General features: G+C 69.9%; 51 protein-coding genes (2 of these 51 only partly in view). 24 read left to right on the top strand and 27 right to left on the bottom strand.

All coding sequences use genetic code 11. The features are described from left to right. Positions 1–1,186, top strand: the end of a protein-coding gene (locus EHO50_RS20880) for a sacsin N-terminal ATP-binding-like domain-containing protein (RefSeq protein WP_128431963.1). The gene continues 1,946 nt to the left of window position 1, outside the view; 1,186 of the gene's 3,132 nt are visible here — the last part of the coding sequence; its start codon lies beyond the left edge, outside the window; it ends in the stop codon at positions 1,184–1,186. 87 nt (positions 1,187–1,273) lie between these two features. Here the strand turns inward: EHO50_RS20880 and EHO50_RS20875 are convergent, their stop codons facing one another. The 3 genes from EHO50_RS20875 to EHO50_RS45650 form a co-directional block, all read right to left on the bottom strand. Beyond that, the gene (locus EHO50_RS20875) at positions 1,274–1,630 is read right to left on the bottom strand and encodes a DUF6086 family protein (RefSeq protein ID WP_128431960.1); all 357 of its coding nucleotides are present in this window, start codon (positions 1,628–1,630) and stop codon (positions 1,274–1,276) included. A 61-nt stretch (positions 1,631–1,691) separates the two neighbouring features. Next, positions 1,692–1,925 (bottom strand): DUF7683 domain-containing protein, encoded by a 234-nt coding sequence (locus EHO50_RS20870; RefSeq protein ID WP_128431958.1) that lies wholly within the window; start codon positions 1,923–1,925, stop codon positions 1,692–1,694. Further along, positions 1,922–5,410: a colicin E3/pyocin S6 family cytotoxin gene (locus EHO50_RS45650; protein ID WP_281288226.1), complete on the bottom strand. Its 3,489-nt coding sequence runs from the start codon at positions 5,408–5,410 to the stop codon at positions 1,922–1,924. The genes EHO50_RS20870 and EHO50_RS45650 overlap by 4 nt, the downstream gene beginning before the upstream one ends. Before the next feature lie 459 nt (positions 5,411–5,869). Here EHO50_RS45650 and EHO50_RS45130 point away from each other — a divergent pair, with 459 nt between their 5' ends. The 4 genes from EHO50_RS45130 to EHO50_RS20845 all read left to right on the top strand — a co-directional run bounded on the left by EHO50_RS45130 (position 5,870) and on the right by EHO50_RS20845 (position 10,333). Further along, entirely contained in the window at positions 5,870–6,340 is a 471-nt protein-coding gene (locus tag EHO50_RS45130; protein ID WP_246101281.1) for a hypothetical protein, read from the top strand. A 131-nt stretch (positions 6,341–6,471) separates the two neighbouring features. Continuing rightward, the gene (locus tag EHO50_RS20855; RefSeq protein WP_128431956.1) at positions 6,472–8,013 is read left to right on the top strand and encodes an FG-GAP-like repeat-containing protein; all 1,542 of its coding nucleotides are present in this window, start codon (positions 6,472–6,474) and stop codon (positions 8,011–8,013) included. A 215-nt stretch (positions 8,014–8,228) separates the two neighbouring features. Then, complete coding sequence (locus tag EHO50_RS20850) at positions 8,229–9,170, top strand: hypothetical protein (protein WP_128431954.1); 942 nt, start codon at positions 8,229–8,231, stop codon at positions 9,168–9,170. Between the two features lie 251 nt (positions 9,171–9,421). Continuing rightward, positions 9,422–10,333, top strand: a complete 912-nt coding sequence (locus EHO50_RS20845) for a hypothetical protein (protein WP_128431951.1) — start codon at positions 9,422–9,424, stop codon at positions 10,331–10,333. Between the two features lie 21 nt (positions 10,334–10,354). On the opposite strand, the gene EHO50_RS20840 is transcribed toward EHO50_RS20845, so the two are convergent. Further along, complete coding sequence (locus EHO50_RS20840) at positions 10,355–12,751, bottom strand: cation-translocating P-type ATPase (RefSeq protein ID WP_128431939.1); 2,397 nt, start codon at positions 12,749–12,751, stop codon at positions 10,355–10,357. 104 nt (positions 12,752–12,855) lie between these two features. Then, positions 12,856–13,146 (bottom strand): DUF2530 domain-containing protein, encoded by a 291-nt coding sequence (locus tag EHO50_RS20835; RefSeq protein ID WP_128431936.1) that lies wholly within the window; start codon positions 13,144–13,146, stop codon positions 12,856–12,858. Positions 13,147–13,285: 139 nt separating this feature from the next. Between EHO50_RS20835 and EHO50_RS20830 the strand changes: the two genes are divergently transcribed. Beyond that, positions 13,286–14,686, top strand: coding sequence for an NCS2 family permease (locus tag EHO50_RS20830; RefSeq protein WP_128431934.1), 1,401 nt, complete (start codon positions 13,286–13,288; stop codon positions 14,684–14,686). Between the two features lie 60 nt (positions 14,687–14,746). Here the strand turns inward: EHO50_RS20830 and EHO50_RS20825 are convergent, their stop codons facing one another. Beyond that, positions 14,747–14,929 (bottom strand): ribbon-helix-helix protein, CopG family, encoded by a 183-nt coding sequence (locus EHO50_RS20825; protein WP_048581217.1) that lies wholly within the window; start codon positions 14,927–14,929, stop codon positions 14,747–14,749. Between the two features lie 156 nt (positions 14,930–15,085). Between EHO50_RS20825 and EHO50_RS20820 the strand changes: the two genes are divergently transcribed. Both EHO50_RS20820 and EHO50_RS20815 read left to right on the top strand, forming a co-directional pair. Continuing rightward, positions 15,086–15,523: a MarR family winged helix-turn-helix transcriptional regulator gene (locus EHO50_RS20820; protein ID WP_093904463.1), complete on the top strand. Its 438-nt coding sequence runs from the start codon at positions 15,086–15,088 to the stop codon at positions 15,521–15,523. 27 nt (positions 15,524–15,550) lie between these two features. After that, positions 15,551–16,912, top strand: coding sequence for an MFS transporter (locus EHO50_RS20815; RefSeq protein WP_128431932.1), 1,362 nt, complete (start codon positions 15,551–15,553; stop codon positions 16,910–16,912). A gap of 13 nt (positions 16,913–16,925) precedes the next feature. Here EHO50_RS20815 and EHO50_RS20810 read toward each other — a convergent pair whose 3' ends face one another. Then, on the bottom strand, positions 16,926–17,513 hold the full coding sequence (locus EHO50_RS20810; RefSeq protein ID WP_128431930.1) for a Uma2 family endonuclease: 588 nt from the start codon (positions 17,511–17,513) through the stop codon (positions 16,926–16,928). A gap of 108 nt (positions 17,514–17,621) precedes the next feature. Next, positions 17,622–18,140, bottom strand: coding sequence for a GNAT family N-acetyltransferase (locus tag EHO50_RS20805; protein ID WP_128431927.1), 519 nt, complete (start codon positions 18,138–18,140; stop codon positions 17,622–17,624). Between the two features lie 25 nt (positions 18,141–18,165). Here EHO50_RS20805 and thpR point away from each other — a divergent pair, with 25 nt between their 5' ends. Then, complete coding sequence (gene thpR / locus EHO50_RS20800; protein WP_128431925.1) at positions 18,166–18,738, top strand: RNA 2',3'-cyclic phosphodiesterase; 573 nt, start codon at positions 18,166–18,168, stop codon at positions 18,736–18,738. 105 nt (positions 18,739–18,843) lie between these two features. Here the strand turns inward: thpR and EHO50_RS20795 are convergent, their stop codons facing one another. The 4 genes from EHO50_RS20795 to EHO50_RS20780 form a co-directional block, all read right to left on the bottom strand. After that, complete coding sequence (locus tag EHO50_RS20795; protein WP_128431923.1) at positions 18,844–19,545, bottom strand: response regulator transcription factor; 702 nt, start codon at positions 19,543–19,545, stop codon at positions 18,844–18,846. Then, entirely contained in the window at positions 19,542–20,750 is a 1,209-nt protein-coding gene (locus EHO50_RS20790) for a sensor histidine kinase (RefSeq protein WP_246101279.1), read from the bottom strand. The genes EHO50_RS20795 and EHO50_RS20790 overlap by 4 nt, the downstream gene beginning before the upstream one ends. Positions 20,751–20,866: 116 nt before the next feature. Then, entirely contained in the window at positions 20,867–22,033 is a 1,167-nt protein-coding gene (locus EHO50_RS20785) for an ABC transporter substrate-binding protein (RefSeq protein WP_128431921.1), read from the bottom strand. A gap of 223 nt (positions 22,034–22,256) precedes the next feature. Next, a complete protein-coding gene (locus EHO50_RS20780) occupies positions 22,257–23,249 on the bottom strand; it encodes an aldo/keto reductase (RefSeq protein WP_128431919.1) in 993 nt (330 codons plus the stop codon). 119 nt (positions 23,250–23,368) lie between these two features. On the opposite strand from EHO50_RS20780, the gene EHO50_RS20775 reads away from it, so the two are divergent. After that, the gene (locus tag EHO50_RS20775; RefSeq protein ID WP_128431917.1) at positions 23,369–24,343 is read left to right on the top strand and encodes a nuclear transport factor 2 family protein; all 975 of its coding nucleotides are present in this window, start codon (positions 23,369–23,371) and stop codon (positions 24,341–24,343) included. 102 nt (positions 24,344–24,445) lie between these two features. Here the strand turns inward: EHO50_RS20775 and EHO50_RS20770 are convergent, their stop codons facing one another. The 3 genes from EHO50_RS20770 to EHO50_RS20760 form a co-directional block, all read right to left on the bottom strand. After that, the gene (locus EHO50_RS20770) at positions 24,446–24,826 is read right to left on the bottom strand and encodes a hypothetical protein (protein ID WP_128431914.1); all 381 of its coding nucleotides are present in this window, start codon (positions 24,824–24,826) and stop codon (positions 24,446–24,448) included. 77 nt (positions 24,827–24,903) lie between these two features. Then, positions 24,904–25,305 (bottom strand): hypothetical protein, encoded by a 402-nt coding sequence (locus EHO50_RS20765; protein WP_128431912.1) that lies wholly within the window; start codon positions 25,303–25,305, stop codon positions 24,904–24,906. Between the two features lie 343 nt (positions 25,306–25,648). Next, positions 25,649–26,326 carry an SGNH/GDSL hydrolase family protein gene (locus tag EHO50_RS20760; RefSeq protein WP_128431910.1) on the bottom strand — a complete coding sequence of 226 codons (678 nt, stop codon included), beginning with the start codon at positions 26,324–26,326 and terminating at the stop codon, positions 25,649–25,651. Positions 26,327–26,455: 129 nt separating this feature from the next. Here EHO50_RS20760 and EHO50_RS20755 point away from each other — a divergent pair, with 129 nt between their 5' ends. After that, positions 26,456–27,427 carry a WD40 repeat domain-containing protein gene (locus tag EHO50_RS20755; protein WP_128431908.1) on the top strand — a complete coding sequence of 324 codons (972 nt, stop codon included), beginning with the start codon at positions 26,456–26,458 and terminating at the stop codon, positions 27,425–27,427. Positions 27,428–27,431: 4 nt separating this feature from the next. On the opposite strand, the gene EHO50_RS20750 is transcribed toward EHO50_RS20755, so the two are convergent. Further along, positions 27,432–28,205: a TetR/AcrR family transcriptional regulator gene (locus tag EHO50_RS20750; RefSeq protein WP_128431906.1), complete on the bottom strand. Its 774-nt coding sequence runs from the start codon at positions 28,203–28,205 to the stop codon at positions 27,432–27,434. 98 nt (positions 28,206–28,303) lie between these two features. Here EHO50_RS20750 and EHO50_RS20745 point away from each other — a divergent pair, with 98 nt between their 5' ends. From EHO50_RS20745 to EHO50_RS20735, 3 genes are all read left to right on the top strand, one after another. Beyond that, complete coding sequence (locus EHO50_RS20745) at positions 28,304–29,329, top strand: ATP-binding cassette domain-containing protein (RefSeq protein ID WP_167517975.1); 1,026 nt, start codon at positions 28,304–28,306, stop codon at positions 29,327–29,329. Continuing rightward, positions 29,326–30,147 carry an ABC transporter permease gene (locus EHO50_RS20740; RefSeq protein ID WP_128431903.1) on the top strand — a complete coding sequence of 274 codons (822 nt, stop codon included), beginning with the start codon at positions 29,326–29,328 and terminating at the stop codon, positions 30,145–30,147. The genes EHO50_RS20745 and EHO50_RS20740 overlap by 4 nt, the downstream gene beginning before the upstream one ends. 127 nt (positions 30,148–30,274) lie before the next feature. Continuing rightward, positions 30,275–31,795, top strand: a complete 1,521-nt coding sequence (locus EHO50_RS20735; protein ID WP_128431901.1) for a cellulase family glycosylhydrolase — start codon at positions 30,275–30,277, stop codon at positions 31,793–31,795. 136 nt (positions 31,796–31,931) lie between these two features. Here the strand turns inward: EHO50_RS20735 and EHO50_RS20730 are convergent, their stop codons facing one another. The 4 genes from EHO50_RS20730 to EHO50_RS20715 form a co-directional block, all read right to left on the bottom strand. After that, positions 31,932–33,215: a helix-turn-helix domain-containing protein gene (locus tag EHO50_RS20730; protein ID WP_164904893.1), complete on the bottom strand. Its 1,284-nt coding sequence runs from the start codon at positions 33,213–33,215 to the stop codon at positions 31,932–31,934. A 266-nt stretch (positions 33,216–33,481) separates the two neighbouring features. Then, complete coding sequence (locus EHO50_RS20725) at positions 33,482–34,732, bottom strand: PucR family transcriptional regulator (RefSeq protein ID WP_128431897.1); 1,251 nt, start codon at positions 34,730–34,732, stop codon at positions 33,482–33,484. Between the two features lie 61 nt (positions 34,733–34,793). Continuing rightward, on the bottom strand, positions 34,794–35,552 hold the full coding sequence (locus EHO50_RS20720; RefSeq protein WP_128431894.1) for a hypothetical protein: 759 nt from the start codon (positions 35,550–35,552) through the stop codon (positions 34,794–34,796). Between the two features lie 105 nt (positions 35,553–35,657). After that, positions 35,658–36,305, bottom strand: a complete 648-nt coding sequence (locus tag EHO50_RS20715; protein ID WP_128431892.1) for a TetR/AcrR family transcriptional regulator — start codon at positions 36,303–36,305, stop codon at positions 35,658–35,660. Positions 36,306–36,616: 311 nt separating this feature from the next. Between EHO50_RS20715 and EHO50_RS20710 the strand changes: the two genes are divergently transcribed. From EHO50_RS20710 to EHO50_RS20675, 8 genes are all read left to right on the top strand, one after another. Then, on the top strand, positions 36,617–37,594 hold the full coding sequence (locus EHO50_RS20710) for a beta-ketoacyl-ACP synthase III (RefSeq protein WP_128431890.1): 978 nt from the start codon (positions 36,617–36,619) through the stop codon (positions 37,592–37,594). 91 nt (positions 37,595–37,685) lie between these two features. Further along, positions 37,686–38,885, top strand: coding sequence for a hypothetical protein (locus tag EHO50_RS20705; RefSeq protein WP_128431888.1), 1,200 nt, complete (start codon positions 37,686–37,688; stop codon positions 38,883–38,885). 20 nt (positions 38,886–38,905) lie between these two features. Further along, the gene (locus EHO50_RS20700) at positions 38,906–40,096 is read left to right on the top strand and encodes an adenine nucleotide alpha hydrolase family protein (RefSeq protein ID WP_128431886.1); all 1,191 of its coding nucleotides are present in this window, start codon (positions 38,906–38,908) and stop codon (positions 40,094–40,096) included. Further along, on the top strand, positions 40,093–41,307 hold the full coding sequence (locus EHO50_RS20695) for an alpha/beta hydrolase family protein (RefSeq protein ID WP_128431884.1): 1,215 nt from the start codon (positions 40,093–40,095) through the stop codon (positions 41,305–41,307). Before EHO50_RS20700 ends, EHO50_RS20695 begins: the two co-directional genes overlap by 4 nt. A gap of 27 nt (positions 41,308–41,334) precedes the next feature. Further along, entirely contained in the window at positions 41,335–41,607 is a 273-nt protein-coding gene (locus EHO50_RS20690; RefSeq protein ID WP_128431882.1) for an acyl carrier protein, read from the top strand. Between the two features lie 28 nt (positions 41,608–41,635). Continuing rightward, positions 41,636–42,865: a beta-ketoacyl-[acyl-carrier-protein] synthase family protein gene (locus EHO50_RS20685; protein ID WP_128431880.1), complete on the top strand. Its 1,230-nt coding sequence runs from the start codon at positions 41,636–41,638 to the stop codon at positions 42,863–42,865. Between the two features lie 15 nt (positions 42,866–42,880). Further along, entirely contained in the window at positions 42,881–44,674 is a 1,794-nt protein-coding gene (locus tag EHO50_RS20680) for an NAD+ synthase (protein ID WP_246101277.1), read from the top strand. Beyond that, positions 44,667–46,442 (top strand): fatty acyl-AMP ligase, encoded by a 1,776-nt coding sequence (locus tag EHO50_RS20675; RefSeq protein WP_128431876.1) that lies wholly within the window; start codon positions 44,667–44,669, stop codon positions 46,440–46,442. Before EHO50_RS20680 ends, EHO50_RS20675 begins: the two co-directional genes overlap by 8 nt. Before the next feature lie 81 nt (positions 46,443–46,523). Here the strand turns inward: EHO50_RS20675 and EHO50_RS20670 are convergent, their stop codons facing one another. The 7 genes from EHO50_RS20670 to serC form a co-directional block, all read right to left on the bottom strand. Then, positions 46,524–47,672 carry an alpha/beta hydrolase gene (locus EHO50_RS20670; RefSeq protein ID WP_128431874.1) on the bottom strand — a complete coding sequence of 383 codons (1,149 nt, stop codon included), beginning with the start codon at positions 47,670–47,672 and terminating at the stop codon, positions 46,524–46,526. 138 nt (positions 47,673–47,810) lie between these two features. Continuing rightward, positions 47,811–48,002 carry a rubredoxin gene (locus EHO50_RS20665; protein ID WP_425472236.1) on the bottom strand — a complete coding sequence of 64 codons (192 nt, stop codon included), beginning with the start codon at positions 48,000–48,002 and terminating at the stop codon, positions 47,811–47,813. After that, positions 47,999–48,274 carry an acyl carrier protein gene (locus tag EHO50_RS20660; protein WP_128432547.1) on the bottom strand — a complete coding sequence of 92 codons (276 nt, stop codon included), beginning with the start codon at positions 48,272–48,274 and terminating at the stop codon, positions 47,999–48,001. Before EHO50_RS20660 ends, EHO50_RS20665 begins: the two co-directional genes overlap by 4 nt. Positions 48,275–48,279: 5 nt before the next feature. Further along, positions 48,280–49,245 (bottom strand): acyl-CoA desaturase, encoded by a 966-nt coding sequence (locus tag EHO50_RS20655; RefSeq protein WP_128431872.1) that lies wholly within the window; start codon positions 49,243–49,245, stop codon positions 48,280–48,282. Then, positions 49,245–50,132, bottom strand: a complete 888-nt coding sequence (locus EHO50_RS20650) for an acyl-CoA desaturase (protein ID WP_246101275.1) — start codon at positions 50,130–50,132, stop codon at positions 49,245–49,247. Before EHO50_RS20650 ends, EHO50_RS20655 begins: the two co-directional genes overlap by 1 nt. Positions 50,133–50,188: 56 nt before the next feature. Beyond that, positions 50,189–51,910, bottom strand: coding sequence for a fatty acyl-AMP ligase (locus tag EHO50_RS20645; RefSeq protein WP_128431868.1), 1,722 nt, complete (start codon positions 51,908–51,910; stop codon positions 50,189–50,191). Between the two features lie 211 nt (positions 51,911–52,121). Next, positions 52,122–53,240, bottom strand: coding sequence for a phosphoserine transaminase (gene serC, locus EHO50_RS20640; RefSeq protein ID WP_128431866.1), 1,119 nt, complete (start codon positions 53,238–53,240; stop codon positions 52,122–52,124). 110 nt (positions 53,241–53,350) lie between these two features. On the opposite strand from serC, the gene EHO50_RS20635 reads away from it, so the two are divergent. Beyond that, on the top strand, positions 53,351–56,353 hold the full coding sequence (locus EHO50_RS20635) for an FAD-binding and (Fe-S)-binding domain-containing protein (RefSeq protein WP_128431864.1): 3,003 nt from the start codon (positions 53,351–53,353) through the stop codon (positions 56,351–56,353). A gap of 172 nt (positions 56,354–56,525) precedes the next feature. Next, positions 56,526–56,814, top strand: the 5' end (the start) of a protein-coding gene (locus EHO50_RS20630; protein ID WP_128431862.1) for a lipid II:glycine glycyltransferase FemX. 845 nt of this gene lie beyond the right edge of the window; only the first 289 of its 1,134 coding nucleotides appear in the window; it begins with the start codon at positions 56,526–56,528; the stop codon falls past the right edge of the window.

The following is a 56,814-nucleotide window of genomic DNA, read 5'->3' as shown; positions in this document are numbered from 1 at the left end:
GGAGGACGAACTCGCCACCGTCGACGCCGAGTTGGCGGAGAAGTGGGGCGAGCAGCCGCTCGCCGCCTGCGGGGTCCTCGCCAACTTCGCCCTCGTCCGGGCCACGGACGTCGTCCTCGATCCGGACGAACTGGAGCCACGCGAAGGTGACTTCGCCGAGCCCGACGACGCGGGTCTGCTGGACGCCGTGGACGTCTGGAGCGAGGACATCCTCGACCGCTTCCCGGACACGCCCGTACCGCCGGTCGCCACCGAGCTCATCGCCGTACGCGATCTGGACCTGGTGGACGACGACAAGTGGCCGCAGGCCCTCGCCCTGCTCGCCCAGCCGCCCCTGCGGGACGCGCTGACCCAGCAGGTGCGGATCCTGCTGCCCGACGGCACGCACGAAGTGGTACGGCCGTACACGGCCTGGTGGCTGCGGGGGAACCCGGTGCTGGACGGCCGTCGCCCGGCGGGCCTGCTGGCCTCCGGCGGCGACCCGCTCCTGCGCGGCCTGTACGACGAGGCCGACGCGACCGGCTTCGAGGACGAGCAGGTGCTGCGGGCGCTGGGCGTGCGGACGTCGGTCGCCGCGCTGCTCGACGAGCCGGGCGGCGCCGCCGAACTCCTCGACCGGCTCGCCGAGCCGGAACGTCCCGTCACCTCGCCCCAACTGCACGCTCTGTACGGCGCCTTGGCCGACCTGGACCCTGAGCAGGTGACCCTGCCGGACGAGCTGCGGGCGGTCGTCGACGGGCGGGTGGAGGTCGTGGACGCGGCGGACGCGGTGGTCGTCGACTCGCCGGATCTGCTGCCCTTCACGGAGGGTGTGCCGCTGCTTCCTGTACGGCCGTCCCGGGCCGCCGAACTGGCCGAGCTGTTCCAGGTGCGGCGGCTGAGCGAGTCCGTCACCGGGGAGGTCACGAGTGAGGGCGCCGAGCATGAGGTGCCGGAGTCGGTGCGGGTGCTGCTGGGGGCGCGGACGCCTCAGTCGTACGTCGAGCACGAGGAGCTCGTCGTGGACGGTGTGGAGATCGACTGGCGGCTCACAAATGACGGGGTGCTGCACGCGTCCACCCTGGAGGGTGTCGCGGCCGGGCTCGCGTGGGCGGCGGGGCAGTGGCCGCGGCGGTTCGAGGTGGCGGCGTTGTTGGAGGATCCTTCGCGGACGGGGGAGTTGGCTCGGGATCGGTGGTTCGACTGAGAGCGTGACCGCTGGGTAAGAGGGCGCCGCCGGAGTCACCGGGGGCGCCCTCTTCCCACTGGGCCGTCCGCATTGAGCCTCGGCCTGCTACGCCATGGAGTGCGCGAACGCCGTCATCTGTTCTCTCAAGCACGCCTCGTGCTCGGGCCGGAGGGTGATGGCGGTGCCCACCCGCTCCATCAGGACGAGCGACGTGACCAGCAGGCCCTGCATGAGCCCCCGCAGCACGTCGCTATTGGTGGAGCAGTAGAGGTCGTACATGCGCGCAGTGAAGTCCTGCAACGCCGCCGGATCCACCTCGCAGCCACCCTCGCGGGTGGGCGTCAGACCAGACGGAACCTCGAGGAACTCGGCCGCTCCCTGGACGAAGGAGGCGTACAGCTGTCCGCCGTGGTAGCCCGCGTCCCAGAGCGTCTCGTTGCCGTACTCGAAGGGGTAGCTCAATCTGTGATCTCCATCGATGAGCAGTGGGGGCGGTCCTGCCGGCCCGTCCCCACTGTTCTCGTCAGCCCTCCTCGGGCTCCAGGAAGTACTCGTACTTCTCCAGGTCGAGCGTGATGCCGGTCAGCTCCCGGACGCGCTCGGCGTGCTTCTGCGTCAGCGGATACACGTCGACCAGATGGTCCGCCGGCAGCCCCAGGAGTTCTCCGAAGGCCTCCCCGCCGACGGCGGTGACGTCGGTGATGGCGTCGGGCTGGTCGTCGTCCTTGAGATAGCGGACGACGAGGAGGATCATCATGGCTTCACCTTGTAGTTCGGGTTCGCGGGCTTGGTCTGGGCTCCAGTATTCGGGTCGAACTCCCCAAGGTGCTTGCCGCGCTTGTTGTACTTCTCGACGGTGCCGTGCAGGGAGTCCCACTCGTAGATCTCACCGGACTTGGGGTCCTTCCAGCGCTTGCGGAGCTGGCCCCCGCCCTGCACGGGCGTCTTGCCCTTGACCCGGCCGGCGTTGGGGAACGCCGGCAGGTTGTTCGGCGCCCGCACCGGACCGGTCTGCGCCTTCTGGACCGCGTTGCTCCTGGCCTGCGCCTCGCGCAGCGCCTGGCCCAGGCCGTCGTTGAAGCGGCCGATGCCGTCGGCGGCGGTGAAGCCGCCCCCGACGATCAGGGTCGTGCTCGCGGCGATGGCCGGAGCGCCGGCGAGGCAGCCGATGCCGGTGATGCACAGGGCACCGCCGGCGAGGTCACCGGTCCCGCCGACGCCCATCATCAGGACGCCGGTGCCCGTCTCGGCGAGCCCGGCCCAGAGGTCCGGGTTGGTGAAGATGGCCTCGCCGTAGATGAGGACGGTGTCCGCCTTGTCCTCCAGCCAGTCCGGGACCCAGCCCTCGTCGGGCTTCTCCGCCGGGCCCTCCGGGTCCGGGGCGTTGCGCCAGGCCTCCTCGTTCTTGCGGAACTCGGCCTCCTCCTGGATCTGCTTCGTGACCGCCGTCTGGAAGGCCTCCAGCATGGCCTTGCCGGCCGCCGCCGAGTCCTTGCCCGCGGCTATCTCCGACGCCCGCGCCTGACGTGCCGCGCTCCATGCCTCGTCGGCGGAGCCCCGGGCCCAGTTCGCGGACGCCTGTGCCTGAGAGGCCGAGGTGACGGCCCGGGCCGCCGCCGCATGGGCGCTGGCCTCCGCGGACCGCGCAGTGCGGGCGGAGGCGGCGGCGTTCGCCGCGGACTTCTCCGCCGCCTTGGCGGAGTTGGCGGCGTCGTCGGCGTACCTTTCGGCGGCTTTCCTCGACTCCTCCGCGTCCTTGGCGTACTTCTTGGCGTCCTCAGCGGCCTTACGGGCCTTCGCGGCGACCTCGGCCGCCTCGGCCGCGTTCTTCTGCGCGGTCGCGGCCACGGAATCGGCCTCGGAGATCATCTGCTGCACCAGGGCGACATGGCTCGCCGCGAGCTGGTCCCTGCGCTGCGCCTGGTACTGGCCACGCTGAACGAAGGAGTGCAGCAGCGGCGTGGGACCCTCCAGCGCGATCCGGGCCGCCGCCTTGACCTCGGGGCCGCCGCTGTTGATGAGCTGCGTCGCGCGCACCCGCTCGTCCTCGGTGCGGGCCGCGTACTGGCCGTCGGTGATGAAGGCGCGGAACCGGTCCACGGAGCCTGAGTTCAGCGCCCCGCGCCCCGCTTCCTGGACGCCGGGGCCGCCGTCCGCGATGACCTGCGAGATGTAGACGCGCATGTCCTGCGCCATCGTCTCGTACTGACCGTCCTTCAAGAACGCGTCCACCGCTGCCGAGTTGCCGGTCAGGGCCTTCTCGGCCCCGCCGCGGACAGCCGCCGACGGCGACTCCAGGGCGAGCGTCTCCACCCGGGACCGCTCGTCGTCCCGCGCGGCCTCGGTACGCCCGGAACGGACGTACGACACCACGTCGCCGGCATCGCCGGACAGCGCCTCCTCGGCCGCCGCACGGCTCCAGGGGCCACGGGACTTCAGCGTGCGCAGCGCCACGTCACGGCCCTCGGCGGCCACCCGCTGCACATCGACGTCCTGTGCGGCGGCGGCGGTGCTCAACTGCCGCGCGTCCGCCTCCAGGTCTGCGGACGCCTGCGCCACCCGGTCCTGCGCAGCCTGCTGCCGCTCCTGCTGCGCCTTGAGCTGCTTGGCTCGCTCGACGGCCTCGTTCGTACGAGCGGTCAGCTCCTCGGCCTCGATCTCACGAGCCAGCTTGAACACCGCTCGGGCCTTGTCCACCGCCTTGCTCGCGTTGTCCGCAGCCTCCTTGGCGGCCTTCGCGTGGGCGGTCGACTCGGCTGCCGCGTCCGCGGCCTGCCCGGCCAGATCTGCCGCCGCGTTGGCCGCCTTGGCCGCGTTCTTCGCATGCGTGGCAGCGGATTTGGCCGCGTCACGGGCCTCGTAGGCGGCGGTGGCCGCCTTGCGGGCCAGGCTCTCGGCGGCGTTCGCGGCCCGCGTGGCCTCCGCGGCCTGGGCGCGCGCGGCCCCGGCGGCGGCACGGGCCTCGGCGGAGCTGGCACCGGCCTGGTCCGCGAAGCGGCTGGCGTTTTCCGCGGCGCCGGCGGCGGCGTTGGCGTTGTTGCCGGCGCTCGTCGCGGCCTTCGCCGCGTCCCCGGCCGCGGTCGCGGCGAGACCGGCCTGGTGGGCGGCGTCCGCCGCCTCCTCGGCACCCTTGGCCGCGAGGTTGGCGTCGTCGGCGGCCTTGCGGGCCGCCGACGCCTTGCTTGCGTCCCCGGCCGCGGCGGCGGCCGCCCCGCGTGCCCGGCTGGCGGCCTGGGAGGCGCCGGCCGCGGCTGACGCGGCCTGGGTGGCCGCGTTGGCGGCGGTGCGGGCCGAGTTGTTGGCGGAACGTGCCGCGTCGATGGCCTGCTGGGCCGCCCGGGCGGCCTGGTTGGCCGCGGTGGCCGCACGGGAGGCTGCGCCCGCGGCGCGCACCGAGTCCTTGCGGGCCGCCTCCGTCTCGGCCGCGGCCTTCTGCGCCGCCTCCTTGGCCAGAGCCGAGGCCGCGATGGCCCGCGCCGAGGCGTCCTTGGCCGCCGCCGTCTCCGCCTTCGCCTGGCGTCCGGCCTCCTTCGCCTGGGCGGCGAGCTGGGCGACGGTGGCGCGCTCCTGGTCCCGTGAGCGTGCGACGTACTGGCCGACCTGGAGGAACTCGCGGATGTCGGCGGCGGTTCCGTCCAGAGCGACCCGGCCGGCGGCCCGGATGTTGGAGCCGCCCGTGCTCACGATCTGTACGAGCTGGACCCGCTCGTCGTCCTCGCGCTGGGTGAACTGTCCCTCGTTGAGGAAGGCGGTCATGTCGTCGGTGGTGCCGGCCAGCGCGGCGCGCCCGGCCTTCTGCACGGCGGGCCCGCCCGCGTCGACGATCTGGGCGATGCGGACGCGCTGGTCCTGCTCCAACGGCGCCTTCCAGCCGTCCTTCAGAAACGCCTTCAGATCGTTCTCGTTGCCGGCCAGCGCCTTGCGGGCGGCTTCCTGCAGGCCCTGCCCGCCGATGCTCACGAGCTGGGCGGTCTGGACGCGGTCGTCCTGGTACGCGATCTCGGGTGCGACATCGTCGAGGAAGTGCCGTACGTCGTTGTCGCCACCGGTGAGAACGGCCTCCGCGGCGGCCCGCAGGCCGGGACCGCCCTGCTTCCACAGGTCCAGGACACGGCCGCGGTCGGAGGGCGCGGTGCTCGCCGCAGCGGCGACGGCAGTGGTGGAACCGGTGGAGGAGTCGGCGGCCGAGGCCGGAGCGGGGCCCAGCAGACCGGCGGCGAACGCCATGGGCAACACAGCCACTGCCGTGCCGCGTATCAGGCGTTTTGCTTTCCCGGTGGTATCGAGCTGGTCAGTTCTTCGATTCACTGAGTACCTGTCTCGGTAATCGGCGACGACCCCCGAATAGTGAGTCGCCGAATGGTCGGTGGGTAAGCATAGGCGGGTTCACTCGAAGGGGTGTGGGTTGGCTGAGAGTTGACGGCGGGCGGCTTCATCCTTACTCTGTGACTCGACTTTGCTTTTGCGGTGGGCCTGACCAGCCCGGGGGACCGCGAGCTCTTATCCAACAGGGGGTAAAAGGGGGCCGGTTGCGCGTGTGCGCAACCGGATCATTCGGGCATATCTGGCGACCCTGTGCGGTCGCGGCCCACGCATGTCCACATTTTTCATCGCATCCTGGCGGGGACTCTCGATGCGAGGATCCGCGCCCGAAGGGACTCTTCGGTGCCTTTTCGCGCCCGAAATCTCATTGTTTTCGGAATGGCGGCCGCGTGCATCACGCTGGCTGGAATTTCCGCTGCCTCGGCCGATGATCCGCCGCAATCCCCAGCCGATTCGAACCCGCCTGTCGCGGTCGAGGACTACGGTTATCCCGGTGCCGACCGGATACTTGCCGAGAAGGGAATCCGGCTGAAGAAGGGCGACGGTCGCATTCTCCTGGCCGACTGTGACCCCGCCTCCCAGCAGATGCGGGTGCTCACGCGCAAGGACGACTCCGTCAACCGGGCCGGCACCTACTGCTTCAAGGCGATGGGGAAGACCGGCCGCCTCACCCTGGAGCTCCCCCAGGTCTTCGCCGTAGAGGCGGGCACGGACCACCCGATCCGCGCCGACCTGACCAGCAACGGCCAGACCACCTCGGTCAGCGTCCCCAAGGGCGGGTTCGAGTCCGTCGGCGAGGGGGCCGGCGGCGCTCCGTCGGTCCTGGTCGAACTCCGGGTGACCGGCTGACTCGCTGAGCGGCAGGCCCGCTGAACCTTCACCTGTTCTTCCGCTTCTTCCGCGCGGCCCCGCGCACCGCGGAGAGGCCGGCTTTCTGATTCGAGGGAAACGTGAAAGACGCCCGTCCCCCCAGGACGCGCATGCTGTGGGCCACCGGACTCGCGGCCACCGGTCTGACGACCGGTCTGCTGGCCGCGGCCCCGGCCCAGTCCGTCGTCGGCGACCAGGTCGCGGACGGCACTCACCAGTACGTGGTCAAGGTCCACGTCGCCGACGGCACCGACAATGAACGCGCCTGCTCCGGCACCCTGGTCGACGACCAGTGGGTCCTCACTTCCGCCAGCTGCTTCGCCGCCGACCCGCAGAAGGCGACCGCGCTCACCCGGGGCAAGCCGCCCCTGCCCGCAGTGGTCACCGCCGACGGCAACCAGCCCGTCCCGGGCGTGTCCGAGCTGAAGCAGGGGGTGCGGGAGATCGTGCCCTACCCGGGCCGCGATCTGGTCATGGCGCGTCTCGACGACGTGACCACCGCCGCCGATTTCCTGGACGGCCCGTTCCCTGAGATCACCGACGCCGCCGTCAGCGCAGCCGCGCCCGTCCAGGGCGACCAGCTCAAGGCGCTCGGGTACGGCCGCACCAAGCTGGAGTGGACCCCCGAGCGCGCCCACACCGGTTCCTTCGGCGTGGACCTCGTGAACCCGACGACCCTGGCGATCTCGCCGGCCTCGAGCGGCAGCGCCCTGTGCAAGGGAGACGCCGGCGGGCCCGTGCTCAACGCCAAGGGCAAGGTCGTCGGCGTGGTCAGCGCGTCCTGGGACGGCGGCTGCCTCAACTCCGACGAGACCCGCACGGGGGCTGTGGCCACGCGGGTCGACGACATCGCGGACTGGGTCCAGCGGCTGCGTTTGACCACCCGCCAGAAGTCCATCCAGGACGCCATGACGACCGCGGACTTCAACGGTGACGGCCGCACGGACGTCGCGTCCCTCATGGCGAACGGCACGGTCCAGGTCTTCCACGGCCGACCTGACGGCACGCTGGAGTTCGGCTCACACCTGGGCGGGCTCGGCGTCTCCCGAACGCAGCAGATCCTCGCGGGCAACTTCGATGACACGCCGGGCCTTGAGGTGATCACGGTCTGGGAGAGCGGTGACCTGTTCATCGGGAACAAGCGCGAGCCGTTCCCCATATGGAACAGGAAGAAGCTCTGGACGGACGCCACCTGGAAGGAGCTGCTGCCGGCCGCCGTTCTGCACAGCGCCACTCCGGGACGCGACACCCCGCTGTTCCAGTGGCCGGACGGCTCCCTCTACACCTACAAGAGGGACGCCGACGGCAACCTGGTCAACCAGAAGAAGTCCATGTGGCCGGACAAGACCTGGAAGAAGGAGCGCATCGCCACGGGTGACTTCAACGGTGACGGCCGGGAGGACATCGCGGCTGTCGCTTCCGACGGGGGCTTGAGCCTCTACCCGGGCAAGGCCGACGGCACCTTCGACAAGGCTCGCTCGATGTGGTCCGGCAAGGACTGGACCAGCTATCGCCCGCTGCTGAGCGGTGACTTCAACGGCGACGGGAAGGCCGACCTGGCCTCCGTGGAGGTCAACGGCGACCTGCGCTGGTACGCGGGTGACGGCAAGGGCGCACTGGCGGCCGGCAAGAGCATGTGGCCGAAGGTCTAGCGGCGCACATCCAAGGCACCGTGCGAGAGGGCCGGCTCCGGGTTTCGGTGGCGGCCCTCGCTCGCGCACAAATTCTTCACTGGCCGTACAACCATTCGTGTCCTTCGCGAATCTGATCATCCGAGTCAACAGACTCCCTGATCACTTGGGCCCCGCGAGACGACGAGCCGTAGGGAACGACCAACGCTGGGGCCCTTTCTCCCTATGGAGATCGCATGCGCATTCGTGCCACCGTGGCCGCCGTCTCCGGCGCCCTGGCCCTCTCCGCCCTCGTCGTGCCGGCCGCGCAGGCCGACGGCGCCCCTTCGTACGGCAAGGACGACGTCCAGGCGGCCGTGCAGGCCGCGCGTCAGGCCGACGCCGACGGCCCCGCCCGCAGCACCTTCGCCGCCGAGGACACGGGCACCCCGTACGCCCTGGACGCCACCTTCTCCAACGTGAAGGTCAACAACGGCAAGCCGATCGTCGCCGGCACCACCAACAAGGTGACCGTCCCGGTGACCTACACGGTCACCCACGCCGCGGACGTCGACCTCAACGCGGCCGACACCTGGCTGGACGTCGAGATCTACCGGGGCGAGCTCGGCGACCCCGAGAACGGCAACAGCCTGATCGGCGATGACTGGCCGGTGTGCACCGCGGCTTCCTCCACGGTCGCCACCTGCAAGGGCACCATCGACATCTTCCCGGCCGAGGAGCTGACCAACGCCGACGCCACCACCTGGAAGGCGTTCGGCTACGTCATCGACTGGAACGACCAGGACCCGTTCGGCGAGAACATCGACTTCAACAAGGTCGGCGTCGCCCAGCAGGACAACCTGGCCACCACCAAGCTCCAGCGCTTCTCCAAGCTGACGGTCAACGCCTCCCCGGAGCCCGTGAAGAAGGGCAAGACCATCACGGTCACCGGCAAGCTCACCCGCGCCAACTGGGACCTCGGCTCGTACAAGGGCTACGCCACCCAGTCCGTGAAGCTGCAGTTCCGCAAGAAGGGCTCCAGCACCTACACCACGCTGAAGACCATCAAGACGAACACCTACGGCGACCTGAAGACCACGGTCACCGCGTCCACGGACGGCTACTTCCGCTACTCCTTCGCGGGCACCGCGACGACCCCGGCGGTCAACGCCACGGGTGACTTCGTCGACGTGCAGTAGGTAGCAGGCAGTAGGGCAGTAGCGCAGTAGCGCAGCAGGAACGAAACAGGGCATGCGTCACGAACTTCCCGGCCCCCGCCGGGAGTTCGTGACGAAGCTCACGAAACTTCCGCACCGACCGCACAACCGGAAACCCCCGTCGCCTATCTGATCACATGGGTCAACAGGCCCCACGATCACTCGGGCCCCGACGTGACCGGCAGTGCACGGAACGACGACCAGCGGGGCCCCTTTCCGTACCAGGGGAACGCATGCGCATCAGAGCCACCGTGGCCGCCGTCTCCGGCGCCCTGGCCCTCTCCGCCCTCGCCGTTCCGGCCGCGCAGGCCGACGACTCCGCCGCCGCCCAGCGCGCGGACGTCGCGAAGATCCGCCAGGCAGCGCTCGCCGCGTCCGGCAAGGCCGCGGCCGAGGAGGGCAAGCCGTACGCCCTGAACGTCACCTTCTCCAACTTCAAGATCGCCAAGGCGATCAAGGTCGGCACGACCGAGCACGTCGCGGCCACGGTGACGTACACGCTGACCCACGGCGCGGATGTCAACATCGCCGCCGCGGACTTCATCACCGACCCCTACATCTACAAGGGCTCCTTCGCGAGCCCGGACAACCGGCTCTACGGCAACAAGCCGGCCAAGTGCACTGCGGCCTCGGCGACCACCGCCACCTGCAAGGGCACCATCGACGTCTACCCGGGCGGCCACGAGCTCATCAACTCGGATGCCGGCACCTGGAAGGCCGCGGCCGAGGCCACCGCCCTGAACGGCCAGGACCCGGCGGGCGAGACCTTCGACATCACCAAGACCGGCTACAAGCGCCAGGACGGCCTCGGCAGCACGCTGGTCCAGCGCGCCTCGAAGCTGACGGTCAACGCCTCGCCCGAGCCGGTGAAGAAGGGCAAGACCATCACCATCACCGGCAAGCTGTCCCGCGCCAACTGGGACCGCGGCACGTACAACGGCTATGTCGAGCAGCCGGTGAACCTGCAGTTCCGCAAGAAGAACAGCAGCACCTACACCACGGTGAAGACCATCAAGACCAACGCCACGGGCGACCTGAAGACCACGGTCAAGGCCACCGAGGACGGCTACTTCCGCTACACCTTCGCGGGCACGCCGACGACCCCGGCGGTCAACGCCACGGGTGACTTCATCGACGTGCAGTAGTCACCGCCGGTCAAATCCTCTCTAGGCGGGGAAACGGCGGTCGACCCACTTCCACGTGAACTCCAGGGCGACCGCCGCCCCCGCCGAGATCCCCACCGCGATCCACGGCATCGTCACCCCGACCAGCCGCAGCGCGAAGAACTCCTGCAGCCACGGCACCACCAGCACCAGCAGGAACCCGAGGCCCATCGCGGCCACCAGCGCCAGCCGCCACCAGGTGTACGGCCGGGCGATGATCGCCAGCACCCACATCGAGATCAGGAACAGCGTCAACGTCGCCACGCTCGTCTCGGCATCCAACGCGTCGTCCCCGCTGTAGTAGTGCCGGGCGATCAGATACGTCGCGAAGGTCGCCACCGCGGCCACCAGCCCGCCCGGGATCGAGTACCGCATGACCCGCCGTACGAAATGGGGTTTCGCGCGTTCCTTGTTGGGCGCGAGGGCGAGGAAGAAGGCCGGGACGCCGATGGTGAGGGTGGAGAGCAGGGTCAGATGGCGGGGCAGGAAGGGGTACTCCACCTGCCAGAACACCACCATCAGCGCCAGCAGCACCGAGTAGACGGTTTTGACCAGGAACAGGGTCGCCACTCGCGTGATGTTGCCGATCACCCGCCGTCCCTCCGCGACCACCGACGGCAGCGTCGCGAAGCTGTTGTTGAGCAGCACGATCTGAGCGACCGCCTTGGTCGCCTCCGAGCCCGAGCCCATCGCCACGCCGATGTCGGCGTCCTTCAGGGCCAGGACGTCGTTCACGCCGTCGCCGGTCATGGCGACGTTGTGCCCGTGGGACTGGAGCGCGCCGACCATGTCCCGCTTCTGCTGCGGGGTGACCCGCCCGAACACCGTGGCGTCGTCGAGGGCCGTCGCCATGCCGTCCTTGTCCGGGGGGAGCCGGCGGGCGTCGACCGTCGTACCGGTCAGCCCGAGCTTGCTCGCCACCGCGCCCACGGACACGGCGTTGTCCCCGGAGATCACCTTGGCGCGGACGTTCTGCTCGGCGAAGTAGCGCAGGGTATCGGCGGCGTCGGGCCGCAGCCGCTGTTCCAGTACGACGAGGGCGGCGGGCTTGGCACCGTCGACGACGTCGGAATCGTCGAGGTCGCGGCCGGCGCGGGCGAGCAGCAGGACCCGTAGGCCCTGTTCGTTCAGCCGATCAGTTTCGGCCAGGGCGGGATCGTCGGCGGGGAGAAGGACATCCGGCGCGCCCAGCAGCCATGTACTGGCCTCGCCGTTGCCCTCGCTGAAGGTGGCGCCGCTGTACTTGCGGGCGGAGGAGAAGGGCAGGGACTCGGTGCAGCGCCAGTCCTCGGCGTCCGGGTAGGCGTCGATGATGGCCTTCAGGGAGGCGTTCGGGCGGGGGTCGGACTCGCCGAGGGCGCCGAGCACCCGCCGTATGTACTCCTCGTCGCTGCCGCCCAGAGGCCGTAGCTCGGTGACATCCATGCCGCCCTCGGTGAGGGTGCCGGTCTTGTCGAGGCAGACGGTGTCGACGCGGGCGAGGCCCTCGATGGCGGGGAGCTCCTGGACCAGGCACTGCTTGCGGCCGAGGCGGATGACGCCGATGGCGAAGGCGACCGAGGTGAGGAGGACCAGGCCCTCCGGGACCATGGGGACGATGCCGCCGACGGTGCGGGCGATCGAGTCGTCGAGGTCCCTGTTCTTCACGGTGAGCTGGGTGATGATCAGGCCGATCGCGGCCGGGATCATCATCCAGGTCACGTACTTGAGGATGGTGGAGATGCCGGAGCGCAGCTCGGAGTGGACGAGGGTGAAGCGGGAGGCCTCCTCGGCGAGCTGGGCGGCGTAGGCCTCGCGGCCGACCTTGGTGGCCTGGAAGGCACCGCCCCCGGCGACGACGAAACTGCCGGACAGCACCTGATCGCCCGGCCGCTTGACGACGGGGTCGGCCTCCCCGGTGAGCAGTGACTCGTCGATCTCCAGCCCGTCCGCCTCGACGCACACCCCGTCCACGACGGCCTTGTCACCCGGCCCGATCTCTATCAGGTCGTCGAGCACGATCTCCGAGGTACTGACCTCGGCGGCAGCCCCGTCCCGCCGCACGGTGGGCCGCGCCTCACCGATCACGGCGAGCGAGTCGAGGGTCTTCTTCGCCCGCCACTCCTGGATGATCCCGATGCCGGTGTTGGCGAGGATCACGAAGCCGAACAGGCTGTCCTGGATCGGCGCGACGCACAGCATGATGACCCAGAGCACGCCGATGATCGCGTTGAACCGGGTGAAGACGTTGGCGCGGACGATGTCGGCCATCGACCGGCTGCTGCGCACCGGAACGTCATTGATCTGCCCGCGTGCCACCCGTTCGGCCACCTCGGCGGCGGTCAGCCCGCCCGTCGCCACCGGGGCGGCGGCGGGGTGCACAGGGTTGTCCACTTCGGTGCCCGCGTCGGCATGCGTCATGCATTCGACGGTACGTGCGGATTTACGGCTTCACCCGCCGAGTGGGCGGAAGTTCCGACCTGGGGAGGACGGGGAGTCGTGCCGTGGTTGTAGGGCGCGGCACCTCAGGACGACTGAGGTTCGCCGGTCGTTTCCCGGGGCCCCGCCGAGGTGGCCGCCGCCCGCTTGATCGCCGCGTCGCGCCTGCGGACGTACCAGATGCCGATGAGCCCGAGGCCTCCGCCGGCCAGGCAGGTCCACACCCACCAGGTGTGCCCGTGGTCGTCGAACCAGCCGTAGAAGGGCAGCTGTACGACGAAGAGGACGAACCAGAGGATGGTGCCGCCGGTGATGGTGGCGACCACGGGGCCCTCAAGGGGCTCCGGCGCCTCGTGCTTGGGGGTCCACTTCGCCATGGGGGACAGCTTACGAGGCGATCGGATCCCGATCGGAACTGCTCGGATCTACGCGCGGAGATAGCCGATCCCGGCTTTATATGTTCATACTGAAACGGTTTATGCCTGACCACTTCTCATCGTAGGAAACAACAAAAGCATGCCCGCCCAAGGCGCACTCGACCGCTTCTTCAAGATCTCCGAACGCGGCAGCACGCTGCCCCGTGAAATCCGCGGCGGTCTCGCCACCTTCTTCGCGATGGCCTACATCATCGTGCTGAACCCGATCATCCTCGGCAGCGCGAAGGACATGTACGGCCATCAGCTGGACAACGGACAGCTGGTCACCGCGACCGCCCTGACCGCGGCGTTCACCACGCTGCTGATGGGCGTCATCGGCAATGTGCCGATCGCGCTCGCCGCCGGACTCGGCGTGAACTCGGTCGTCGCGCTCCAGCTCGCGCCCCGGATGTCCTGGCCGGACGCCATGGGCATGGTGGTGCTCGCCGGCTTCGTGGTCATGCTGCTGGTCGCCACCGGTCTGCGCGAGCGCGTCATGAACGCCGTGCCCTACAGCCTGCGCAAGGCGATCTCCATCGGTATCGGCCTGTTCATCATGCTGATCGGCCTCGTCGACTCCGGCTTCGTCTCCCGCATCCCGGACGCCGCCCAGACCACCGTCCCGCTCCAGCTCGGCGGCGACGGTCACCTCAACGGCTGGCCGGTCCTGGTCTTCGTCCTGGGCGCCCTGCTCACCCTCGCACTCATCGTGCGCAAGGTCTCCGGCGCGATCCTCATCTCCATCGTCACGATGACCGTGCTCGCCGTCCTCATCGAGGCCGTCGCGAACGTGCCGTCCTGGGGCCTGACGACCCCCAAGTGGCCCGGCAACCCCGTCGCCAGCCCCGACTTCGGCCTGATCGGCGAGGTCAGCCTGTTCGGCGGCTTCGAGAAGGTCGGCGCGCTGACCGGCGTCCTGTTCGTCTTCACGGTCCTGCTGTCCTGCTTCTTCGACGCCATGGGCACGATCATGGGCGTCAGCGACGAGGCCAAGCTGACCGACGCCCAGGGCCAGATGCCCGGCATCAACAAGGTCCTCTTCGTCGACGGCCTCGCCGTCGCGGCGGGCGGCGCCAGCTCCTCCTCGGCCACCACGGCCTTCGTGGAGTCCACGGCCGGCGTCGGCGAGGGCGCCCGTACCGGATTCGCGAACGTCGTCACCGGCGCGCTCTTCGGTGTGGCGCTGTTCCTGACGCCCGTCGCCACGATGGTCCCGTCCCAGGCGGCCACCCCGGCCCTGCTCGCGGTCGGCTTCCTGATCCTGGCGAACTCCGTCAAGGAGATCGACTGGGCCGACTACACGGTCGCGATCCCGGCCTTCGTGACGATGGTGATGATGCCGTTCACCTACTCGATCACCAACGGCATCGGCATGGGCTTCATCACCTTCGCGGTGCTGCGCCTGGCCGCCGGGCGGGGCCGCGAGGTGCCGGTCGCGATGTACGTCGTGGCGGCGGTGTTCGGCTTCTACTACCTGATGCCGGCGCTGGGCCTCACGTAAGTCCGGGTCTCACGTAAGCCCGGGTCTCACGTAAGCCCGGGTCTCACGTAAGCCCGGGCCTCACGTGAGCCCGTAGAACTTCTCGGTCTCCTCGACCGCGGACTGGAACCGCTCGTCGAAGTCATCGCGGATGAGCGTCCGGACGACGTAGTCCTGGACGCTCATTCCTCTTTTTGCCGCATGCTCTCGGAGTCGTTCGAGCAGCTCGTGGTCTATCCGCAGGCTGAGCACGCTGGTCCCCATGAACACGAGGGTCGCGGCACTCTTCGGTGCGGTGTGTCACGTTCCGGTGCCGGATCACCCATATGAGTGATGTGGCGATTCAGTGGCCGGGGTCACGGGCAGCCATACGTGTTTCCGGGTGGTCTTTAGCGAGAGTAATGAGTTACGCTAATGAACATGTCGGACCTTACCCATGGCGACGACGCTGCCGCCGTGAACTCTCTGCGCTCCGCCGTGATGCGGCTGTCACGCCGGCTCAAGCACCAGCGGGTCGACGAGTCGCTGAGCCCCACCGAGATGTCGGTGCTGGGCACCCTCTCCCTCTGCGGCAAGGCCACCCCCGGTGAGCTCGCCCGCAAGGAGCACGTCCAGCCGCCGTCGATGACCCGCATCGTCGCCCTGCTGGAGTCCAAGGGACTGGTCCGTCTGGAGCCGCACCCGGAGGACCGGCGCCAGAAGGTCGTCACGAAGACCGAGCAGGCCGAGGCGATGCTCGAGGAGAGCCGCCGCAAGCGCAACGCCTTCCTGGCCACCCTGGTCGAGGGTCTCGACGAGGACGAGTGGGCGAAACTGCGCGCCGCCGCCCCCGTGCTGGAGAAGCTCGCCCATCTGTAAGCCGTATTCGCGAGGAGGCGAACACTTTTGAGTTCGGGATCCGGAGCAGCTTCCGCCCCCGCACCAGACACCTACGACTCCGTATCCGCTCCCAAGACCCGCAAGTCCTCGATGTTCAGCTCGCTGAAGGTCAGGAACTACCGCCTGTTCTTCCTCGGTCAGGTCGTCTCCAACACCGGCACCTGGATGCAGCGCATCGCCCAGGACTGGCTGGTGCTCGGCCTCACCGGCTCCGCCACCGCCGTCGGCATCACGACGGCCCTGCAGTTCCTGCCGATGCTGCTCTTCGGTCTCTACGGCGGCGTCCTCGTCGACCGTCTGCCCAAGCGCCGCACGCTGCTCGTCACCCAGACGTCGATGGCCCTCACCGGCATCGCGCTCGCCGTCCTCACCCTCACCGGGCACGTCCAGGTCTGGCACGTCTACCTCGCGGCCTTCGCCGTGGGCCTCGCCACGGTCGTCGACAACCCGGCCCGCCAGTCCTTCGTCTCCGAGATGGTCGGCCCCGACCAGCTCCAGAACGCGGTCAGCCTCAACTCGGCGAACTTCCAGTCCGCCCGCCTGGTCGGCCCCGCCGTCGCCGGCCTGATGATCACCGGTGTCGGCACGGGCTGGGCGTTCCTCGCCAACGGCCTGTCCTTCGTCGCGCCCATCGCCGGACTGCTGCTGATGCGGGCGCGTGAGCTGTACGTCGTCGAGCGGGCCCCGCGTGGCAAGGGGCAGCTGCGGGAGGGGCTGCGGTATGTCGCCGGGCGCCCGGAGCTGATCTGGACCATCGCGCTCGCCGGGTTCGTCAGCACCTTCGGCTTCAACTTCCCGGTCTATCTGTCGGCCTTCGCCGACGACGTCTTCCGCGCGGGTGCCGGCTCCTACAGCCTCTTCAACACGCTGATGGCGGTGGGCTCCCTTGCGGGCGCGCTGCTCGCGGCCCGGCGCGGTACGGCCCGGATGCGGGTGCTGATCGCGGGGGCGGTGGCCTTCGGCGCCATGGAGATGGTGGCCGCGCTCGCGCCCTCCCTGTGGCTGTTCGCCCTGCTCATGGTCCCCATCGGCATGTTCGGCATGACGGTGAACGTCACCGCCAACAGCAGCATCCAGATGTCCACCGACCCGGTCATGCGGGGCCGGGTGATGGCCCTGTACATGATGGTCTTCATGGGCGGCGCCCCGCTGGGCGCCCCGATCGCCGGCTGGATCACGGACGCGTACGGCGTCCGGGCGGGCCTGGCAGTGGGCGGGGCGATCACGGCTGCAGCGGCCGTCACCATCGCCCTGCTGCTGGCCCGGGTCGGCGGACTGCGGCTGACCGTGGGGTGGAACCAGGGGCATCCGCATGTTCGGTTCGTGCCGCGGCAACAGCGGGAGGAGCAGTTGACGACGGTGGCGTAAGGGCGCTCGACGGTCAGTCGCGGGGGAACTCGTCGGTCTTGAGGACCAGGCCGACACCGGTCCGGCTCAGGTCGATGTCCTCCCCGAAGGAGAAGCTGACGTCGCTGTGGTACTTGCCGTCCTTCGGCAGGGTGTGCAGATGCCACTCGCCGGTGTACGGGTCCACGATCAGGTACACCGGCACTTCGGCCGCGGCGTAGGCGTCCTTCTTCGGGCCGTAGTCGTTGGCCGCCGTGTCCTTGGAGATGACCTCGGCCACGAATTCGACGTCCTGATAGCGCCAGCGGCCCCTGCTGTCCTTCACCGACCGCTCGGCCATGGCAGCCAGGTCGCAGGCGAAGCCGTTCAGATTCCCGGGGAAGTCGATCCGCACGTCCGATGCCAACCGCTTGCGGGGGTACTTGGCGCGCAACTGCTCCGCGATGTCGAAGATGATCTCCCAGTGGTTCTGCCGCTGCGGCGACATGAAGATGTTCCCCCCGACGATCTCGACCTTCGTTCCCTCGGGGATGGGCATCTTCTCGAGCCACTCGAACAGGACGTCCAGAGTCAGCTCGCCGCATTCCTCGGCCATCTCGATCCTGTCTTCAAGGACGGTCATCGTGGCGCTCCTCCCCGGCCGCCCTTCGCACAAGTGCGGCCGCGCAGTACAACGATACGCACGGTGACCGCGTCACGTGTGGCCATGGTCACGCTCACGGCCCAGTCATCAGACCCGCCGCGCCAGCACCTGTCCCGGCCAGTCGTCCTTGCCCGTGTACGTCTCCGTGCGGACGAAGCCGTTGCTCTCGTAGTAGCGGACGAGTCCGCCGTCGTCGCCCGCGTAGCAGTCCACCCGCAGCAGCGAGACGCCCGCGCGCCGGGTCTCCTCGGCGGCGTGCGCGAGGAGGGCGCTGCCCACGCCGTGTCCCTTGAAGCGGCGGTCGGAGGCGAGCCAGTGGATGTAGCGCTCGGGCTCGCCGGGCGGCGGGAGGTGGGCCAGGTAGGCGCCGGGCGCGTCGGTGAGGGTGAGGGTGGCGGCCGGCACGCCGTCGACCTCGGCGATGAAGACGCTGCCCTCGTCCATGTTCCGGGTGACCGACTCCACCACCCTCGGGTTCTCGGACAGCGGCTTCGTGCCCCATTGCCCCGGGCGCCCCTGCGAGACCAGCCACTCCACACAGCTGTCGAGCATGCCGAGTATCGCGGGCATGTCGTCGGGCCCGCCCTCTCTGATGGTGATCTCCATGCCGTCATGGTGCCAGGCTGGACCCATGAGACTCTTCGCCGCCGTGCTGCCGCCAGAGGACGTCACCCATGAACTGGCCGCCGAAGTCGCCGAGTTGAAGAAGCTGCCGGGCGCGCAGGGGCTGCGCTGGACCGGCCGCCCCGGCTGGCACTTCACCCTCGCCTTCTACGGCGAGGTCGACGACGATCTCGTACCCGACCTGTCGGCCCGCCTGGAGCGCGCCGCGCACCGCACGTCGTCCTTCCCGCTGGCGCTCAGTGGCGGCGGGCAGTTCGGGCACGGGCGGGCCCTGTGGGCGGGCGCGGAGGGGGACCTGGCGACGCTGGGGCTGCTGGCGGACCGCAGTGAGGCGGCGGCGCGCAAGGCCGGGGTGCCGATGGGGGAGCACCGGCGGTACAAGGCCCACCTGACGGTGGCGCGGAGCCGGGACGCGGTGGACGTACGGCCGTATGTCACGGCCCTCCAGGCGTTCACGAGCCTCACGTGGACCGTGGACGAGCTGGTGCTGGTGCGCAGCAGGCTGCCGAAGTCGGGGGTGGCGGGCGAGCAGCCCCGGTACGAGGCGGTCGCCCGCTGGCCGCTCGCAGGGGCCGGTTAGGCTCGGTGACGTGGACCCGAAAACCCGGAACCGGATCATGGCCGGTGCGCTTGTGTTGATGTTCGCGCTGGTGGCTGTCGCGGCGGCGCTCGGACGGTAGACCCGTCAGATGACTTCGATCAGCCCCAGCCGGACGGCTTCGCTGACGGTGGCGGCCCGGTTCTCGGTGCCGAGCTTGCGGTAGATCCGTACGAGGTGGGTCTTGACCGTCGCCTCGGCCAGGAACAGCGCGCTCGCGATGGCCCGGTTGCTGTGTCCCTGGGCGAGGAGCCGTACGACCTCGATCTCCCGCCCGCTGAGCACCGGCCCCGGCTCGACCGCGTGCCCGACGACACGGGCGGCGGCCTCCGGTGCCAGGGCCATGCCTCCGGCCGCCGCGGCGCGGATCGCGCGGAACAGTTCGTCGGGCGGCCCCGCCTTGAGGACGTAGCCGCGGGCGCCGGCTTCTACGGCCCGCAGGACGTCGGCCTGGCTGCCGTAGCTGGTGAGCACGACGACCCGGCTGTCGGCGCGGGCCGCGAGGATCCGGCGGGTCGCCTCGATGCCGTCGATGGCGTCGACGGGGTCCAGGCCGCCGATGTCGGTGACGCCGGTGCGCGGCGGGCCCGGGTCGGTGAGCCGGAGGTCCATGAGTACGACGTCGGGGCGCAGCCGGGTCACCAGGCGTACGGCGTCGGTGCCGTCGCCGGTCTCGCCGACGACGTCGAAGCCGGGTTCGCCTTCCAGCAGGGCGCGCAGGCCCGCCCGTACGACGGTGTGGTCGTCCACGATCAGGATCCGCAGCGGCGGAGCCTCCGCCTCGCTCATCGGGCGCCGACCGGCACGCGGTCCTCGGCCGGCAGGGCCGCCCGCACGCGGGTGCCGTGGCCGGGCGCGGTGTCGACGGTGAGTGTGCCGCCGAGGGCGCTGAGCCGCTCGCGTGCTCCGGCCAGCCCGAATCCGCGGCCGGCGGCCGTCGACCCGAGGTTCGACCGCACGACGGCCGGGTCGAAGCCCACTCCGTCGTCGCGGACCTCGACGGCCGCCGTCGTCCCGCCGCCGTAGCTCAGGGTGACGTGTACGTGCGTGGCACGCGCGTGTTCGCACGCGTTGGCGAGGAGGCCCTGCGTCACCCGCAGCAGGGCCACGGCCTGCTCCGTGGGCAGGGCGCGCGGGGCGTGCTCGGCGCTGAAGGAGATCCTGGGTGCCTCGGCGGCACAGCCCGTACGGGCGCTCAGCTCACGCAGCGCCGCCTCCAGGCCGTCCCGGGCCAGGACGGGCGGGGTGAGGTCGTCGATGATGCCGCGGGTCTGGGCGAGATGCTCGCCGAGCGCGTCGGTGACCACCCGCACCTGCCGCCGGGCCGCGTCCGGGCGGCGGTCCCAGTCCCGTTCGGCGGCTTGCAGGAGCATGCGGCTGCCCGCGAGTTCCTGGGCGAGGGTGTCGTGCAGGTCGCGCGCGATGCGGGCCCGTTCGGTGAGCCGCCCGGCCTCGCGTTGCCGTCGCGCCAACTCGCCCCGGGTGTCGGCCAGTTCACGCGTCAGGCGCTGCTGGTTGCGGTAGAGGACGGCGGTGGCCCAGACGGCGGCGATCGGCGGGGCGAGTACATCGGGGTCGGCTCCGCCGCAGGCCCGCACGAGGACCGCCACCAGCAGTGCCGTGACGACGCCGAGTGCCACGGCGCGCAGCGTGCGGGTGGGCATCCGCACGGCCAGGACGGCCAACGGGACGGCCAGCCACGCGTAGGCGGACGTGAGCGGGGCCGGAAGGGTCCAGGCGACCCAGGACCACAGCGCCAGCAGCGTCCCGAGCCAGACCGGCCGGCCCGCGCCGCCCAGCCGGTCCCACCCGGCCAGCCCGGCGACGTACAGCAGGGCCAGCGCGGTGGTGGGTGGCGCGATGGACCAGCACAGCTCGTTGTTCAGCTCGAAGAGCCGTACGAGGGTTCCGGCGACGACGACCAGGAACACCAGATGGGGGAGGTGCCGCGCCGACATACGGGGCCGGCGTACGGCGGGAAAGAGGGCGGGCACGACGGTGGCTCCCTGGACGGGCCGAACGGGACTCGGCGATGCCGTCAGGAGTGTAAGGCGTTGCCGGTGTGACCGTTGTAAGGACCACCAGGGAAGGAGCCGCCGTCGGCCGGGCCTCAGCGTCCCGGGTGGAGGCCCAGCCAGCCCGGCGACGGGTCGCCCTTCACCTCACCGAAGTACAGCGCGAAGGTCTGCTTCAGCCGCTCGATCGCGGCGCGGTCCTCCATGAACCGCGGGAAGCCGTCCACATGGGCGTCCGGGTTCTCCCACACCGGCTTCAGGCCGGGGGACGGCGTGACGTCCGTCCGCACCGACCAGCCGTTGAAGCTGGCCTTCTGGCGCTCCTCGGACAGCATCCAGTTCAGATAGAGCTTGGCCGCCGTCGGGTTGGCGGCCTGCTTCAGGATCGCGGCCCGCTGCCCCCACGCCATGAAGGGGTGCCCCTCGGGCACCACCCACTTCGTCACGGTCGACGTGGAGACCGGGCTGCCGGATCCGCCGACCCCGATGACCTTCTGCTTGCCGTTGACCGCGAGACCCGGCGTGTGCGAGCCACGCGCGAACTGGGGCTGCTGCGCGGCGAACTTCGCCACCCAGTCCCAGCCGTACGTGCGCTGGTAGAGGGAGAAGAGGTAGAGCACCGCGTCGTCGTCGTGCGGGTAGGAGGAGGCGATGGCGCCCTTCCAGCGCGGGTCGACCAGGTCCTGCGGGGTCCTGGGCGCGTGGGTGCCGGCGGCCTGGATGTCGTACAGGAAGCTGAAGCCGATGACCATCAGCGCCGTCCACGCGCCGTCGGGGTCCTTGAACCCCTTGTGCACCTTGGAGAACCCGGCGGGCTTGTAGGGAAGCAGCCGTCCCTGCCGCTTCCAGCGGGTGAAGTCCTGGAGCGTCTGCAGCTGTACGACGTCGGGGACCAGGGTGCCGGTCGCGAGCTGGTTGTCGACGCGGACGTCGTGGTACTTGCTGTAGTCCACGACGACCGTCAGGTCGATGTCGGGGAAGCGGTCGGCGAAGCCCGCCCGCACGCCGGCTGCCTGGCCGTCGACGTCTCCGCCCTGGTAGAGGACGAACTTGCCGCCCTCGGCCACCGCCGCCCGGTACAACTCGTCGAGCGAGCGGGTCTCTTCGCGGACTCCGAGGCCGGACCGGAGGGCATCGGCGGTACCGGCCTGCGAGCCCGACGTGGCGGCCGACGCGGTGGACGCCGAGACCGCCGCGGCACCGCCGAGCGCGACACCGGCCCCCGTGGCGAGCAGTCGGCGCCTGCTGAAGTCCCTGGACATGGGGGGTCCTCCAAACTTGTGCGCCGCCACGTCCGTTACGCGGCGGCGCGGCAAGTCTGCCGACGGGAGGCGTTGCTCCGCGTCGTCCACCCGCTGGCTTCCTGTTCAACCGTTCGATGGAACGGCGCCCTGGGAAGCAGGCGTCACCAGGCAAAAGCCTCCGTGGACGGCCCGGGACCTGGGCTGTGCTTTCCCGGGGGGCAACCCCCGGACCCCCGGCAGATCACCAGGCGAAGGCCTCCGGAGAGGGCCCCGGCCCCGGGAAGATCTCGTCCAGCCCCGCCAGCAGTTCTTCGCTCAGCTCCAGTTCGGCCGCCCGCAGTGCGGACTCCAGCTGCCCGGCGGTGCGCGGGCCGACGATCGGGCCGGTTACGCCGGGGCGGGTGAGCAGCCAGGCCAGAGCGGCCTCGCCGGGCTCCAGGCCGTGCTTGTCGAGCAGGTCCTCGTACGCCTGGATCTTCGCGCGTACGGCCGGGTCGGCGAGGACCTCGGCGGCTCGACCGGAGGTGCGCCGTGCGCCCTCGACCTCCTTCTTGATGACGCCGCCGAGCAGTCCGCCGTGCAGCGGCGACCAGGGGATGACCCCGAGGCCGTAGTCCTGCGCGGCCGGGATGATCTCCATCTCGACGCGGCGCTCGAAGAGGTTGTAGAGGCACTGCTCGCTGACCAGGCCGATGGTGCCGCCGCGGCGGGCGGCGATCTCGTTGGCCTGGGCGATCTTGTACCCGGGGAAGTTGGACGAGCCGACGTAGAGGATCTTGCCCTGCTGGATCAGCACATCGATGGCCTGCCAGATCTCCTCGAAGGGAGTGGCGCGGTCGATGTGGTGGAACTGGTAGACGTCGATGTAGTCGGTCTGCAGCCGCTTGAGCGACGCGTCCACGGCGCGCCGGATGTTCACCGCCGACAGCTTGTCGTGGTTGGGCCACGCCTCGCCGTCCGCGGCCATGTTGGCGTAGACCTTGGTGGCGAGGACGACCTTGTCGCGCCGCTCGCCGCCCTTCGCGAACCAGTTGCCGATGATGCTTTCGGTACGGCCCTTGTTCTCGCCCCAGCCGTACACGTTCGCCGTGTCGAAGAAGTTGATGCCCGCGTCCAGCGCCGCGTCCATGATCGCGTGACTGTCCGCTTCGTCGGTCTGCGGACCGAAGTTCATGGTGCCGAGGACGAGGCGGCTGACCTTGAGTCCCGTGCGTCCGAGTTGCGTGTACTTCATGGCCCTCAGCCAACGGCTTGGAGCGCGCTCTATGCAAGCGATCTTGACGCTAACCGCTGGTTAGTGCTTTCCTTTGGTTAGCACTAGCTTGAACTTTCAATCTTTGGAGAGAGAGCGTCGTGACCCCCACCCCCACCTCCCCTGCCCGCAGGGCCCTCGTCGCCGCACTGGCCTCGGCCGCCCTGCTCGGCGCCGCCGCCGTGCCGGCTGTCGCCGCCGCGCCTGCCTCCGCCACCTCCGCCGCGTCCGCCGCTGCCTTCGCCGGTCACTCGGATTCCTTTGCCGGTCACTCGGACTACGCGCGCCTCGGCTACCAGAAGGCCGTAGCCGTCCGTGTCCTCAAGGGCGTGTTCGAGCAGGGCGACACCGAGGTCGTGGACCGTTTCGTGCGGTCGGACTACATCCAGCACAACCCGCTCGCGCCGGACGGCGCCGAGACGCTGAAGAACCTGGGTGTCTCGATCCACCAGCAGTTCCCGGACTTCCGGTACGACATCAAGCGGGTCATCTCCGAGGGCGAACTCGTGTTGGTGCACTCCAACGTGGTCGCGACGCCGGGCGCGCGGGGGCAGGCCGTCTTCGACATCTTCCGGTTCCAGGGCGGGAAGATCGCCGAGCACTGGGATGTCGGTCAGAACGTGCCGGAGTCGTCGGCCAACGGCAACGACATGTTCTCGACCGAGAGTTGGCCGCGCACCGAGCAGCCGGGCCCGGCCTGGCTCACGGCGTACAACAAGAAGCTGGTCACCAAGGCCTTCGACCAACTCCTCGTCCACAAGGACCTGTCCGCCGTCGACCGGTACTGGGGTTCCGAGTACCACCAGCACAACCCGACGATCGCCGACGGAGTGGAGGGCGTGAAGTCAGGGCTGGGCGGCTACTTCGAGGCGTTCCCGCGGCTGACGGTCACGCCGAAGCGGGTGATCGCCGAGGGCGACCTGGTGGCGGTGCACAGCCACTATGTGAACGTGCCCGGTGAGCGGGGCATGGCGGTCGTCGATCTCTTCCGGGTGCGGAACGGGAAGATCGTCGAGCACTGGGACGTGCTGCAGGACGTGCCGGAGACTTCGGCGAACGACAACGGGATGTTCTAGAAGAGGACATGGGTGCGGGGTGACCCTTGCGGCCACCCCGCACCCCATTTCCGGCCGGTTCCGTCCTGTTCCCTAGCGGATCAGTAGTGGATCAGTCGTGGATCAGTCGTGGATGGTCACACAGGCCTTGCCCCGCGGGTAGTTGGACCAGCTGGCGCACGCCTTGGTGCCGTCCCTGAAGGACTTGTTGACCGTGATGGGGCCCCAGGAGAACTCCCGGGCCCTGCAGATCTTGCCGCTGGTCTTCTTCCAGGAGCCGATGGTGATGGTGGCCTTGCCACAGTCGTCGGCGTGATTCTTGGTGAGGGTGGTCTTGACCGTCTTCACCTTGAGCTTGGTGCCCGTGACGGATATGCACTTGGATCCGCTGCTGCCCGGATTTCCGGTGCAGCCGCTGCCCGAGGCGTATGCGGGCGGCGACATGGACAGGGCTCCGATCAGACAGGCCCCGGCCATGATGGCGGTACGCGTGCGATTGAGCACGTCAACTCCCCCTTGGTGCAATTGAGTTGCTCGGTCGGAGTCGACGCTAATGATCGGTGATCTTACCCGGCAAGTTGTTATCGCCGCTTTTCACTGTTGCTGCACAATGTGTTGAGCACGGGCGGCGTTCCGTCGAGATACCAGCGCTTTTCCGTTTCGACCACCTGCCAGGCCGTGCAGGTTCCGGGGCCGTCGACCACGATGAAGGTCGCGTCCGCGGACTTTTTAACCGCTCCTCGGGAATTATTTGCGGCCGTTTTACCGAGCCGATCCAGGTAGTTCGCCGCATAGTCGTCGGCGACGCTGTCCTCGGCGAACAGCAGCTGGAATTCATCCGCGTCCTGGCTGTGCAATGCCGTTACGGTGTGCTCTTCGAGGGCATTCAGGTTCGGGGCTCCACCTGGGGGCTCGTTGTTGATGCTGACGACAATGGTGGTGAGCCATCCCACGAGCAGTGCCCCACCGATCCAAATGCCCAAGCGGCCCTTCCTCATCGGCGCACCTGCTCTCTGCGTCTCGCTTCTCTGATCAATCTGATCAACGTGAGGGAAGCGTAGCTCGGACAATGGGCTCCTGTTCCGGCTGTCCCCCGTGGCCGGGTGGGGAGGCCTCCCGCGCAGAACCGGGGGAGAGCCGGGGCGAGTTACGGCGATTACGTCCGTAGCGTCGAGATCCATGGAGCGGATGAACCCCACGCGCCGAAGCGCCCTCGCGCTCGGCACCGCGGCGGCGGCCACGCCATGGCTCGGGTCGGCCCCGGCCGCCGACGTACCGTGCGGCGGACGTGGGTTTCTGAGGGAGGCGTCGTCAGGCGACCAACCGTCAGGCGACCTCGTACGGCTCGCCCAACCCCCACGCCTGATACATCGCGTCCGCGAAGGCCTCCGCGATCTTGTGCTCGCCGCTCGCGTTCGGGTGTGTGCCGTCGTAGGTGTCGAGGTGGATGTCGTACGACGAGGGAGGGGAGGCCAGGAGCAGGGGCGAGCGTGGCTCGTCCAGGTCCGCCACCGCCTTCGCCAGCAGTTCGTTGAAGCGGGTGACCTCGGTGGCGAAGGGCGCGTCCGATGCGGCGCGGACATTCGGGATCACCGGCAGCACGGCCATCCGCACCTTCGGGTTCGCCGCCCTCGCCGCCGCCACGAACCCGCGTACGTTCTCCGCGGTCTGTTCGGCGTTCGTGTAGAAGCCCAGGTCGATCAGGCCCAGCGACACCAGCAGCACATCCGCCCGGTGCGCCCGCACCGCCTCGCCGATCAGCGGGGCCATGTGCAGCCAGCCCTCGCCCCAGCCGGCGAGGTGGGCACGGGGGAAGTCGGGGTCGGCGTACTCGTACGACGTGGGCGCGTCCAGCGCCTTGTCGTACAGCGTCTCGCGCGGGCCGACGAGGGCGAAGGGGCCGCCGTACGTCTCACGCAGGTGCTGCCACATGCGGTAGCGCCACGTGTGTTCGCCGGCGCTGCCGATGGTCATGGAGTCGCCGACGGGCATGAACCTGAGCATCCGCTCATGATGGACGATCGCTACCGATAGGTAGGGGCGGCTGGGGTGTGAAGCCTGACACGCCCTGAACGGTTCACCCCGCTGCCGACCCGGCCTCCGAACCAGCGGGCCGGATGGCAGGCTTGGGGCATGCGCCGACCGATCGCCCTTCTCGCCGGATTCTTGCTCGCGGGCGCGTGCGCCCTGCCCGCCTCCGCCGCCGACGGCGACGAGGACTTCACGATCAAGGACCCGCGCATCACCGAGTCCAGCGGCCTCGCCGCGTCGCGGCAGCACCCCGGCATCTACTGGACGCACAACGACCAGGACAAGGGCGCCTACCTCTACGCCGTCGACAGCAGCACCGGCGAGACGGTCGCGACGATCACCATGACCGGCGTGGGAACCCCGCGCGACGTGGAGGCGATCGCCATGGGGCCGGGGAACGAGATCTACGTCGGCGACATCGGCGACAACGACGGAGTGGAGTGGCCCTATGTGTGGGTCTACCGGCTGCCCGAGCCGAAGACGCTCAAGGACCAGACCGTCCGTGCCACGCAGTACGTGGTGAAGTACTCCGACGGGCCCCGCGACGCCGAGTCCCTCGTCGTGCACCCCAAGACCGGGCGCGTCTACATCATCGACAAGCAGGAGGACGGCGGGCACCTGTACGAGTCGCCGGCCAAGCTCTCCGCCGGCGGAACGAACGTCTTCAAGCCCATCACCCCGGTCGACATGTGGGCCACCGACGCCGCCTTCTCCCCGGACGGCGAAACGCTCGCCGTGCGCGGCTACTTCGGCGGCATCGCCTACGACTGGAACGGCGGCAAGCTCAAGCGGCTGGAGCGCATCAGCGTGCCCCTGGGCCAGGGGGAGTCCCTCTCCTACTCCACCGACGGCACGAAGATCATGCTCGGCAGCGAGGGAGCCAACAGCAACGTCGTGGCGAAGGACGCCCCCGGGGATGCCGGTTCCTCCGACTCGTCGGCCGATGGCGGGAGTTCGGCCTCCTCGGACGACGGCGACAGCGGCCGGACCGGCGACCTCAAGGTCGGCGCCATCGCCGTGCTCGTCGCCTGCGTCGTCGTCTTCGGGTTCCGGCGGCTGGTGCGCCGCAGGTGAGCGGTTACGGCGCCGGGGGTGATGTCTCCCCGCGCCGGGCGACGAAGACCTCAAGGCCGTCCAGGATGCGTTGCAGTCCGAACTCGAAGTGGTCGAAGTCGGGGCCCCAGGTGTCCTCGTCGAGGGAGGCGAGCAGGGGGTAGCGGCCGGAGGCCATGATCTTCTCCAGCATGGGTGCCTGGGCCTGCCAGAACTCCGTGTCCGTCAGGCCCGTCCGGCGCTCCGCCTCCCGCTGGTACAGCTGGGTGCGGGCGGCCCCGACGACGTACGCGTCGATCATGATGATCGCCGAGACCAGCTCGGGGTCGGTCAGGCCCATCGGCTTGATGCGGTCGAGCACCTTCTCCATGCCGTCCAGAGCGCTCGGGCCGAGGATCGGGCGGGACTGGTTGACCTGGAGCAGCCAGGGGTGTCGGCGGTAGAGGTCGAGGGTGGCTCGGCCCATGGCCTCCAGGGCCGAGCGCCAGGTGCCGTCGCCTAGGTCGGCCGGGTTCTCGGAGGGGCGCTGGACGCGGTCCAGCATCAGGTCGAGCAGCTCGGCCTTGCCGGGGACGTACCGGTACAGCGACATGGTCCCGGTGCCGAGCTCGGTGGCGACGCGGCGCATCGACACCGCCTCCAGGCCGTCGGCGTCCGCCACCTGGACGGCCGCTTCCACGATCCGGTCCAGGCTCAGGGTCGGTTTCGGCCCTCGGCTGGGGCGCCTGCCCGTGTCCCACAGCAGCTCAAGGGTGCGGGCGATGTCGCCGCTGCCGCTGGTCTCCGAACTGCTCGTCATGGGTGCAGCTTAGTTCCCCGGAAAATAACTGGGTACGCCGTACGCGTAATCGGGTACGGTGTACTCAGTTACCGAGGTGGGCGAGACAAGGGGGACCCATGACCGACGGATACGCCGTCCGCGCCGAGGCACTGGAGAAGCGCTACGGCGAGAAGCGCGCCCTCGACGGCTTCGACCTGGCCGTCCGCGAGGGCACCGTGCACGGCCTGCTCGGGCCGAACGGCGCGGGCAAGACCACCGCCGTACGCATCCTGTCCACGCTGATCAGGCTGGACGGCGGCCGGGCGACGGTGGCCGGTCTGGACGTGGCCCGGCAGTCGCGCGAGGTGCGGGCGCGCATCGGGCTCACCGGGCAGTACGCGGCCGTGGACGAGGTGCTCACCGGCCGGCAGAACCTGGAGATGTTCGGCCGGCTCTTCCACCTGGGCGGCAGGCGGGCGAAGGTGCGCGCCGTGGAGCTCCTGGAGCAGTTCGACCTGACCGACGCCGCCGACAAGGGCGTCGGCAAGTACAGCGGCGGCATGCGGCGCCGCCTCGACCTCGCCGCCTCCATGATCCTGGCCCCGGCCGTCCTCTTCCTCGACGAGCCGACGACGGGGCTCGACCCCCGCAGCCGGGGCGAAGTCTGGGATTCCGTGCGGGCGTTGGTGGCCGACGGCACGACGGTCCTGCTGACCACGCAGTACCTGGAGGAGGCCGACAAGCTGGCCTCGCACATCACCGTCATCGACCAGGGCCGGGCCATCGCCGACGACACCCCCGACGGGCTGAAGAACCTCGTCGGCGGCGACCGTATCGAGGTCGTCGTCGCCGAACGGACCGACATTCCGCGGGCGGCGAAGGTCATCGCCCGCGTCTCGGACGGCGAACCCGAGACGGAGGAAGGCGAGTTGCGGGTGCACGCGCCCGTGATCGACCGGGTGTCCGCGCTGACCGAGGTCGCGCGGACGTTGCAGGACGAAGGCGTCCAGGTCGAGGACATCGGGCTGCGCAGGCCGAGCCTCGACGACGTCTTCCTGCGCCTGACCGGACACCGCACCGAGAAGCACGACAAGAACGACACGAACGAGAAGTACGAGAAGCACGACAAGAACGAGAAGCACGACAAGGGGGCCCGCGCATGACCGCCGTAGACCTGACCGTCCCGGCCACGCACGGCCGCCTGTACTGGACCCTCGTCGACGTCTGGAACATCGTCCGCCGCGGCCTCACCCACTACCAGCGCCAACCCGTCAACATCGCCTGGCAGCTGGGCTTCCCGATCCTCTCCGTCCTGCTCTACGGCTATGTCTTCGGCAGCGCGATGAAGGTGCCCGGCGGCGGGGACTACAAGGACTTCCTGATGCCGGGCATGTTCGTGATGACGATGGCGTTCGGCTTCATCAACACCGCCACCCTCGTCGTCTACGACTCCACCAAGGGCGTCATCGACCGGTTCCGCTCCATGCCGATGGCCTCGTCCGCGGTGGTCGCCGGGCGCGGCATCACCGATCTGCTCGCCGCCTGCGCCGAGTTGGCGATCATGATGCTGACGGCCTTCGCGATGGGCTGGCGCCCGGACGGCGGGTTCGGCTTCCTCGGTGCCTTCGGCCTGCTGCTGTGGCTGAGGTTCGCGCTGATCTGGATCGGGGTGTGGCTGGGCCTGCTGGTCCCCAACCCGGAGGCCGCCGGTGGCCTGTTCGCCGTCGCCTTCCCGCTCACGATGATCTCCAGCATCTTCGTCGCACCGCAGCTGATGCCCGACTGGCTGGGCTGGGTGGCGGCCTGGAACCCGATCTCGTCCACCGCCGCGGCCAGCCGTGAGCTGTTCGGTACGCCGGTCGGGGGCGGGGACTCCTGGGTCGAGCAGCATGCGCTGCTGATGGCGTGGGTGTGGCCGGTGATCCTGACGGCGATCTTCCTGCCGCTCGCGGTGCGGAGGTTCCAGAAGCTGAGCCGGTGACGGGGCCCCTCAATGCCGCGCATCTCCTTGACGTGCCCATGGTGCGTCAGTTTCCTGGGAGATGCGCGGTGCATGGGAGCGCTCCCATCGATTCCGGGGCCGCGCCTCCCCGAGAGGAACAAGGGACATGTTCCGCAGCTTGCGAAGAGCGCTGTGCGCGGTGGCCGCCGCGCTCCTGTTACCGCTGACCGGAGCCGGCACGCAGCCGGCCCGGGCGGCCGAGGCACAGGCCGGCGCCGGCTACTGGCACACCAGCGGCCGGCAGATCCTGGACGCGTCCGGGCAGCCGGTCCGTATCGCCGGGATCAACTGGTTCGGCTTCGAGACCGGCAACCACGTCGTCCACGGCCTGTGGACCCGCGACTACAAGAGCATGCTCGACCAGATGAAGTCGCTGGGCTACAACACCCTCCGCCTGCCCTTCAGCGACGACATCCTCAAGCCCGGCACCATGCCGGACAGCATCAACTACGCCGACGGCAAGAACGCCGACCTGCAGGGGCTGACGTCCTTGCAGGTCCTCGACAAGATCGTGACGTACGCCGGTCAGGCCGGCCTGAAGATCGTCCTCGACCGGCATCGCCCCGACGCGGGCGGCCAGTCGGCGCTCTGGTACACGAGCGCGGTGCCGGAGTCGACCTGGATCGCCAACCTCAAGGCACTGGCGGCGCGCTACAAGGGCAACAGCACCGTCATCGGCATCGATCTGCACAACGAGCCCCACGACCCCGCCTGCTGGGGCTGCGGCGACACGACCCGCGACTGGCGCCTCGCCGCGCAACGCGCCGGGAACGCCGTCCTGTCCGTCAACCCCGAGCTGCTGATCATGGTCGAGGGCGTCCAGTCGTTCAACGGCGTGAACGGCTGGTGGGGCGGCAACCTCATGGGCGTGGCCCAGTACCCGGTGCAGCTCGACGTCCCGAACCGGCTCGTGTACTCGGCCCATGACTACGCCACCAGCGTGGCCCAGCAGTCCTGGTTCAGCGATCCGGCGTTCCCCGACAACATGCCGGGCGTCTGGGACAGGTACTGGGGCTACATCTTCAAGCAGAACATCGCCCCGGTGTGGGTCGGCGAGTTCGGTACGACGCTCCAGTCGACGGTGGACCAGAAGTGGCTGGCCGCGCTGGTGACGTACCTGAGGTCGACGTCGACGTACGGGGCGGACTCGTTCCACTGGACGTTCTGGTCCTGGAACCCCAACTCCGGTGACACGGGCGGGATCCTGAAGGACGACTGGTCGACCGTGGACACCGTGAAGGACGGGTATCTGGCGAGCATCAAGGCGCCGGGATTTCCGGGCGGCGGAAGCGGGGGCGGCGGTGATCCCGACCCGGGCGGCGGCACGGCCGCTTGCAGCGCCGTCTACACCGTCAGCAGCGACTGGGGCGGCGGCTTCAACGCCGAGGTGAAAGTCACCAACTCCGGGGCCACGGCGCTCAAGTCCTGGCGGGTGACCTGGACCTGGCCAGGCTCCCAGCAGGTCACCAACATGTGGAACGCGTCGTACACCCAGACCGGGTCGACCGTCACGGCCACCAACGCCGCTCACAACGGGGCGATCGCGGCCGGAGGTTCGGCGAGCTTCGGGTTCGGGGGCGCGCCCGGGGGTGGTGGGGTGCCGACGGTGAGTTGCGTGGCGACGTGAGCTGCGACGTGAGCTGCGACATGAGCTGCGACATGAGCAGTGACATGTGAGCAGGAACGTGAGAGCAACGACTTGAGGGCAGCGACGTGAGAAGGGCGCCCGGTCTGTGCCGGGCGCCCGACTCGAATCCGGGTTCTCAGAACAAGGAGTCCCACAGTTCGAGGACCGCGGGGAACATGGCGCACAGCTGTGCCGCACGGTGAAGCAGGGGCCAGTGGGCTCTGCTGAGGGCGTTCAGACCGGTGAGGCTCTCGATGCGGCCGGTGCGGTGCCGGACCGTCTTCTCGTGGATGTTCAGGGCGGCGGCGACAGCGCGGACGGATCCGTCGTGCCGGTCCAGGGACTGCAGCGTCTCCAGCAGAGAGGTCCGCTGGCCCTCCGGGAGGCGCAGGATGGGGCCGATGACTTCTTCGACGTAGTCGCTGACGTAGTCGACCTGCTGGTTGGCGAGCATGCGGTGCCAGAGCAGTCGCTTGGCGTCGATGACCCGGTCGTCCTGGTCGATCGAGTCACTGAGGGGGAGGACCTCGCAGGTCGCGGTGTAACGGGCCGGCGCTTCCTCGAAGGTGACAGCCCGGGTGTACACGGTGGTGGAGGTGACGGTTCGGCGCAGCCACTTGGTGAAGGGGACGATGTCCTCGGCGGGGCACAGCAGAAGTGTGCGCGGTTCCGGATCCCGGATCGGCGCGGCTATCACCTCGGCGGACCGGCCGATCCGGATGGTCGTGGCCTCGGTGTGCTCGAAGAGGTGGCCACGGGTGACGGCGATGGACGCGGGGAAGAACGAGTCCAGCTCGCTCTCCAGGACCAGCTTCGTCAGGTAGGAGCGCCGCCACGACTGGGTCGGTTCGGTGATGAGGGTGCACAGGGCGTCGATCGGCCGATGATGCTCGCCACCGTGGTGCCGGGCGCGGCGGTGTTCCGCGTATCCGTCCGCGATGAGGCCGACCATCTCCTCGCTGATTTCCAGCAGCCGCTTTCCGTGATGTTCGAGCCGGGTCATCACGGGGCCGGAGAACCCGCTCTCGTCACAGGAGCGGAGGGCTTCGCTGTGCCCGAGAAGCAGGACGCTGTGGATGACGACCAGGGTCGGGGGGCGCCCACCGGACGCGGCGATCGTCTCCCCGACTCCGTGGAGCTCATGGCGCTCCCGGTCATGGAGGGGCCGCTCCTGCAGGCAGGCCCCCAGTCCGATGCGCAGACAGCACCCGATCCGCTGGAGCAGGTGCGCATCCTCGGGAGCGGCCCGGTCGAAGATGGATCCGGCGAGCGCTGTCACGCGTGGAGCGACGATGCTCGCCAATAACGCGATGCGTTCTTCGTCGGGCAGGGCGTCGGTGAGGTCGTCGATCGGGTCATCGGGTAGGTCGTTGCAGGGACGGGACTCGCCGGTCACTTGCCGCCCGTTACGTATCGGCATGTAAAGATTCCCCCTATGCATTTACGCAGCATTAACGCGCATAGACGCACAACGCGTATCGCAGCTACATGCATCGACCATCGTCCACTAAAGCCCCGAGATCCATGTACACCACAAGATGATCACCAAGGCCTTTCGAGACGATCACCAGCAGGGTTCAAGACCTACAACCGGACTCGCGGCGCAAGTGCCGCGGGGCATGACAAAAACCGCAGATCAATGTCTTGACCTGCGGTTTCTGCGGGAAGGTGGGCGGGGGGAGCCGCTCAGGCGGACCGGCTCATGACGTTCTCGAAAAGTTCACATGCCTGGTTGAGTTGGGGCCAGTGATTTCTGGTGAGGGCGTTCAGGCCGGTGAGTGCCTCTATACGGCCGACGCGGTAGCGGAGTGTCTTCTCGTGGATGTTGAGGGACGCGGCCGCCGCGCGTACGGATCCGTTGTGTTTGTCGAGGGAATGCAGTGTCTCGAGGAGGGGGATGCGCTGTGTTTCCGGCAGCCGAAGGATGGGGCCGATCACCTCTTCGACATAGTCGCCCACGTTCTCGATGCGCTGGTTCCTCAGCATGCGGTGCCAGAACAGGCTTCGGGCATCGATGAAACGCTCGTCGTGGTCGATCGGGTCACCGGCGGTGAGGATGTCGCGGGTCGCCGTGTAACGGGCGGGCGCTTCTTCGAAGGTGACGGCCCGGGTGTGCACCGTGGTGGTAGTGACCGTCCGGCGCAGCCACAGCATGAAGGGGCCGGTGCTGGCGGCGGGGCAGAGGATGAGCGTGTGCGGATCCGGAGCGGCGACGGGGGCGACGACGATGTTCGCGGAGTTTCCTATGCGTAGGGTCGTCGGTTCGGTCGCCGTGCCGACATGTCCCTGTGCGATGGCCATGACGGCGGGAAAAATGCCGTCGAGACCGCTCTTCTGGACGATCTTGGTGAGGTAGGTGCGCCGCCAGGAGTCGGTGGGCCCGGTGATGAGGGAACACAGGGCGTCGACAGGGCGCCTCGGCTGCGTCGCCCGGCCGCGGCCGAAGCGCTCCTCCGCGTATCCGTCGGCGATGCAGCCCGCCATTTCCTCGCTGAGCGGGAGAAGCCGCTTGGCCCCCTCTTCCAGGCGAGCGGAGAACGACGGCGGCAGGGCGTTCTCCTGGCAGGCCCGGAGGGCCTCGCCGTGCCCGAGGAACAGCACGCTGTGGATGCCGACGAGGGCAGGCGGTCGTGCTCCCGAGGCCGCGATCGCCGTTCCGACGCGGCTGAGTTCGCGGCGCTCGTCCTTGGTCAGGGGCCGTTCGTGCAGGCATGTCGTCAGCCCGATGCGCAGGCACTGGGTGACGCGGTGCAGCAGGTGTGACTCGTCGGGACCGGTCCGGTCGAAGATCGCTCCTGCCAGGGCGGCCACCCGTGGTGCGACCGCTCTGGCCAGCAGCGCGGCCCGTTCGCGGTCCGCGACCGTGAGCTCCTGGTCTTCCGGTTCCGGTTCCGGTTCTGGTCCGGGTCCCGGTAGTTCCGGTACGGGTTCCGCCACCCGTTCTTCCACCCCGTAGAACACAGTCTTCCTTTCGGTCGTTCGTCGTCCCCGGCCCGGGTCAGTTGGGCAGCTTGGGAATGATCTTCAGACGCTGGTCCATGTCGTCGAGGTCCTCCGACATGCTGGTCAGCGTTCCGTTCATGCCGCCCATCTGCTTGGAGAGATCCTTGATGCTCGACTTCATGTTCTGGACGTTCTTCGCCACCGTGGGCAGTGACGAGGCGTCCTTCTCCAAGGCGCTGACGCTCGCGTTGAGATCAGTGATCTGATCGCTCAGTTTCGCTATCTTGGAGGCCATTCCGGGCAGCGGCTTCATCAGCTCCCGCATGGCGGTCATGTTCTGGTTGAGCAGCAGCATCCGCTGCTTGAGGTCGCCCAGCGCGTTGAGCTTCTTGTTGGTCGTCCCCAACTGCGCGTTGGTGGCGCTGAGCTGCTTGTTCGTGGTCCCCAACTGCTCGTTGGTCGAGTTCAGTTTCTTGTTCGTCTCGCTGAGTTGCCTGTTCGTCGTGCTCAACTTCCTGTTGGTGTCACTGAGCTGCTTGTTCGTCAGGGCGAGACCCGACGTCGTGCCGTCCTGGATGTGGACGAGCGCGTCGTGCATACGCGTGAAGTTGAACTGCAGGACACTCAGGATTCCGAGATAGAGCAGCGGGGCGATGAGGAGAATCCGCTTGGGCGTCCCTCCGCCGGACGGCTTCTCCTTCTCCTTCTTCTCCTTCTTCCTTCCTTTCCCGCCCGTCGGGTTCTGCTCTTCGTCCCCGGGCGGGGTGGCGAATCCCTCGTCCCGGTCGGGGACCGCGGTCAGCTTGTCGCTCATGGGTAACCTCGTTTTTCCGTGGGGGCATGGCTTTGCGCCCGACGAGCGCCGGCGAACGGGGAGGTGCGGGGGCCGGGGGTGTGCGGCTTGGCTGCCGGGCTGTCGCTAGGACGTCGGGAGGGCGTCGTCGCGCAGGCAGGTGTGCAGGATGAGCCGGGAACAGATGTCGGTGGCCTCCTCGTCACTGAGGCTCGTCCACGGAGGCAGGTGGAGGCCTTCGATCAACCCGCATACGGCGATGGCCAGTTGGTCCAGGTCGATCTCCGGGCGCATCCCGGGGTGCGCCGAGAGCAGCTCCAGGCGGTCGCGCAACTGCTTGACGATGCTGTCGCGGATGCCGGTCTCCAGCTCGCGCATCTCAGGGTGATCGATGCACGCGTCAGCCCATGCGGTCAGCAGCCCGGCGGCCCCGCGACGGCGGGTCACCACCAGGGCGACGGTCGCCCTGAGCCCGCCGACCGGGTCGTGCAGGAGCTCGGTGAACTCGGTCGTCTCGACCAGGCCGGTGATCTCCTCGAGGCGCTCGCCCACCACCGCGAGCAGCAGGTCGCGCTTGCTGCCGAAGCGTGTGTACACGCTGCCCACGGACGTGCCGGCCGCCGCCGCGACCCGCTCGACGGAGGTGCCGCGCCAGCCGTCGGTGCTGAAGCCGGCGTCCGCCGCACGCAGCAGCGCGGCGTGGGTCTCCTGGCTGCGCCGCTGTTGCGGTCTGGCCGGACCGCGGCCGAGGGGTCGGCTCCCGTACGAGCTCATCGCAGCCTCCGATATATGAATTCAGATTCGTAAGTCAGGTTCATGTTTCCCCTCGGTGTCTGAGCATGTCAACCACCGATCGCTCGCGGCGTTCCACTGCCGGAGGCCCGCATCCACGGCGTGACCTGCGGCTTTCAAGCCCGGATGCCAAAGCTGGGACGGCCCGATCTGGGCATCGGTGATATTGCTCGTGGCTCTTCCCCGCGGCGAGGCTGAAGCACGTCGGAACAACACGTCGACCGGCACATCGGTCGACACGAGGAACGACGAACGGGGAGACGTGTCGAGATGATCACTTGCCAGGTGCGTCGATGAGCGCACAGACACGGCGGACGTCGGCGCGGACATCGACGGGGCCGCGGATCCTGGCGTTCGGCCACTACCAGCCCGAGCGCGTGGTCACCAACGAGGAACTCGCCGCCCGGGTGGACACCAGCGACGAGTGGATCCGCAGCCGCGTCGGGATCGCCAGCCGGCACATCGCCGCCCCACAGGAGTCGGTGACGGACATGGCGGTCCACGCCGGGGCGAAGGCCCTGGCCGCCAGTGGACTGCCGGCCGACGAGATCGACCTCGTGGTCCTGGCGACCTGTACCCAGGAGACCCAGATACCCGTCGCGGCGCCCGCCGTCGCGCACCGGTTGGGCATCGAGGCGCCCGGGGCCTACGACATCAACGCGGGCTGCGCCGGCTTCACCTACGCGCTGGCCGTCACCGCCGACGCGCTGCGCGCGGGGTCCGCCCGCAACGCGCTGGTGATCGGCTCGGACAAGATGTCGGCCTGGGTGGACCCGTCGGACCGGTCGACCTGCGTGATCTTCGCGGATGCGGCGGGCGCCGCCGTGCTGGCCGGGCGAGGCTCCCACGACGGGTGGATCGGCCCGGTCGCCTGGGGCAGTTCGGGCCGGAACGCCGACAAGATCACCGTCAGGGACCGGCACTCCTTCTTCGCCCAGGACGGCCAGGCCGTCTACCGCTGGGCGACCTCGCTGGCGCCGGTCGCGCTGGAGGCATGCCGGCGCGCCGGGGTCGCGCCCACCGAACTGGCCGCGTTCGTCCCGCACCAGGCCAACCTGCGGATCGTCCGGTCCCTGGCCCGCCAACTGGGCGCTCCTCAGGCGCTGGTGGCCGACGACATCGTCGAGTCGGGCAACACCTCCGCCGCCTCCATCCCGCTGGCGCTGTCCCGGATGACCGAGCAGGGCCGGCTGCACTCCGGCGACCCCGTGCTGCTGCTGGGCTTCGGCCACGGCCTCACCTGTGCGGCCCAGGTCATCACCGCTCCCTGATCAGCCTCCGAGGGCGCTCGTCCCTCACCCACCGCAATTCACCCGCCGCCACGTCACCGCATCCACCTGCCGCGCTACCCGGAGGACAGCCATGTCCCAACCCACCCGCTACCTCGGCCCGAACGCACTCTTCGACTGGCTCGATGCCCAGGACGGCAAAGGGACCGTAGACGTCGTCCTGCTGACGCATCCCCGTGACGAGGGGGACGCACCGCGTCTGTTCCCCTTCATCGACAAGCTCGACCAGCGCGATGTCGCGGGACTGCAGCGCCACCTCAACCCCATGTTCGGCGAGATCATCAGCACCGGTTCCTTCACCGTCGGCATCATGTTCCTGCCCTTCTTCGCCCATGAGCTCATCGAGCCCAAGAGCCGCCGGCGCTGTGCGCAGATCCTGCAGGAGGACGCCGTCCGCATGGCCGCCAAGGTCGGGGCGAAGATCCTCTGCCTCGGCGGGCTCACCGGGGCCCTGTCCCTGTACGGCCGACGGCTGGTCGAGCCGGCCGCGCAAGCGGGCATGACGGTGACCACCGGCCACGCCCTCACCGCCGTCGGCGTCCACCAGACCTATTGGCAGGCGATCAAGGAGCTGCAGCGCGACCCCGGCACCCAGCGGCTGACCGTGCTCGGCGTCGGCAGCATCGGCCGAGCCTTCACCCAGCTGCTGCAGGCGAGCGGGCGTCCGCCACGGGAGCTGGTCCTGGTGGACCGCCCCCAGGCCGCCGGCAAACTCGAGAAGCTGGCCCGGGAGTTCGAGGAGCGGACCGGGACGCCCACGCTCACCGAGGTCACCGACTCGCTCGGCGCGCTCGTGCCCGGCAGTGCCTGCTACGCCACCGACGTCCTGGTCAGCGCGGTCAGCACCCCGTATGTCGTGGACATCGACAAGGTCGCGCCCGGCACGGTCCTGATCGACGACAGCCAGCCGTACTGCTGGGACCGCGACAAGGCGTGGCGGCGTGTCACCGAGGCGGCCGACATCGTGCCGTGCGACGCGGGCCTGGTCGACTGCTCCGGCATCGGCTACACCTCCGGCTTCCCCTTCGACTTCGCCGACGTGGACGCCGACGGCAACAGCACCACGGCCTGGACCTGCCAGACCGAGGGCATGCTCCTCGCCCTGGACGACCGGCTGCCGCGCACCATCGGCGAGCCGTCGATCGAGACGATCCTCGCCTACGAGGACGCCTACCTCGCGAACGGGCTGAGCATCCCCACGCTGCAGTGCGGCCCCAACCCCCTGCCCATCGACAAGATCCTGGCTGCCGTCGCGCCCGGCACCGCCGCCTGACTTCTGAAGGGGAGCAGACAGTGACAGCACTGACACCCGACCAATCCGTCTGCACGCGGTGCGGAATGCCGCTGGCGTACGACGCCTTCCTGCTGTCCGCGGAAGGAAAGCCGCCCTCGCCCGACCCCGAGCTGTGCCTGCACTGCGCGAGCGGGGCCAAGGTGGTGGACCGCACCGGGCAGAGCACCGACAACCAGTGGATCCTCGACCTGATCCTGCGCACGTACCAGGCCAAGAGCCGTGGCACCCGGGGCCTGGCCTCGGTCCTCGGCAAGGTCAACTCCGTACTGCCCTCCGGCATCCGCTCGCTGACCGAACTGGTGGGCAGCGTGCCGGAGAAGAAGCCCGGCTCCGTCGACGCCATGGTGCTCTACAGCGGCGGCAAGGACTCCAGCTGGATGCTCATCGACCTGGCGAAGCGCAAGGAGTTGAACGTCGTCGCCTGGATGCTGGACCAGGGGTACCAGTCGCCGGCCGCGATCAGGAACGCGCAGAAACTGTGCGACAGCCTGGGCGTCGAACTGGTCATCGCCAAGCCGCCCCGCGACCCGATGGACACGCTGTTCCGGCTCGGCTTCACCGTGAACGAGACCGGCGATCCGGAGCTGATGCGCTCGGCCATGACCTACGGCTCGGCCTGCTGGCCGTGCTTCGCCACGATCGCCGCACAGGCCACCCTGTACTGCCACGAGAACGACGTCGCCTTCTGCTTCATCGGCACCCAGAAGGGCCAGAACCGGATGGACCTGGCCGGCTCCCCGGCCCTGTCCGGCGGCGCGCTGCCTCCGGTGATGAGCATGCTCGACAAGTTCGTCGCCCCGATGCGGCAGCACGCGGAGTCGAACGCGCCCGAATCCGCCGAGCTGCTCAAGACCGCCGAGTGCCGCAGCGTGCTCATCCCGTTCTACGAGTTCGTCGAGAAGCCGCCGTTCAAGGAGCAGATCGCCGACCTGGAGCGGGCCGGCTGGCACATGCCGAAGAACACCGGCGCCTGCAGCACGAACTGCATGATGAACGAGCTCGGGCGCAAGGTCATGCGGAACCAGTACGGATTCGACCTCTACCAGATCATCGACGCCCATGAGCGCCGGCTGTCCGACGAACCGACGCCGGCCGACGTCGCCGTACTCGACGAGGACGCCGTCCGCATGGGCGCGAAGCTCATCGAGCTGACGCCCGTGGAGCGCCTGAAGTTCGGAGTCGACAAATGACCGACACAACGAGCGCCCGCAAGAACAGGGCGGACATCGGCGGCTACCGCTTCGTCGACCACGTCGCCCGCCGCGCGGTCAGCTCGCTCTCCCACGTCATCGGCGTCAAGAACGTCACCCGGCCGTTCTGGAACCGCTGGCGCATGTCCGGCATCGACGACGAGACCCTCATGCGGTTCCTGGCCGGCATCGACAGCATCGACGACTGGCCGCAGGCCGCCATGGAGTTGGTGGACGCGGCCGAGCGCGAGCTGGGGACGGCGACGACCCACACCCGCGAGCGGCGGGTGGAGCTGCTGCGGCGGCTGTCGTACCTGGCGCACATGGCCCAGTGGGGCTCGCTGCCGATGACCGACCTGAAGCGCCAGGCGTACCGCAAGTCGCGCGACTACTACATCGAGGCCGAGACGCTGGTCTGGGGCGAGAACTACCTGCGGGTGCGTGTCCCCTTCGACGGACACGAGTACGCCGCCAACCTCCACCTGCCCGAGCGGGCGCCCGAGGACGGCCGCGGCCTGCCCCTCGTCGTGATCCTGCACGGCATGGACGACACCAAGGAGGAGCACCTCGCCACCGAGAACGGCCTGTGCGAGGCCGGTTTCGCAGTGCTGGGCATCGACGGGCCGGGCCAGGGCGAGAGCCTGATCCTGGAGGACAAGACCTGGCCGGGCAACTTCCACGAGATCGTCCCCGCCGCCATCGATGCCCTCGCCGGCCCCTACGGCCTCGACGCGAGCCGCGTCGGTGTGATCGGTATCAGCTGGGGCGGCCTGTGGGCCCTCAAGGCCGCCGCTGCCGACGAACGCGTCGCCGCCGTCTACGACCTGGGCGGCCCCGTCGACGCCGGGCGGTGGAAGAAGCTGCCGTACTTCCTCAAGAGCAAGTACGGCCAGGTCCTCGGCATCGAGGGTCCCGACGAACTGCCGGACTACCAGAGCGTTTTCTCCATCACCGACCCCGGGATCCTGCGCCGGATCGAGGTCCCGGTGCGGATCGTGCACGGCGCGAAGGACCCGCTCGTCAAGGTTCGCGACAAGGAGTGGCTGCGCGACACCCTCCTCGGCATGCATGCCGAGCAGGACGTGACCCTGCTGACCTTCGCGGACGGCGACCACTGCTGCACCGGCCACGGCGCCGAGATCCGCGCCGACGGCGCCGACTTCTTCGGTCGGGTGCTGGGCGTGCCCCAGGGCTCGCGGCTCGCTGCCTGACCCCAACGGATCGGAAAGGAACGGAACATGACCACCCATACAGAGGCCCCCGTGAGCGCCGAACAGCAGGAGATCCTGGCGAAGCTCGCCGCGATCATCGAGGAGATCGCCGAGGTCCCCGCCGACCGCGTCTCCCTGGACAAGCGCTTCGTCGACGACCTGGACATCGACTCCCTGTCCATGATCGAGATCGCCGCGCAGACCGAGGCCACCTTCGAACTCGACATCGCCATCGAGGAACTGGCCGAACTCCTCACCGTCGGGGACGCGGTGCAGCTCGTCCTGGCCGCGCGGGCCTGACGGCCGGCGGACCTGCGCGGAGGGAGCCATGAGCGACAACGACATAGTCGTCACCGGCCTGGGCGCGACCACACCTCTCGGCGGTGACGTCTGGTCCACCTGGAACGAGATGCTGGCCGGACGCAGTGGCGTCCGCAGGCTGGATGCCGAGTTCGTCGAGAAGTACCGGCTGCCGGTCCGGATCGGCGCTCCGCTCGCGGTGGACCCGGCCACCGCCCTGCCGCGTGGTGTGGCCCGCAGGCTGGACCGCTGCGCCCAGGCCGCGGTCGTGGCCGCCGAACAGGCCTGGGAGGACGCCAAGGCCGGCGACCGGGTCGACCCGGACCGGGTCGGTGTCGTCGTCGGAACCGGCATCGGAGGCGTGCGCACGCTCCTGGAACAGGCCGAGCTGCTGGCCCGGGACGGGCTGCGCCAGATGTCCCCGCTGACGGTGCCGATGCTGATGCCGAACGGACCCGCGGCGCACGTCGGTCTGGCCATCGGCGCCCGGGCCGGCGTGCACGCCCCGGTCTCGGCGTGCGCGTCCGGAGCCGAGGCGCTGGCGTGGGCGTGGCGGATGCTGCGCACGAACGAGGCGGACATCGTCGTCGCCGGCGGGGCGGAGGCCAGCCTCACCGGAGTCACGATGGCGGCGTTCGCCCGAGCCCGCACCCTGAGCCTGCGCAACGACGATCCCGAGCGGGCGTCGCGGCCCTGGGACGTCGACCGGGACGGCTTCGTCCTCGGGGAGGGCGCCGGAATCCTGGTGCTGGAGCGGGCCGAGCACGCCCGGGCCAGGGGCGCCAAGGCGTACGCGCGTCTCGCCGGGGTCGGGACCAGCGCGGACGCCCACCACATCACCGCTCCCGACCCGACCGGGCGGGGGCAGGCACGGGCGATCGGCGCCGCGGTCCGCAGCGCCGGCCTGCTCCCCAAGGACGTCGGCCACGTCAACGCGCATGCCACCTCCACGGTGGTCGGTGACATCCCCGAGACCGTCGCGATCCGCTCCGCGCTCGGCGACCACCCCGTACTGACCGGCCCCAAGGGGGCGTTGGGCCATCTCCTCGGCGCCGCGGGAGCCGTCGAGGCGATCGCGACCGTGCTCACCCTGCGGCACGGGATCGTCCCGCCGACCGCCAATCTCGAACGGCTCGACCCCGAAGTGCGGCTCGACGTGGTGGCCGGCCGGCCCCGGCAACTGGACACCGCCGCCGCCGTCACCGACTCGTTCGGCTTCGGTGGCCACAACATCGCGCTGACGTTCACGACGGCCTGACCACGGAGGAACGTGATGCAACTACGCATCGCCCTGGCCCAGATCAACACCGTCGTCGGCGACCTGAACGGGAACGCCGACCGCATCGTCGAATGGACACGGCGCTCCGCCGACGCGGGGGCGCACCTCGTGATCTTCCCCGAGATGGCGGTCACCGGATACCCGGTGGAGGACCTCGCCCTGCGGCCGTCCTTCGTGGACGCCTCGGTGGCACAACTCGAGGCTCTGGCAGGCCGTTTGGCGGACGAGGGGCTGGGTGACCTGCCCGCCCTCGTCGGCTACCTGGACCGCGGCCGCGCCGGCGCACTGAACGCCGCGGCACTGCTCCACCACGGGCGGGTGGTCCTGCGCACGGCCAAGCATCACCTGCCCACCTACGGTGTCTTCGACGAGGCCCGCCACTTCACGCCGGGCACCCGGCTGCCGGTGTTCCGCCTGCACGGCGTCGACATCGCCGTCGCCATCTGCGAGGACCTCTGGCAGGACGGCGGCCCCCTCGCGCTGACCCGCGAGGCCGGGGCACGGCTCCTCGCCGTGCTCAACGCCTCGCCGTACGAACGCGGCAAGAGCGAGGTACGCCGTGAGCTGTGCGCCAGGCGGGCCCGGGAGACCGGGGCCGTGATGGCCTACTGCAACCTGGTGGGCGCACAGGACGAGCTGGTCTTCGACGGGGCCTCGATGGTCGTCGGCCCCAACGGTGAACTCCTCGCGTCTGCAAGGCAGTTCGAGGAGCAGCTGCTCGTGGCCGACCTCGACTTCCCCGATGCCGTACGGACGGTCAGGCCCTGGCGGACACTGCCCGGGCTCGACGACGAGACCCGGCCCGCCGGGCCGACCGTCGAGCGCACGGTCGTCTCCGAGTCCCCGCTCGCACCGTACGAACGCCTGCCGGCGTCCCTCGCCCCTGCCCTCGATCCGCTCGCGGAGGTGTACGCGGCCCTGGTGTGCGGGGTGCGCGACTACGTCCGCAAGAACGGCTTCCGTTCCGTGATCCTCGGTCTGTCGGGCGGCGTCGACTCCGCCCTGGTCGCGACCCTCGCGGCGGACGCGATCGGTCCCGGCGACGTCCATGCCGTGCTGCTGCCCAGCCGGTACTCCAGCGAGCACTCGATCACCGACGCGGACGAACTCGTCAAGCGCCAGGGACTCAACGCCCGGACGGTCCCGATCCGTACGATCGTCGACGCCTTCGAGGCCGAGATCGACCTGCACGGACTGGCGGCCGAAAACCTCCAGGCGCGGGTGCGGGGCGCGATCTGGATGGCCTTGTCCAACGAGCACGGCCATCTCGTGCTCACCACCGGCAACAAGAGCGAGATCGCCACCGGCTACTCCACGCTGTACGGCGACTCCGCGGGCGGCTTCGCCCCGCTCAAGGACGTGAGCAAGACGCTGGTGTGGCAGCTGTGCCGCTGGCGCAACGAGCAGACCGGTCCGGCCGCTTGGCTGCACCCGTTCGGTACGGCCCCGATCCCGCAGCACATCATCGACAAACCGCCGTCGGCGGAGCTGCGGCCCGACCAGCTCGACAGCGACTCACTGCCCCCGTACGAGGTCCTGGACCCACTGCTGCGCGACTACGTCGAGAACGACGGCGGCAGCCACGCGCTGATCGCGGCGGGGCACGACCCCGACCTCGTGGACCGTGTCGTCCGGCTCGTCGACCTGGCCGAGTACAAGCGACGCCAGTATCCACCCGGTCCGAAGATCACGGCGAAGAACTTCGGCCGCGATCGCCGACTGCCCATCACCAGCGGCTGGCGCGAGGGCGGCAGCCACCTTCGGGAGAGGGAGAAAGACCATGCGTAGCACCACGCCCGGGACCGCACCCGAGCCGGCCCAGCGGCCGGACTTCGTCACGGTCCTGCGCAGATGGGCGGCCGAGCAGGGCGATCGCGTCGCCACGGTCTATCTGGAGGACGGCACGCCGGGAACGGACGAGATCGTCTCGACCTATGCCGACCTGGACCGCAGCGCCCGCCGCGTCGCCGCCTGGCTGCAGGCCCGTACGCGGCCGGGGGACCGGGTGCTGCTGGCCCATCTGCCCGGGCCCGCGTTCCTGGACGCGTTCCTCGGTTGCCTCTACGCGGGCGTCATCGCCGTACCCGCGCCGCCGCCCGACGGCCGCCGACGCAGCCTCGACCGGCTGTCGGGCATCGTGGCGGACGCCGGAATCGGCCATCTGCTCACCGACACGCCGACGATGCCCCTGCTGCGGGAGTGGCTCGACTCCGGCGACACCGGCCTGGACCACGTCGCCTCCGACGACCTGGCCGCGGACCCCGAGGACTGGCGGCCGTTCGCGCCGACCGGCGACACGGTCGCCTTCCTGCAGTACACCTCGGGTTCGACGAGCACCCCCAAGGGAGTGATCGTCACCCACGCCAACGTCGTCGCCAACCAGGAGGCGATCGCCGAGGCCGCCGGCTCCACCTCGGAGATCCGGGGAGTGGGCTGGCTGCCGCACTTCCACGACATGGGCCTGATCGGGCAGCTTCTGCACCCCCTCTACCTGGGCGGCACCCTGTACTACATGTCGCCACTGGCGTTCCTCAAGCGCCCCTTCTCCTGGCTGGAGGCGATCAGCCACTACCGGGCCACCATCACCCCGGCCCCCAACTTCGCCTACGAACTGGCCGCCCGGCGTACCAGCGACGAGCAACTGGCCCAACTCGACCTGTCCTCCCTGGAAGTGGCCCTCAACGGCGCCGAGCCGATCAGCATCCCCGTGCTGGAGCGCTTCACCCGCCGCTTCGCCCCCGCCGGCCTGCGCGCCGAGGCGATGAGCCCCTGCTACGGCCTGGCCGAGGCGACGCTGCTGGTGACCGGGACTCCGCGACTGCGGGGCCTGCGCACCTGTGCTGTCGACGCGGCCTCGTTCCAGCAGGGACGGCTGACCCCGGCGCCGTCCGGCGCGGCGGTCCAGCACCTGGTGAGCAGCGGGCGGGCCGGGATCCTCGGGGTGAGCATCGTCGACCCCGACACCCTGGAGGTGCTTCCCGAGGGACGCATCGGGGAGATCTGGGTGACCGGGCCCAGTGTCGGGGCGGGCTACTGGAACAACCCCGAGCGGACGGCGGAGACCTTCGGCCGAACCACCGCCGACGGACAGGGCGGCTTCCTGAGCACGGGCGACCTGGGCGCACTCCTCGACGGCGAACTGTATGTCACCGGCCGGATCAAGGACCTGATCATCGTCAACGGGCGCAACCTCTACCCCCACGACATCGAGGAATCCGTACGCCCCCTGCACCCGGCGCTGGCCACAGGGGCCGCCGCGGCCTTCGCGCTCGGCGGCCATCCCGAGCACGTGGTCCTGGTCCAGGAGGTCAGGCCCAAGCATCTCGACGGCACGGGAACCGCCGAACTCGCGGCCGCTGTGACCAGCCACATCCGCCACGCCTTCCAGATCCCGCGGGCCTCGACCCTGCTGGTCGCCCCGGGCTCGGTCGAGCGCACCACCAGCGGGAAGATCCAGCGCGCCAGGATGCGTGAGCTGTACCTGAGGGACGAGCTGACCGCGCTGGAGGTCGCCCCCGTGCAGACGGCGGAACCGGCCGGCACGTCCCGGGTGTGACGGGTGGGCCGCACGGGGCACGGAAACCGGGTGTGACGGGCGGGCCCCACCCGGCACGGAACCGGATGCGACGGGGCGGGCTCACGGCAGCACGGAAGCGGGCGCCACGAGGAGGGGCCGGAGCGCGAGCAGCAGCGCCTCCTCGGCCAGCCGGGTCGCCCGCCCCGGAGTGAGGCGGGCCGCCAGCCAGGCCCAGGCCGCCGCGACGAGCGGGGCGAAGTGTTCGGGAGCGCAGTGGGTGGCACCGCGGACGATCCACACTGTGGTGGCCGCCCGCCCACCGAGTCCGGTGACGTCGGCGCGCGGGATGTACTGGTCGTCGGAGCCGTTGGCCGCCAGGAGCGGGGCGCCGCCCGTGCGGGCCAGCAGCCCCTGCCGGCGGAGCGAGAACCGCCCGAACAGGTCCGCGAAGGTCTCGTCGTCGGGCAGCTCACCCAGGCCGAGAGCGTTGCCGATGATGCCCGCCATGCCGTGGGGCATGCCCATGAGCTCACCGGGGCCGCGGTCGGTGATGCCGGTCGGTCCGCCCACGTCGACGGCCGCGTCGACCCGGCCGAGCAGGGCGAGCTTGGCGGCCCAGTGGCCCCCGAAACTCAGGCCGAAGAAGCCGACCGGTTTCCCGTAGTGACCGCGCAGTAGATCGACCACTCCGGTGAGGACGAACTCGCTGTCAGGAGTGAGGGGCAGCGCCGACTCCCCGGTGCCGGGCATGTCTACGGCGGCCACGAGCAGGCCGGTGGCCAGCGCCGACGCCACGAGGAGACGGTGCAGGTCCATCTTCCAGGTGTCGACTCCGCCGGAGACCAGGAGCACGGCGCGAGGCTCGGACGCGGTGCCGCCGCGGCGCCGGAACAGATGCACCGGGACCGGGGTGGTCCCGGTGCCGTGCGGAACGTCGAGGACCAGCCGCTGGAAACGTACGGGGAAATGCCGGGCGGCCCTCAGATAGCAGTCCAGCTGCCGCTCCTGGGCCAACTGCCGCTCGGGGGTGGCCAGTGCGGGAAACCGGGCCGCGCCCCAGCACAGTGAGGCCGACAGCAACTTCCCTTGCCGCTCGGCTCGTTCGGCGTGCCGGGCCCACACCGGTACCCAGCCGCCCGTCCCCGCCCCCCACATGTCGTCGATCTCGGCCGTGGCCCGCGCCACGATGCCGGCCGGGATGCCGAGCCTGGTCAACTGCCGGGTGCGCTCCCGTAACAGAGCCTGGGGATCGAGGGGGAAGGTGAACACGTCTACTCCTGTCCTGGCCGCCGGCGGCGGACCGGCGCATGGACGTGCTCCTGCGGCAGGTGCGGCCGCAGGAGCACGGGCTATGGCTACGACGACGATCGGTTACAGCGGTGCCATCGCTTACAGCGTTGCTATCGGTTACAGCGGTTCCATGACGAAGTCGCCCTTGGCGGCGCCGCATTCGGGGCACAGCCAGTCGTCGGGCACGTCCTCCCAGCGGGTACCGGGCGCGATCCCCTCCTCCGGGGCGCCCAGCTCCTCGTAGTAGACCCAGCCGCACAGCAGGCACATCCATGCGCGGCGGGCGGTGCGGACGTCGAGGTCGCTCACCCGAGCTCCTTGGCGAGGTGGGCGCTCAGCTCGTCGATGGTCTGGTACTCGTAGAGCAGCCCGGGAGAGAGCCTGCGCTCCACGACCTTCTCCAGCGCGCCGGACACCTGGACCGCCGTCCGGGAGTCGAGGCCGAACGCCTCGAAGGTGACCGAGGTGTCGATGTCGTCCTCGCCGACCTTGAGATGACCGGCAACGTACTCCACCAGCCAGTCACGCAGCACGGACTGCGTTAGCGGGCCGCTCGGCCGGACGACCTTCTTCTTGAACATGCCGCTCACTCCGCCTTCTTGGTGGACAACGCCCGCTCACGCTTGGTCTGAATCTGTTCCCTGGACGGTTCACGCAGCTCCCGCACCACACCGACCTTGCCGAGGCCGGCGAGGATCCACCCGCTGAGGTCCGGCTCCAGCCAGGTCACGCCGTGCCGGTACGAACCGGGGAAGGCGTGGTGGTTGTTCTGCAGTCCCTCCCCGAAGGTGAGCAGCGCGACCGGCCAGTTGTTGGCGCTGCGGTCCTCGTTCGCGAACGGGCGCCCGCCTATCGCGTGGCAGACGGAACCGACCATCCAGGCCGCCTGGTTGGCCAGGAAGATCCGTGCCAGGCCACCGAAGACGACACCGGTGAGGGCGGACCGCGCGCTCCCCTCGACGGTCCAGCCGATCAGCCCCGGCAGGATCACCCCACTGACGACCCAGACGGGGTAGGTGCGGTGGAAGTACATCAGCCGACGGTCGCGCAGGACGTCGGGGGCGAACACCGACCACCGGGAGTTCTCGTCACTGAGCATCCACGGCATATGGGCGTACCACAGGCCGTGCAGTCGCTGCTGGAGAGTGCGCCCGTGCAGATTGGGCGAGTGCGGGTCGCCCTCCCGGTCGCTGAACCGATGGTGGCGCCGGTGCGTCGTCACCCACCACATCAGGGGACCCTGGGCTCCCATGGAACCGGTGATCATCATGATCGCCTCGAACACCGGCCCCGTGCGGAAGGCCTTGTGCGCCAGGTACCGGTGGAAGCCCACCGTGATGCCGAACATGTGGACGAAGTACATCCCCGCGAACAGCCAGAGGTCGACGGCCGTGAACCGGCCGGTCAGCAGGAAATACGCCGCCGCCGCGGTACCCAGCAGCGGCAGGATCATCGTGGTCAGCGCGGCGAAGCGCTTGGTGCGCAGACTGATCGGGTCCAGCCGGACGACGGCTTTCGCCAACACCGCCGCGTCAGTACTGGCTGAGGACATCAGGCAACTCCCTTTCCTTTCACGGTCTTTCGGTCCGGGTAGCGCACATCGGACACCAGGCCGAGCTTGTCCAGGACCCGGATGACGGTCCCGGTCGGATCGAACTGCCAGAACCCGTGCCGGTTGTGCGCGAGCGAGGGCCGGGCGTGGTGGTTGTTGTGCCAGGCGCCACCGACCGAGAAGGGCACCAGGGGCGGCACGTTTCTGCTGCCGTCACGTGTGCGGTAGGGCCGGTTCCCCAGCGTGTGGCCGATGGAGTTGACGGACCACGTCACGTGGTCGAGCAGGAAGATCCGCGCCAGGCCTCCCCAGAGCAGGCCGCCCACGGCCCCACGCACCGTCCCCGTCAGCAGCCAGCCGAGCAGCGTCGGCAGTGCCAGGCCCAGCAGGACCCACCCGACGTAGTACTGGTTCAGCCGCATGACCAGCCGGTTGCGCACCAGGTCGGGGGCGAGCCTGGCCCAGTTCTGCCGGCGCACCTTGAACAGCCAGCCCGCGTGCCCGTGCCACAGACCCCGCAGGCGGGCCAGACGGCCTTGGCCCAGCGGCCGGGGCGAGTGCGGGTCACCCTCCCGGTCGGTGAAGGCATGGTGCTGCCGGTGGATCGCCACCCAGAACACCACCGGCCCCTGGGCGGCCATGCTGCCCGCGATCGCCCACAGCGAGGTCATCACCGGCTTCGCGGAGAACGAGCGGTGGGAGAAGAAGCGATGGAAGCCGCCCTCGATGCCCAGCGACGTCACCGCGTACATGCCGGCGAGCAGAGCGAAGTCCACCCGGCTGAACCCGTAGCGCATCGCGAACACCACCGCCGCGACGGCACCCGAGGTCGGAACGCCCACCGTCACATAGGCGAACCGCCGGGCCCCGGCATCGATCTCACCCACCTCGGGCTTCCCCTTTTCGGGCTCCCGACCGACCGCCTGTCCGGCCGCCGCGGCGCTCATCGTGCCGCCGCCGTACTGCCGTACGGCACCGCGAAACGCTTCAACGTCCCCTCCAGGAACGCGGCCCGGGTCGCCCTGCGGCGCACCTTGCCGCTCGTGGTGGTCAGCACCGTGCCGGGCGGTCCGAAGTGCATCTCGGCGGGCCGCACTCCGTGGTCGCCGGTGATCGCCGCGGTCACCTCGGCACGCAGGGTCCGCTCCGCCGTCGCGAACTCCCGGGACCTGCCCCAGAATTCGGCGACGACGACCACCTGCTCTCCCTCGCCGGGCACGGAAAAGACGGCGGACCGGCGCAACTCCCCGTGGCAGCGCTCCACCGACGCCTCGAGATCCTGTGGGTAGAGGTTGCGGCCGTCGACGACGATCAGGTCCTTCAGCCGCCCGGTCACGAACAGTTCACCGTCGCGTACGAAGCCCAGGTCGCCGGTGCGCAGGTATTTCCGGCCCGCCTCCGTCGCGCCGGACAGGCGGGCGCCGAACGTCTCGGCGCTCAGGTCCGGCCGCCGCCAGTAGCCGGCCGCGACGTTCGGACCCGCGACCCAGATCTCACCGACCCGCCCCTCCGGCAACACGGTCAGGGCCCCCGGATCGACCACCAGAACCTCATGGCCCACCGCGGCGATGCCGCAACCGACCACCGGCGTACCGGTTCCGTCTAGGGGCTCGGTCCGCACGGCACCGCTCGTCGCCGCGCTGCCCGTGACGAACAAGGTCGCCTCGGCCAGGCCGTAGCACGGGATCACCGACGCCGCGTCATAACCACAGCCGGCGAACCGCTCCCGGAACCTCTCCAGCGTCGCGGCGGAAATGGGCTCGCTCCCGCAGAACACCTGGCGCAGCGAGGACAGGTCGAGCCCGGCGAGGTCCGCATCCGAGATCGACGAAGTGCACAGGTCGAAGGCGAAGTTGGGCCCGACCGTGATCGTCACCCGGTACTCGGTCAACGCCTTCAGCCAGCGGTGCGGGTCCTGCACGAAGTGCCCCGGCGCCATCATGACCAGCGGCCAGCCGCCGTGCACGGCCAGCATGATGGTGCCCATCAGGCCCATGTCGTGATACGGCGGTAGCCAGGAGCAGCCGACCCGGTCGGGCTCCATCCCGATGTGCGCCTCCAGGGCCCGGCAGTTGCCGACCAGATTCTCGTGGGTCAGCACGATGCCCTTGGGGTCACCGGTCGAGCCGGAGCTGTACTGGATCAGCGCCGGGTCGGCGAGCCGCACCGACGTATCGGTGCCGTCGTCCCTGCGACAGGGCCGCTCGTCAGGGAAGATCCACTGGACGCTCTCCCCGTTGCCGTCGTTCGGGTACGCCCCCGCCAACTCCGCCGCCTTCGACGCGAACCGGCCGTCGGCCAGGGCGGCCTGCGGCGCACAGTCGGCGAGGACGGACACAAAGCGCGCAACCGCACGTCGGCCGGACGGCGGGAACGCGGGCACCACGGTGCATCCGGCCCGCAGCACGCCGAAGAGCGCGGCCACGTAGTCGAGTCCGGGGTCCAGCGCCAGGACCATCCGCCCACCCGCGAGCCCACGCCGACGAAGCCCCCGAGCCACCAGCCGTGACCTGCGGTCCAGATCCCGGTACGTCCAGTCCACCGGGTGATCCGTCGTACCGTCGGGCAGGAAGCGCAGGGCCAGGGCGTCCGGGTGGGCCTGGGCACGGGCCGCGAGAATCTCCGGCAGCGAGAGGCCACGGGGTGGGCTTGCGGCTGGTTCCATCGGGCAACTCCCGTTCGCCGTTCGATCGACGAACTGCAGCCTTGCTGCCGACGAGCGCCCCGGACAATGTCACCGATACCCAGACTCGACCGGCCCCCGATTTGCATCCGAGGTAAATCCCGCAGGTCAGGCCACGCTCACGACGAAGGGCGCCCGGTGAACACCGGGCGCCCTTCGTCGTCGTACCGAAGTGATCAGAGCTGCTGAGTGTTCAGAGCTTCTCGATCACGTAGTCGATGCACTTCGTCAGCGCGTCGATGTCCGCCGGGTCGATCGCCGGGAACATCGCGACGCGCAGCTGGTTGCGGCCGAGCTTGCGGTAGGGCTCGGTGTCGACGATGCCGTTGGCGCGCAGGACCTTGGCGACGGCGGCGGCGTCGACCTCGTCCGTGAAGTCGATCGTGCCGATGACCTGGGAGCGCTTGGCCGGGTCGGTGACGAACGGGTTGGCGTACTTGATGTCCTCGGCCCAGCCGTACAGGGTGCGGGCGGAGGTGGCCGTACGGCGGACCGCCCAGTCGAGGCCGCCCTGGCCGTTGATCCACTCCAGCTGCTGGTTCAGCAGGAAGAGGGTGGCGAGCGCCGGGGTGTTGTACGTCTGGTTCTTGCGGGAGTTGTCGATCGCCGTGGGGAGCGAGAAGAACTCCGGGATGTGGCGGCCGGACGCGTGGATGCGCTCGGCGCGCTCGATCGCGGCCGGGGAGAAGACGCCGATCCACAGGCCGCCGTCGGAGGCGAAGGACTTCTGCGGGGCGAAGTAGTAGACGTCCGTCTCGGAGACGTCGACCGGGAGGCCGCCGGCGCCGGAGGTGGCGTCCACGAGGACCAGGGCACCCTCGTCGGCACCGGCCACACGCTTGATCGGCATGGCGACGCCGGTGGAGGTCTCGTTGTGCGTGAAGGCGTAGACGTCGACGCCAGCCGCGGCGACCGGCTCGGGGTGCGTGCCCGGGTCGGTGGAGATGACCTCCGGCTCGGCGAGCCACGGGGCGAGCTTCGCGGCCTTGGCGAACTTCGAGCTGAACTCACCGAAGGTGAGGTGCTGCGACTTGTTCTCGATCAGGCCGTGCGTCGCGATGTCCCAGAACGCGGTGGAGCCGCCGTTGCCGAGGACGACCTCGTAGCCGTCGGGCAGCTGGAACAGCTCGGAGATGCCCTCGCGCACCTGGCCGACCAGGTTCTTGACCGGGGCCTGACGGTGGGAGGTGCCGAGGAGAGAGGTACCGGTCGCGGCCAGCGCGTCCAGCGCTTCCGTCCGCACCTTGGAGGGGCCCGCGCCGAAACGTCCGTCGGCGGGCTTGATGTCAGCGGGAATCTGGATCTCAGCCACGGTGGGAGCGTAGCTGTTTCGGGAAACCTGGGTGAAACCTCGTCCGTCGGGTGAGACGGCGTTTCGGTGGGCGTCGGACTCGAGGCCGGGTGGGCTGATTGAGTGGAGATATGTCGGAACTAGAGGCGGAGCTGCGCAAGGCCGTCCGGGGAGACGTCTACTTCGATGTCACCTCCCGGGCGCTCACGACCATGGATGCTTCCAACTACCGGCGTGTCCCATTGGGTGTGGTGGCACCACATGACGCCGACGACGTCGCCGCCGTACTGGAGGTGTGCCGGGACCACATAGTGCCGGTCGTGGCGCGTGGCGGAGGTACCTCGATCGCGGGACAGGCCACCGGCACCGGCATCGTGCTGGACTTCACCCGCCACATGAACCGGATCGTGTCCCTGGACCCGGAGACCCGCACCGCCGTCGTCCAGCCCGGCCTCGTCCTAGACCGCCTCCAGGACGCCGCCGCCCCGCACGGGCTCCGCTTCGGCCCCGATCCCTCCACCCACAGCCGGTGCACGCTCGGCGGAATGATCGGCAACAACTCGTGCGGCTCGCACTCGGTGGCGTGGGGGACGACCGCGGACAGCGTGCGGGAGCTGGACGTGATCAGCGGACGCGGGGAGCGGCTGCGGCTCGGGCAGGGATGGGCCGGCGCGCCGGACGGGCTCCGGGAGCTGGTGGACGCGGACCTGGCTCGCCTGCGGACCGGCTTCCCCGAACTGCCCCGCCGCATCTCCGGGTACGCGCTCGACGCCCTGCTCCCCGAGAAGGGCGCCGACGTCGCCCGTTCCTTCTGTGGGAGCGAGGGCACCCTCGGCATCCTCACCGAGGCGACCGTACGGCTGGTTCAGGCGCCACGCGCGCGTGCCCTCGCCGTGCTGGCGTACGCCGACGAGAGCGCGGCCGCTGAGGCGGCGGCGGGGCTGCTGCCGTACGGGCCGCTGACGGTGGAGGGCATGGCGGCGGACCTCGTGCCCCCGGCGGCTTCGGCCGCGCTGCCCAAGGGCGGGGCCTGGCTGTTCGTGGAGACGGGCGGGGAGTCGGCGGCGGAGGCACGCGCGCGTGCGGAGGCGATCGTGCGGGCCGCCGACGTCGTCGACGCGCTGGTCGTGACCGATCCGGCCGGGCAGCGGGCCCTGTGGCGCATCCGGGAGGACGCGAGCGGTACGGCGACCCGTATGCCGGACGGCAGCGAAGCCTGGCCCGGCTGGGAGGACTGCGCGGTGCCCCCGGAGCGGCTGGGGGCGTACCTGCGCGACTTCCGCGCGCTGTTGACCGCCCACGGGCTGCGCGGGACGCCGTACGGGCACTTCGGCGACGGCTGCATCCACGTCCGTATCGACTTCGACCTGCTGACCGAGGCGGGCGTCGACCGCTTCCGGCGCTTCTCGGAGGAGCTCGCCGAGGCCGTCGTCGCGCACGGGGGCTCGCTGTCGGGGGAGCACGGGGACGGGCAGGCGCGCGCCGAGTTGCTGCCGAAGATGTACGGCGACGACATGGTCGCCCTCTTCGAGCGGGCGAAGGGCGTCTGGGACCCCGACGACCTGCTCAACCCGGGGATGCTGGTGCGCCCGGCCCCCCTCGACTCGAACCTCCGCTTCGCCGTCCTGCCCCGCAAGCCGGTCGACGTGGCCTTCGGCTACCCCGCCGACGGCGGCGACTTCTCGGCAGCCGTACGGCGGTGTGTCGGGGTCGCCAAGTGCCGTACGACATCGGCGTCCGGCTCTGCCGTCATGTGCCCTTCGTTCCGCGCGACCGGCGAGGAGGAGCACTCCACGCGCGGGCGTGCCCGGCTGCTGCACGAGATGCTGGCCGGGGAGCTGGTGACCGACGGGTGGCGGTCGACGGAGGTGCGGGACGCGCTGGACCTGTGCCTGTCCTGCAAGGGGTGCCGGTCCGACTGCCCGGTCGAGGTCGACATGGCCACGTACAAGGCGGAGTTCCTGCACCACCACTACGAGGGCCGCCGACGCCCCGCCGCGCACTACAGCATGGGCCGACTGCCGCAGTGGCTGCGCGCGGTGGCACGCACGCGTACGGCGTCACTGGCCAACGCCCTGGCCGCCGTACGGCCCTTGGCGTGGACGGCGAAACGGCTCGGCGGGATCGCGCCGGAGCGGGAGATTCCGCGGCTGGCGACACGGACGTTCAGCGGGTGGTGGGAGCGGCGGAGGGAGGAGGCGGCGGCCGTTGGTGGGGGCGGTGAGCGGCAGCGCGGAGAGGCTTCCGCCGGCGACGGCGACCTGGTCATCCTGTGGCCGGACACCTTCACCGAGCACCTCTCGCCCTCCGTGGGGCAGGCGGCCGTACGCGTGCTGGAGGCGGCCGGGCTGCGGGTGGCGCTGCCGCCGACGGTGCGGCTGAAGAGGACGCCGACGGGTGACGGCGAGACGGGGCGTGACGGTCGGACTCTGGGCGGCGGTACGACTGTGGCGCTGGATCCCGTGTCCCTCCTTCGGGGCCGGGGTCGGGTCTGCTGCGGGTTGACGTACATCTCGACGGGGCAGCTCGACCGCGCCCGCGCGGTGCTGCGGCGCACGCTCGACCTCATGGAGCCGGTGCTGGAGACGGCCGCCCCGGTGGTCGTCCTGGAGCCGAGCTGCGCGGCAGCCCTCCGCGCGGACCTCCCGGAGCTGCTGCACGACGACCCCCGCGCCCGCCTCCTGGCCGACCGCGTCCTGACCTTCGCGGAGACGCTGGAGCGCCACGCCCCCGACTGGACGCCGCCCCGCGTGGACCGGGCGGCGGTCGGGCAGACCCACTGCCATCAGCACGCGGTACTGGGGGACGCGGCCGACCGCAGGCTGCGTGAGGCCGCGGGGCTCACCGGGGAGCTGAGCGGTGGGTGTTGCGGTCTCGGGGGCAACTTCGGGTTCGAGAAGGGGCACTTCGAGGTGTCGGTGGCGTGCGCGGAGGAGCAGTTGCTGCCGGCGGTGCGGGGAGCGGGGGAGGGGACTGTGGTGCTGGCGGACGGGTTCTCCTGCCGGACGCAGCTGGAGCAGCTGGCGGGGGTGCGGGGGAGGCATCTGGCCGAGGTGCTGGCTGAGGGGCTGGCGGAAGGGCTGGTGGAGGGGCCGGCCGAGAGGTTGGCAGAAGGTCCGCCGTCGGGCGAGTGATGGTGGCGATGTGAGGGGGGCGAACTGTGCAGGGGCTCGTCCGGAGTTCCCACTCGTGATGCCCTCGCGTTCTGCGTCATCCCCGACAGCGACACGGGCACGCCAGGGACCACGATCCCGGAAGGCGGCTTCGTAGGCTGGCCCGACCAGCCACCCGCAAGGAGCCCAGCCCGTGACGCGACCGCCCCTCCATATCGAGCCCCTCACTCGTGACCAGCACCTCTCGTTCGTCGCAGCCCGCCCTTCCGCCAGCCATACGCAGCTCCCCTCCTGGGGTGATGTGAAGCCGGACTGGACGGCGGAGAGCCTGGGCTGGTTCGACGGGGAGGGGCGGCTGGCCGGGGCGGGGCTCGTGCTCTACCGGCCGCTGCCGAAGGTGAAGAGGTACCTGGCGTATCTGCCCGAGGGGCCGCTGCTCGACTGGCACGCGCCCGATCTCGTCGAGCGTTGGCTGCAGCCGA

Origin of the sequence: Streptomyces cyaneus (assembly GCF_004028635.1) — a bacterium.
In the GTDB taxonomy this organism is placed as follows: Bacteria; Actinomycetota; Actinomycetes; order Streptomycetales; family Streptomycetaceae; genus Streptomyces; species Streptomyces cyaneus.
This window is presented reverse-complemented; position numbering and strand designations above follow the sequence as displayed.

Excerpts from the sequence above, each read along its gene's own strand:
- EHO50_RS20870 (WP_128431958.1), bottom strand. The coding sequence starts at position 1,925 with ATGATGATCCTCCTCGTCGTCCGCTATCTCAAGGACGACGACCAGCCC.
- EHO50_RS45130 (WP_246101281.1), top strand. The coding sequence starts at position 5,870 with ATGGCGGCCGCGTGCATCACGCTGGCTGGAATTTCCGCTGCCTCGGCC.
- EHO50_RS20855 (WP_128431956.1), top strand. The coding sequence starts at position 6,472 with ATGCTGTGGGCCACCGGACTCGCGGCCACCGGTCTGACGACCGGTCTG.
- EHO50_RS20850 (WP_128431954.1), top strand. The coding sequence starts at position 8,229 with ATGCGCATTCGTGCCACCGTGGCCGCCGTCTCCGGCGCCCTGGCCCTC.
- EHO50_RS20845 (WP_128431951.1), top strand. The coding sequence starts at position 9,422 with ATGCGCATCAGAGCCACCGTGGCCGCCGTCTCCGGCGCCCTGGCCCTC.
- EHO50_RS20840 (WP_128431939.1), bottom strand. The coding sequence starts at position 12,751 with ATGACGCATGCCGACGCGGGCACCGAAGTGGACAACCCTGTGCACCCC.
- EHO50_RS20835 (WP_128431936.1), bottom strand. The coding sequence starts at position 13,146 with ATGGCGAAGTGGACCCCCAAGCACGAGGCGCCGGAGCCCCTTGAGGGC.
- EHO50_RS20830 (WP_128431934.1), top strand. The coding sequence starts at position 13,286 with ATGCCCGCCCAAGGCGCACTCGACCGCTTCTTCAAGATCTCCGAACGC.
- EHO50_RS20825 (WP_048581217.1), bottom strand. The coding sequence starts at position 14,929 with ATGGGGACCAGCGTGCTCAGCCTGCGGATAGACCACGAGCTGCTCGAA.
- EHO50_RS20820 (WP_093904463.1), top strand. The coding sequence starts at position 15,086 with ATGTCGGACCTTACCCATGGCGACGACGCTGCCGCCGTGAACTCTCTG.
- EHO50_RS20810 (WP_128431930.1), bottom strand. The coding sequence starts at position 17,513 with ATGACCGTCCTTGAAGACAGGATCGAGATGGCCGAGGAATGCGGCGAG.
- EHO50_RS20805 (WP_128431927.1), bottom strand. The coding sequence starts at position 18,140 with ATGGAGATCACCATCAGAGAGGGCGGGCCCGACGACATGCCCGCGATA.
- thpR (WP_128431925.1), top strand. The coding sequence starts at position 18,166 with ATGAGACTCTTCGCCGCCGTGCTGCCGCCAGAGGACGTCACCCATGAA.
- EHO50_RS20795 (WP_128431923.1), bottom strand. The coding sequence starts at position 19,545 with ATGAGCGAGGCGGAGGCTCCGCCGCTGCGGATCCTGATCGTGGACGAC.
- EHO50_RS20785 (WP_128431921.1), bottom strand. The coding sequence starts at position 22,033 with ATGTCCAGGGACTTCAGCAGGCGCCGACTGCTCGCCACGGGGGCCGGT.
- EHO50_RS20780 (WP_128431919.1), bottom strand. The coding sequence starts at position 23,249 with ATGAAGTACACGCAACTCGGACGCACGGGACTCAAGGTCAGCCGCCTC.
- EHO50_RS20760 (WP_128431910.1), bottom strand. The coding sequence starts at position 26,326 with ATGCTCAGGTTCATGCCCGTCGGCGACTCCATGACCATCGGCAGCGCC.
- EHO50_RS20755 (WP_128431908.1), top strand. The coding sequence starts at position 26,456 with ATGCGCCGACCGATCGCCCTTCTCGCCGGATTCTTGCTCGCGGGCGCG.
- EHO50_RS20750 (WP_128431906.1), bottom strand. The coding sequence starts at position 28,205 with ATGACGAGCAGTTCGGAGACCAGCGGCAGCGGCGACATCGCCCGCACC.
- EHO50_RS20745 (WP_167517975.1), top strand. The coding sequence starts at position 28,304 with ATGACCGACGGATACGCCGTCCGCGCCGAGGCACTGGAGAAGCGCTAC.
- EHO50_RS20740 (WP_128431903.1), top strand. The coding sequence starts at position 29,326 with ATGACCGCCGTAGACCTGACCGTCCCGGCCACGCACGGCCGCCTGTAC.
- EHO50_RS20735 (WP_128431901.1), top strand. The coding sequence starts at position 30,275 with ATGTTCCGCAGCTTGCGAAGAGCGCTGTGCGCGGTGGCCGCCGCGCTC.
- EHO50_RS20730 (WP_164904893.1), bottom strand. The coding sequence starts at position 33,215 with ATGCCGATACGTAACGGGCGGCAAGTGACCGGCGAGTCCCGTCCCTGC.
- EHO50_RS20720 (WP_128431894.1), bottom strand. The coding sequence starts at position 35,552 with ATGAGCGACAAGCTGACCGCGGTCCCCGACCGGGACGAGGGATTCGCC.
- EHO50_RS20715 (WP_128431892.1), bottom strand. The coding sequence starts at position 36,305 with ATGAGCTCGTACGGGAGCCGACCCCTCGGCCGCGGTCCGGCCAGACCG.
- EHO50_RS20710 (WP_128431890.1), top strand. The coding sequence starts at position 36,617 with ATGAGCGCACAGACACGGCGGACGTCGGCGCGGACATCGACGGGGCCG.
- EHO50_RS20705 (WP_128431888.1), top strand. The coding sequence starts at position 37,686 with ATGTCCCAACCCACCCGCTACCTCGGCCCGAACGCACTCTTCGACTGG.
- EHO50_RS20695 (WP_128431884.1), top strand. The coding sequence starts at position 40,093 with ATGACCGACACAACGAGCGCCCGCAAGAACAGGGCGGACATCGGCGGC.
- EHO50_RS20690 (WP_128431882.1), top strand. The coding sequence starts at position 41,335 with ATGACCACCCATACAGAGGCCCCCGTGAGCGCCGAACAGCAGGAGATC.
- EHO50_RS20685 (WP_128431880.1), top strand. The coding sequence starts at position 41,636 with ATGAGCGACAACGACATAGTCGTCACCGGCCTGGGCGCGACCACACCT.
- EHO50_RS20680 (WP_246101277.1), top strand. The coding sequence starts at position 42,881 with ATGCAACTACGCATCGCCCTGGCCCAGATCAACACCGTCGTCGGCGAC.
- EHO50_RS20675 (WP_128431876.1), top strand. The coding sequence starts at position 44,667 with ATGCGTAGCACCACGCCCGGGACCGCACCCGAGCCGGCCCAGCGGCCG.
- EHO50_RS20660 (WP_128432547.1), bottom strand. The coding sequence starts at position 48,274 with ATGTTCAAGAAGAAGGTCGTCCGGCCGAGCGGCCCGCTAACGCAGTCC.
- EHO50_RS20655 (WP_128431872.1), bottom strand. The coding sequence starts at position 49,245 with ATGTCCTCAGCCAGTACTGACGCGGCGGTGTTGGCGAAAGCCGTCGTC.
- EHO50_RS20645 (WP_128431868.1), bottom strand. The coding sequence starts at position 51,910 with ATGGAACCAGCCGCAAGCCCACCCCGTGGCCTCTCGCTGCCGGAGATT.
- EHO50_RS20635 (WP_128431864.1), top strand. The coding sequence starts at position 53,351 with ATGTCGGAACTAGAGGCGGAGCTGCGCAAGGCCGTCCGGGGAGACGTC.